This window comes from Streptomyces sp. NPDC059477, from assembly GCF_042749375.1.
Lineage (GTDB): Bacteria > Actinomycetota > Actinomycetes > Streptomycetales > Streptomycetaceae > Streptomyces.
Genome location: NZ_JBHYUG010000007.1, coordinates 45,659 through 101,218 on the forward strand (window position 1 = coordinate 45,659; position 55,560 = coordinate 101,218).

Annotated in this window: 53 protein-coding genes, 1 tRNA gene and 1 pseudogene (1 of these 55 running past the window's edge); 22 read left to right on the forward strand and 33 right to left on the reverse strand. The window is 72.1% G+C overall.

The genetic code is table 11. The annotated features are described in order from the left end of the window. Positions 1–190: 190 nt before the first annotated feature. The 5 genes from ACFXAZ_RS05515 to ACFXAZ_RS05535 all read left to right on the forward strand — a co-directional run bounded on the left by ACFXAZ_RS05515 (position 191) and on the right by ACFXAZ_RS05535 (position 4,220). Complete coding sequence (locus tag ACFXAZ_RS05515; protein ID WP_384585497.1) at positions 191–649, forward strand: peroxiredoxin; 459 nt, start codon at positions 191–193, stop codon at positions 647–649. A 197-nt stretch (positions 650–846) separates the two neighbouring features. Beyond that, complete coding sequence (locus ACFXAZ_RS05520) at positions 847–1,422, forward strand: TerD family protein (RefSeq protein WP_384585500.1); 576 nt, start codon at positions 847–849, stop codon at positions 1,420–1,422. Between the two features lie 103 nt (positions 1,423–1,525). Next, positions 1,526–2,101, forward strand: a complete 576-nt coding sequence (locus ACFXAZ_RS05525; protein WP_382685968.1) for a TerD family protein — start codon at positions 1,526–1,528, stop codon at positions 2,099–2,101. A gap of 64 nt (positions 2,102–2,165) precedes the next feature. Continuing rightward, the gene (locus ACFXAZ_RS05530) at positions 2,166–3,302 is read left to right on the forward strand and encodes a DUF475 domain-containing protein (RefSeq protein ID WP_384585503.1); all 1,137 of its coding nucleotides are present in this window, start codon (positions 2,166–2,168) and stop codon (positions 3,300–3,302) included. 162 nt (positions 3,303–3,464) lie between these two features. Further along, positions 3,465–4,220: a Tellurium resistance gene (locus ACFXAZ_RS05535; protein ID WP_384585506.1), complete on the forward strand. Its 756-nt coding sequence runs from the start codon at positions 3,465–3,467 to the stop codon at positions 4,218–4,220. Positions 4,221–4,241: 21 nt separating this feature from the next. Here the strand turns inward: ACFXAZ_RS05535 and ACFXAZ_RS05540 are convergent, their stop codons facing one another. After that, positions 4,242–5,222 (reverse strand): TerD family protein, encoded by a 981-nt coding sequence (locus tag ACFXAZ_RS05540; RefSeq protein WP_384585509.1) that lies wholly within the window; start codon positions 5,220–5,222, stop codon positions 4,242–4,244. A 198-nt stretch (positions 5,223–5,420) separates the two neighbouring features. Here ACFXAZ_RS05540 and ACFXAZ_RS05545 point away from each other — a divergent pair, with 198 nt between their 5' ends. The 3 genes from ACFXAZ_RS05545 to ACFXAZ_RS05555 are packed head-to-tail and all read left to right on the forward strand — an operon-like array spanning position 5,421 to position 10,242. Further along, on the forward strand, positions 5,421–6,593 hold the full coding sequence (locus ACFXAZ_RS05545) for an HpcH/HpaI aldolase/citrate lyase family protein (protein ID WP_384585512.1): 1,173 nt from the start codon (positions 5,421–5,423) through the stop codon (positions 6,591–6,593). Between the two features lie 29 nt (positions 6,594–6,622). Next, on the forward strand, positions 6,623–9,430 hold the full coding sequence (locus tag ACFXAZ_RS05550) for a phosphoribosyltransferase (protein ID WP_384585515.1): 2,808 nt from the start codon (positions 6,623–6,625) through the stop codon (positions 9,428–9,430). Continuing rightward, complete coding sequence (locus ACFXAZ_RS05555; protein ID WP_384585518.1) at positions 9,430–10,242, forward strand: HAD family hydrolase; 813 nt, start codon at positions 9,430–9,432, stop codon at positions 10,240–10,242. Before ACFXAZ_RS05550 ends, ACFXAZ_RS05555 begins: the two co-directional genes overlap by 1 nt. A gap of 342 nt (positions 10,243–10,584) precedes the next feature. On the opposite strand, the gene ACFXAZ_RS05560 is transcribed toward ACFXAZ_RS05555, so the two are convergent. From ACFXAZ_RS05560 to ACFXAZ_RS05595, 8 genes are all read right to left on the reverse strand, one after another. Then, positions 10,585–11,370 carry a DedA family protein gene (locus ACFXAZ_RS05560; RefSeq protein ID WP_384585521.1) on the reverse strand — a complete coding sequence of 262 codons (786 nt, stop codon included), beginning with the start codon at positions 11,368–11,370 and terminating at the stop codon, positions 10,585–10,587. Between the two features lie 42 nt (positions 11,371–11,412). Then, positions 11,413–11,637 carry a zinc ribbon domain-containing protein gene (locus tag ACFXAZ_RS05565; protein ID WP_384585524.1) on the reverse strand — a complete coding sequence of 75 codons (225 nt, stop codon included), beginning with the start codon at positions 11,635–11,637 and terminating at the stop codon, positions 11,413–11,415. Between the two features lie 9 nt (positions 11,638–11,646). Continuing rightward, on the reverse strand, positions 11,647–12,231 hold the full coding sequence (locus ACFXAZ_RS05570) for a DUF4383 domain-containing protein (protein WP_384585527.1): 585 nt from the start codon (positions 12,229–12,231) through the stop codon (positions 11,647–11,649). 92 nt (positions 12,232–12,323) lie between these two features. Beyond that, positions 12,324–13,733, reverse strand: a complete 1,410-nt coding sequence (locus ACFXAZ_RS05575; protein WP_384585530.1) for a hypothetical protein — start codon at positions 13,731–13,733, stop codon at positions 12,324–12,326. Positions 13,734–13,808: 75 nt separating this feature from the next. Beyond that, on the reverse strand, positions 13,809–14,633 hold the full coding sequence (locus ACFXAZ_RS05580) for a DUF4097 family beta strand repeat-containing protein (RefSeq protein WP_384585533.1): 825 nt from the start codon (positions 14,631–14,633) through the stop codon (positions 13,809–13,811). Positions 14,634–14,836: 203 nt separating this feature from the next. Beyond that, positions 14,837–14,911 (reverse strand) — tRNA-Val (locus tag ACFXAZ_RS05585). Positions 14,912–14,984: 73 nt separating this feature from the next. Further along, entirely contained in the window at positions 14,985–15,335 is a 351-nt protein-coding gene (locus ACFXAZ_RS05590; protein ID WP_384585536.1) for a hypothetical protein, read from the reverse strand. Positions 15,336–15,434: 99 nt separating this feature from the next. Continuing rightward, on the reverse strand, positions 15,435–16,388 hold the full coding sequence (locus ACFXAZ_RS05595; protein WP_384585539.1) for a ketopantoate reductase family protein: 954 nt from the start codon (positions 16,386–16,388) through the stop codon (positions 15,435–15,437). A gap of 106 nt (positions 16,389–16,494) precedes the next feature. Between ACFXAZ_RS05595 and ACFXAZ_RS05600 the strand changes: the two genes are divergently transcribed. Further along, the gene (locus tag ACFXAZ_RS05600) at positions 16,495–16,743 is read left to right on the forward strand and encodes a DUF2277 domain-containing protein (protein ID WP_384585542.1); all 249 of its coding nucleotides are present in this window, start codon (positions 16,495–16,497) and stop codon (positions 16,741–16,743) included. 219 nt (positions 16,744–16,962) lie between these two features. Here the strand turns inward: ACFXAZ_RS05600 and ACFXAZ_RS05605 are convergent, their stop codons facing one another. Then, positions 16,963–17,589 carry a DedA family protein gene (locus tag ACFXAZ_RS05605; protein WP_384585545.1) on the reverse strand — a complete coding sequence of 209 codons (627 nt, stop codon included), beginning with the start codon at positions 17,587–17,589 and terminating at the stop codon, positions 16,963–16,965. Between the two features lie 302 nt (positions 17,590–17,891). Here ACFXAZ_RS05605 and ACFXAZ_RS05610 point away from each other — a divergent pair, with 302 nt between their 5' ends. Beyond that, entirely contained in the window at positions 17,892–18,470 is a 579-nt protein-coding gene (locus ACFXAZ_RS05610) for a superoxide dismutase family protein (RefSeq protein ID WP_384585548.1), read from the forward strand. A gap of 48 nt (positions 18,471–18,518) precedes the next feature. On the opposite strand, the gene ACFXAZ_RS05615 is transcribed toward ACFXAZ_RS05610, so the two are convergent. The 3 genes from ACFXAZ_RS05615 to ACFXAZ_RS05625 all read right to left on the reverse strand — a co-directional run bounded on the left by ACFXAZ_RS05615 (position 18,519) and on the right by ACFXAZ_RS05625 (position 23,074). Further along, positions 18,519–20,501: an FAD/NAD(P)-binding protein gene (locus tag ACFXAZ_RS05615; RefSeq protein ID WP_384585551.1), complete on the reverse strand. Its 1,983-nt coding sequence runs from the start codon at positions 20,499–20,501 to the stop codon at positions 18,519–18,521. Positions 20,502–20,625: 124 nt separating this feature from the next. Continuing rightward, on the reverse strand, positions 20,626–22,284 hold the full coding sequence (locus tag ACFXAZ_RS05620) for an alkaline phosphatase D family protein (RefSeq protein ID WP_384585765.1): 1,659 nt from the start codon (positions 22,282–22,284) through the stop codon (positions 20,626–20,628). A gap of 145 nt (positions 22,285–22,429) precedes the next feature. After that, positions 22,430–23,074, reverse strand: coding sequence for an HNH endonuclease family protein (locus ACFXAZ_RS05625; RefSeq protein ID WP_384585554.1), 645 nt, complete (start codon positions 23,072–23,074; stop codon positions 22,430–22,432). Between the two features lie 552 nt (positions 23,075–23,626). On the opposite strand from ACFXAZ_RS05625, the gene ACFXAZ_RS05630 reads away from it, so the two are divergent. Continuing rightward, the gene (locus tag ACFXAZ_RS05630) at positions 23,627–24,208 is read left to right on the forward strand and encodes a TMEM165/GDT1 family protein (RefSeq protein WP_384585557.1); all 582 of its coding nucleotides are present in this window, start codon (positions 23,627–23,629) and stop codon (positions 24,206–24,208) included. Positions 24,209–24,474: 266 nt separating this feature from the next. Next, positions 24,475–25,140 (forward strand): HAD-IA family hydrolase, encoded by a 666-nt coding sequence (locus tag ACFXAZ_RS05635; RefSeq protein WP_384585559.1) that lies wholly within the window; start codon positions 24,475–24,477, stop codon positions 25,138–25,140. Positions 25,141–25,375: 235 nt separating this feature from the next. Here ACFXAZ_RS05635 and ACFXAZ_RS05640 read toward each other — a convergent pair whose 3' ends face one another. Continuing rightward, entirely contained in the window at positions 25,376–26,347 is a 972-nt protein-coding gene (locus tag ACFXAZ_RS05640) for a peptidoglycan-binding protein (RefSeq protein ID WP_384585562.1), read from the reverse strand. A 199-nt stretch (positions 26,348–26,546) separates the two neighbouring features. On the opposite strand from ACFXAZ_RS05640, the gene ACFXAZ_RS05645 reads away from it, so the two are divergent. Then, on the forward strand, positions 26,547–28,625 hold the full coding sequence (locus ACFXAZ_RS05645; protein ID WP_384585565.1) for an MDR family MFS transporter: 2,079 nt from the start codon (positions 26,547–26,549) through the stop codon (positions 28,623–28,625). Between the two features lie 15 nt (positions 28,626–28,640). Here ACFXAZ_RS05645 and ACFXAZ_RS05650 read toward each other — a convergent pair whose 3' ends face one another. Continuing rightward, positions 28,641–29,081: a DUF1992 domain-containing protein gene (locus tag ACFXAZ_RS05650; protein ID WP_384585568.1), complete on the reverse strand. Its 441-nt coding sequence runs from the start codon at positions 29,079–29,081 to the stop codon at positions 28,641–28,643. Positions 29,082–29,238: 157 nt separating this feature from the next. Between ACFXAZ_RS05650 and ACFXAZ_RS05655 the strand changes: the two genes are divergently transcribed. After that, complete coding sequence (locus ACFXAZ_RS05655) at positions 29,239–29,631, forward strand: hypothetical protein (RefSeq protein WP_384585571.1); 393 nt, start codon at positions 29,239–29,241, stop codon at positions 29,629–29,631. Between the two features lie 57 nt (positions 29,632–29,688). Here ACFXAZ_RS05655 and ACFXAZ_RS05660 read toward each other — a convergent pair whose 3' ends face one another. Next, the gene (locus tag ACFXAZ_RS05660) at positions 29,689–30,363 is read right to left on the reverse strand and encodes an O-methyltransferase (RefSeq protein ID WP_384585574.1); all 675 of its coding nucleotides are present in this window, start codon (positions 30,361–30,363) and stop codon (positions 29,689–29,691) included. Between the two features lie 396 nt (positions 30,364–30,759). Here ACFXAZ_RS05660 and ACFXAZ_RS05665 point away from each other — a divergent pair, with 396 nt between their 5' ends. Together ACFXAZ_RS05665 and ACFXAZ_RS05670 are read left to right on the forward strand one after the other, a co-directional pair. After that, complete coding sequence (locus ACFXAZ_RS05665; RefSeq protein WP_384585577.1) at positions 30,760–32,811, forward strand: bifunctional glycosyltransferase 87/phosphatase PAP2 family protein; 2,052 nt, start codon at positions 30,760–30,762, stop codon at positions 32,809–32,811. Between the two features lie 89 nt (positions 32,812–32,900). Beyond that, entirely contained in the window at positions 32,901–33,116 is a 216-nt protein-coding gene (locus ACFXAZ_RS05670) for a hypothetical protein (protein WP_384585580.1), read from the forward strand. Positions 33,117–33,416: 300 nt separating this feature from the next. Here ACFXAZ_RS05670 and ACFXAZ_RS05675 read toward each other — a convergent pair whose 3' ends face one another. Both ACFXAZ_RS05675 and ACFXAZ_RS05680 read right to left on the reverse strand, forming a co-directional pair. Beyond that, positions 33,417–33,929: a hypothetical protein gene (locus tag ACFXAZ_RS05675; RefSeq protein WP_384585584.1), complete on the reverse strand. Its 513-nt coding sequence runs from the start codon at positions 33,927–33,929 to the stop codon at positions 33,417–33,419. 71 nt (positions 33,930–34,000) lie between these two features. After that, positions 34,001–34,429 (reverse strand): ATP-binding protein, encoded by a 429-nt coding sequence (locus ACFXAZ_RS05680; RefSeq protein WP_384585587.1) that lies wholly within the window; start codon positions 34,427–34,429, stop codon positions 34,001–34,003. 95 nt (positions 34,430–34,524) lie between these two features. On the opposite strand from ACFXAZ_RS05680, the gene ACFXAZ_RS05685 reads away from it, so the two are divergent. Further along, positions 34,525–35,373, forward strand: coding sequence for a helix-turn-helix domain-containing protein (locus tag ACFXAZ_RS05685; RefSeq protein ID WP_384585590.1), 849 nt, complete (start codon positions 34,525–34,527; stop codon positions 35,371–35,373). Beyond that, positions 35,354–35,620 carry a DUF397 domain-containing protein gene (locus ACFXAZ_RS05690; RefSeq protein ID WP_384585767.1) on the forward strand — a complete coding sequence of 89 codons (267 nt, stop codon included), beginning with the start codon at positions 35,354–35,356 and terminating at the stop codon, positions 35,618–35,620. The genes ACFXAZ_RS05685 and ACFXAZ_RS05690 overlap by 20 nt, the downstream gene beginning before the upstream one ends. Before the next feature lie 61 nt (positions 35,621–35,681). Here the strand turns inward: ACFXAZ_RS05690 and ACFXAZ_RS05695 are convergent, their stop codons facing one another. The 11 genes and pseudogenes from ACFXAZ_RS05695 to ACFXAZ_RS05745 form a co-directional block, all read right to left on the reverse strand. Continuing rightward, a complete protein-coding gene (locus ACFXAZ_RS05695; RefSeq protein ID WP_384585593.1) occupies positions 35,682–36,389 on the reverse strand; it encodes a YoaK family protein in 708 nt (235 codons plus the stop codon). Between the two features lie 197 nt (positions 36,390–36,586). Further along, complete coding sequence (locus tag ACFXAZ_RS05700; protein ID WP_384585596.1) at positions 36,587–37,003, reverse strand: transglycosylase SLT domain-containing protein; 417 nt, start codon at positions 37,001–37,003, stop codon at positions 36,587–36,589. Positions 37,004–37,326: 323 nt separating this feature from the next. After that, positions 37,327–38,208, reverse strand: a complete 882-nt coding sequence (locus tag ACFXAZ_RS05705; protein ID WP_384585599.1) for an ECF transporter S component — start codon at positions 38,206–38,208, stop codon at positions 37,327–37,329. Next, on the reverse strand, positions 38,205–39,944 hold the full coding sequence (locus ACFXAZ_RS05710) for an ABC transporter ATP-binding protein (protein WP_384585602.1): 1,740 nt from the start codon (positions 39,942–39,944) through the stop codon (positions 38,205–38,207). Before ACFXAZ_RS05710 ends, ACFXAZ_RS05705 begins: the two co-directional genes overlap by 4 nt. Continuing rightward, positions 39,941–41,128: an energy-coupling factor transporter transmembrane component T gene (locus ACFXAZ_RS05715; protein WP_384585605.1), complete on the reverse strand. Its 1,188-nt coding sequence runs from the start codon at positions 41,126–41,128 to the stop codon at positions 39,941–39,943. Before ACFXAZ_RS05715 ends, ACFXAZ_RS05710 begins: the two co-directional genes overlap by 4 nt. After that, complete coding sequence (locus tag ACFXAZ_RS05720) at positions 41,121–41,753, reverse strand: SCO2322 family protein (protein WP_384585608.1); 633 nt, start codon at positions 41,751–41,753, stop codon at positions 41,121–41,123. Before ACFXAZ_RS05720 ends, ACFXAZ_RS05715 begins: the two co-directional genes overlap by 8 nt. Further along, positions 41,750–43,033 carry a prenyltransferase/squalene oxidase repeat-containing protein gene (locus ACFXAZ_RS05725; protein WP_384585611.1) on the reverse strand — a complete coding sequence of 428 codons (1,284 nt, stop codon included), beginning with the start codon at positions 43,031–43,033 and terminating at the stop codon, positions 41,750–41,752. The genes ACFXAZ_RS05720 and ACFXAZ_RS05725 overlap by 4 nt, the downstream gene beginning before the upstream one ends. 558 nt (positions 43,034–43,591) lie before the next feature. Next, a pseudogene (locus ACFXAZ_RS05730) lies at positions 43,592–43,938 on the reverse strand (MBL fold metallo-hydrolase); the annotation flags it as partial. Positions 43,939–44,143: 205 nt separating this feature from the next. Then, on the reverse strand, positions 44,144–44,512 hold the full coding sequence (locus ACFXAZ_RS05735; protein WP_384585613.1) for a hypothetical protein: 369 nt from the start codon (positions 44,510–44,512) through the stop codon (positions 44,144–44,146). 5 nt (positions 44,513–44,517) lie between these two features. Then, positions 44,518–44,721 carry a hypothetical protein gene (locus ACFXAZ_RS05740; RefSeq protein ID WP_384585616.1) on the reverse strand — a complete coding sequence of 68 codons (204 nt, stop codon included), beginning with the start codon at positions 44,719–44,721 and terminating at the stop codon, positions 44,518–44,520. Positions 44,722–44,764: 43 nt separating this feature from the next. Then, positions 44,765–45,409: a TetR family transcriptional regulator gene (locus ACFXAZ_RS05745; RefSeq protein WP_384585619.1), complete on the reverse strand. Its 645-nt coding sequence runs from the start codon at positions 45,407–45,409 to the stop codon at positions 44,765–44,767. Positions 45,410–45,641: 232 nt separating this feature from the next. On the opposite strand from ACFXAZ_RS05745, the gene ACFXAZ_RS05750 reads away from it, so the two are divergent. Genes ACFXAZ_RS05750 through ACFXAZ_RS05760 form a run of 3 tightly spaced genes read left to right on the forward strand, consistent with a single transcriptional unit; the run spans position 45,642 to position 48,918 of the window. Further along, positions 45,642–47,123 (forward strand): glycosyltransferase family 4 protein, encoded by a 1,482-nt coding sequence (locus tag ACFXAZ_RS05750; RefSeq protein ID WP_384585622.1) that lies wholly within the window; start codon positions 45,642–45,644, stop codon positions 47,121–47,123. Then, entirely contained in the window at positions 47,117–47,851 is a 735-nt protein-coding gene (locus ACFXAZ_RS05755; RefSeq protein ID WP_384585625.1) for a class I SAM-dependent methyltransferase, read from the forward strand. Before ACFXAZ_RS05750 ends, ACFXAZ_RS05755 begins: the two co-directional genes overlap by 7 nt. Beyond that, complete coding sequence (locus tag ACFXAZ_RS05760; protein WP_384585628.1) at positions 47,848–48,918, forward strand: prenyltransferase; 1,071 nt, start codon at positions 47,848–47,850, stop codon at positions 48,916–48,918. The genes ACFXAZ_RS05755 and ACFXAZ_RS05760 overlap by 4 nt, the downstream gene beginning before the upstream one ends. 271 nt (positions 48,919–49,189) lie before the next feature. Here the strand turns inward: ACFXAZ_RS05760 and ACFXAZ_RS05765 are convergent, their stop codons facing one another. From ACFXAZ_RS05765 to ACFXAZ_RS05780, 4 genes are all read right to left on the reverse strand, one after another. Next, positions 49,190–49,969 carry a hypothetical protein gene (locus ACFXAZ_RS05765; protein WP_384585631.1) on the reverse strand — a complete coding sequence of 260 codons (780 nt, stop codon included), beginning with the start codon at positions 49,967–49,969 and terminating at the stop codon, positions 49,190–49,192. Between the two features lie 196 nt (positions 49,970–50,165). Beyond that, a complete protein-coding gene (locus ACFXAZ_RS05770) occupies positions 50,166–51,110 on the reverse strand; it encodes an N-acetylmuramoyl-L-alanine amidase (RefSeq protein WP_384585634.1) in 945 nt (314 codons plus the stop codon). A gap of 190 nt (positions 51,111–51,300) precedes the next feature. Continuing rightward, on the reverse strand, positions 51,301–51,969 hold the full coding sequence (locus ACFXAZ_RS05775) for a class I SAM-dependent methyltransferase (protein ID WP_384585637.1): 669 nt from the start codon (positions 51,967–51,969) through the stop codon (positions 51,301–51,303). Between the two features lie 103 nt (positions 51,970–52,072). Next, positions 52,073–53,809 (reverse strand): MFS transporter, encoded by a 1,737-nt coding sequence (locus ACFXAZ_RS05780; protein ID WP_384585640.1) that lies wholly within the window; start codon positions 53,807–53,809, stop codon positions 52,073–52,075. 340 nt (positions 53,810–54,149) lie between these two features. Here ACFXAZ_RS05780 and ACFXAZ_RS05785 point away from each other — a divergent pair, with 340 nt between their 5' ends. Continuing rightward, on the forward strand, positions 54,150–55,560 hold the 5' portion of the coding sequence (locus ACFXAZ_RS05785; RefSeq protein ID WP_384585643.1) for a DHA2 family efflux MFS transporter permease subunit. Its footprint extends 203 nt past the window's final position; only the first 1,411 of its 1,614 coding nucleotides appear in the window; its start codon is at positions 54,150–54,152; its stop codon lies beyond the right edge, outside the window.

Consider the following 55,560-nt stretch of genomic DNA (forward strand, 5'->3'; position numbering starts at 1 on the left):
CGCTCTGGCGCGGGGGCCGCGCCGGCGCCCCCCGCCGCGCGGCGCCACCCCCAGGGGCTCCGCGGCGGGGGGGGGCGGCCGGCCCGCGCGCCGGCCCCCCCCGTCGGCCTTCGGTGATCGCCCCGGATGCCCGGCTGCGTAGGCTGGAACCCTTCCGAACAGCCCAGCAGCCCCACCGAAGGGACGACCGATGGCGATCCAGGTCGGCGACAAGGCCCCCGATTTCGAACTCAAGGACAACCACGGCGCGACCGTGAGGCTGTCCGACTTCCGCGGCGAGAAGAACGTCGTGGTGCTCTTCTACCCCTTCGCCTTCACCGGCGTCTGCACGGGCGAGCTGTGCGAGGTCCGCGACAATCTGCCGAAGTTCGCCGACCGCGACACCCAGGTGCTCGCCATCTCCAACGACTCCATCCACACCCTGCGCGTCTTCGCCGAGCAGGAGGGCCTGGAGTATCCGCTGCTCAGCGACTTCTGGCCGCATGGCGAGACCTCGCGCGCGTACGGCGTCCTCGACGAGGCCAAGGGCTGCGCGGTGCGCGGCACCTTCGTCATCGACAAGGAGGGCGTGGTGCGCTGGACGGTGGTCAACGCGCTGCCGGACGCCCGGGACCTCGGCGCGTACGTGACGGCGCTCGACGCGCTGTGAGACGGGGCGCCACGGGCGCCGCTCCGGCGCCGTGGGACAGGGCGCCGGGGACACCGCTGCGGCACGGCTCCCGACGCGCCCCGATTGTTAGGGCCCAGGGCCTGCGGGCCACGGGAACCCGTCACTAGGATCGAATCGTTTGATCCGTTACCGATGCACCACGGGGCTTCCCGCCCCCGGACACAATGGAGGGACTCGTGGGAGTCAGCCTCAGCAAGGGCGGCAACGTATCGCTGACCAAGGAGGCCCCCGGCCTCACCGCGGTCATCGTGGGTCTGGGGTGGGACGTGCGCACCACGACCGGCACCGACTTCGACCTCGACGCGAGCGCGCTGCTGCTGAACAACACGGGCAAGGTCACGAGCGACGCGAACTTCGTGTTCTTCAACAACCTGAAGAGCCCCGACGGCTCGGTCGAGCACACCGGCGACAACACCACCGGTGAGGGCGAGGGCGACGACGAGCAGATCAAGGTCAACCTCGCGGGCGTCCCGGCCGAGATCGAGAAGATCACCTTCCCGGTCTCGATCTACGACGCCGAGAACCGCCAGCAGTCCTTCGGCCAGGTCCGCAACGCCTTCATCCGCGTCATCAACCAGGCCGGCGGCGCCGAGATCGCGCGCTACGACCTCAGTGAGGACGCCTCGACCGAGACCGCCATGGTCTTCGGCGAGCTGTACCGGCACGGCGCGGAGTGGAAGTTCCGCGCCATCGGCCAGGGCTACGCGTCCGGCCTGCGCGGCATCGCGCAGGACTTCGGTGTGAACGTCTGACCGGCGCCACCCGAGCCGAGCCCCGACCGGCGCCGCGGGGTTGGCGGGCGCCCCCGGACGCGCAGGACAACAAAAGAAGCACGACCAGGGGAGGATCAGCATCATGGGCGTCACACTCGCCAAGGGGGGCAATGTCTCCCTCTCCAAAGCCGCACCGAACCTGACCCATGTCTTGATCGGGCTCGGCTGGGACGCGCGTTCCACCACCGGAGCCCCCTTCGATCTCGACGCCAGCGCGCTGGTGTGCAGCAGCGGGCGGGTACTGTCGGATGAATGGTTCATCTTCTACAACCAGCTCACGAGCCCTGACGGCTCGGTCGAGCACACCGGCGACAACCTCACCGGTGAGGGCGACGGCGACGACGAGTCCGTGCTGATCGACCTGGCCAAGGTCCCGGCGCACGCGGACAAGATCGTCTTCCCGGTCTCCATCCACCTGGCCGACGAGCGCGGCCAGACCTTCGGACAGGTCAGCAACGCCTTCATCCGCGTGGTCAACCAGGCCGACGGCCAGGAACTCGCCCGGTACGACCTGAGCGAGGACGCCTCCACCGAAACGGCCATGATTTTCGGTGAGGTCTACCGCTACCAGGGCGAATGGAAGTTCCGGGCGGTAGGGCAGGGGTACGCGTCGGGGCTCCGTGGGATCGCTCTAGACTTTGGGGTCAACGTTTCGTAAAGCCGGGTACGGCGTGGGGGAGACCCATTCAGCCCGTACACAAGGGATAGGGATTGGGTAGCCAGTGGTTCTGAAAACTTTCGGCTGGTCGTTCGCGGTTACCGCGGCCGGCCTTGTCGCAGCGGTCTTCTACGGGGGGTGGGCCGCACTTGGTCTCGTGGCCATCCTCTGTGTTCTTGAGATTTCGCTGTCTTTTGACAATGCGGTAGTAAATGCCGGAATTCTGAAGAAGATGAATGCCTTCTGGCAGCGCATCTTCCTGACCATCGGCATCCTGATCGCCGTGTTCGGTATGCGGCTGGTGTTCCCCGTCGTCATTGTGGCCGTCAGCGCGCAGATCGGCCCGATCGAGGCGGTCGACCTCGCGCTCACCGACAAGACCCGGTACGAGGAGCTGGTCACCGACGCGCACCCGGCCATCGCCGCCTTCGGTGGCATGTTCCTGCTGATGATCTTCCTGGACTTCATCTTCGAGGACCGGGACATCAAGTGGCTGAGCTGGCTGGAGCGGCCCCTGGCCAAGCTCGGCAAGGTCGACATGCTCTCCGTGTGCATCGCGCTGATCGTGCTGCTGGTCACGTCGATGACCTTCGCCACCCAGGCCCATCTGCACGCCGGACCGGCGGACAAGGCGGAGACGGTCCTGCTCTCGGGCATCGCCGGCCTGATCACCTATCTGATCGTCGGCGGCCTCTCCGGCTACTTCGAGAACAAGCTGGAGGAAGAGGAGGAGCGCGAGCACGAGGAGGAGGAGAAGGCCAAGAAGGCCGGCAAGCCGGTCATCCTGCTGGCCGGCCGGGCGGCGTTCTTCATGTTCCTCTACCTGGAGGTCCTGGACGCGTCCTTCTCCTTCGACGGTGTCATCGGCGCCTTCGCCGTCACCAACGACATCGTGCTGATGGCACTGGGTCTGGGTGTCGGCGCGATGTACGTCCGGTCGCTCACCGTGTACCTGGTCCGCGAGGGCACCCTGGACGACTACGTCTACCTGGAGCACGGCGCGCACTACGCGATCGGCGCGCTCGCCGTCATCCTGCTGATCACCATCCAGTACGAGATCAGCGAGTTCATCACCGGTTCGGTCGGTGTGCTCCTGATCGCCTGGTCCTTCTGGTCCTCCGTCCGCCGCAACCGCGCGCTGGCGGCGGCCGAGGGAGGATCGGGGTCGGACGACAACACGGCGGTGTCGTCCGGCGTGTGACATACCCCGCATCGCTCGCGGGGTCCGCGGGGTATCAGCGGGGCACGTACGGGGGTTGACGCCCCCGTGGGTGAGGGAACGCTCTGTGCGGGGCGGTACCGAGGCGGACATCGTCCTCGTGCCGCCCCGCACGGCCGTCTGTCGGAGTGAGGTGGGGGCGCAATGGGCTTGCTGGACCGGTTCTGGCGTGGACGGGACACGGAGTTCGACTCGGGCAGTGCGGCGACCAACTCGATCGAGCTGACCAAACGGCACAGCGAGGTGTCACTGACCAAGCAGGGCGCCGCGACCGGCAATCTGCGGATCAATCTGAACTGGCGCATGCGCAGCTCGGACATCGGCGGCCCCCAGCGGGAGAGCCTGCTGCGGCACCCCTTCAAGGCGCTCAAGCCGCCGGAGGTCATGGGCCACAGCCAGAGCATGGTCAACGTCGACCTCGACCTGGGGTGTCTGTACGAGCTGGAGGACGGCACCAAGGGCGTCGTGCAGCCCCTGGGCGGCCTCCTCGGGGACATCAACGATCCGCCGTACGTCAAACTCAGCGGCGACGACCGCTTCGGCTCGGCCTCCGGTGAGACGATCTACGTCAATCTGGACCACCGCGAGGCCATCAAACGCATCCTGGTCTTCGTCTACATCTACGACCAGACCCCGGCCTTCGACCGCACCCACGCCATCGTCACCCTCTACCCCAGCAACGGCCCCCGTATCGAGATCGGCCTCGACGAACGACACCCGCAGGCCCGCTCCTGCGCGGTCGTCATGATCGAGAACGTCAAGGGCGAACTGATGGTCCGCCGCGAGGTGAAGTTCGTGTACGGCTTCCAGGGGGAGCTGGACCGGTTGTACGGGTGGGGGTTGCAGTGGGGGAGGGGGTACAAGTCGACGAAGGCGGACGCGCAGGGCGGGCGCGGGTAACCCGAACCGGCGTGGACCGCATCAGTGCCTGATGAACTGCGGCCCCTGCGGGGGCAACCGGAACTCGGGATCCGGTACGACCGTCTGCACCGGCTGCGGATACCCGTACGCCGGCTGACTCCCGGCCTGCGGATACCCGTAGGTGGGCGGCTGCCCGCCGGTCTGCGGGTGCGGATATCCGTACGCCGGCCCTGGCCCCGGTGCCGTGACCGCGGCGGCGGCCGTGGCGGTCGAGGCCGCGGCCGGCTGGGGGTAGCCGTACGCCGGCCGTCCGCCCTGTCCCGGCACCTCGGGGGCCCGCTCGGGGGGCAGCGGCCGGGCCGTGTCCGGTACCGCGGCGGCGGTCCCGGTGCCGGACGGCTGCACCACCGTGGGGTGCGTGCCCGGGGACGGCTCCCCAGCCGAAGCCGCCAGCGCGTCGGCCGGTGCCTGCCGCGCGGCGGCCTCCTCGGCCGCCTCCGACTCGTCCACCGAGATCCCGAAGTCGGTCGCGAGCCCCAGCAGCCCGTTCGGATAGCCCTCACCCAGCGCCCGGAACTTCCACCCGTCCCCCCGCCGGTACAGCTCACCGCAGATCAGCGCGGTCTCCGCACCGGTCGTCGGGATGATGTCGAAGTACGCCACCGGCTCCGCGTCCGGCGCTCCCGCGTCGTACAGCAGAATGCGCAGTGACCGTACGCGCTCGAACTTCACCCCGTCCGCCGACGCGACCAGCAGAATCCGGCCGACACTCGACTCGACACCGGAGAGATCCGTCTGGATGGTGTCGGTGAGGCCCTCGGCGACCCGCTTCTTGCCGAGCCGCCAGACCTTCCCGGAAGGATGCCGGGGCTGGTTGTAGAAGACGAAGTCCTCGTCGGAGCGCACACGACCGCCGGGGCCGAGGAGCAGCGCCGAGGCATCGACGTCCGGGACCCCCTGCCCTGGCGTCCAGCGCAGCACCGCGCGCACCGTCGTGGCTTCCAGCGGGACGTTCGACCCTTTCAGCATGGCGTGCGTCATGCGGTCATCCTGCCCTCTCGGTCCTGATCACGACAATGCGGGTCCGGCCCGGCCATGGATGCACCATGGAAGGGTCTGTGTGTACCTGCGTTACCTGAAATTCATGCCTACCGGGAACCCCTGACATGGACTCCTACGTACTATTACCGGCCACCTTTCACGCTCTACCGGGCCATTCCGACTCCACGGGGGAGACTTATGCGTCATTTCGGGCACATTGCCCCTGAGGTACGGCAGCGCCTTTTCTACCGGGAGCCGAGCGATTTCACCGCCGGCTCTCCGGCCCGGCTGCTCGCCGCGGCCCTCGGCGCCACGCTCTACAGTCCCGCGACCAGACCCCGGCTCGCCGACGACATCGTCAAGCAGTCGAGCCGCGGTGTGGTCTCGATGGTCCTGTGCCTGGAGGACTCCATAGGCGACGCGGACGTCGTGGACGCCGAGGAGAACCTGGTGCGCCAGATCCAGGTCCTCGCCGAGTGCGCTCCGTACGCCGCCGATCCGCCACTGGTCTTCATCCGGGTCCGCACGCCCGGCCAGATCCCCGACCTCACCCGCCGCCTGGGTCCGGCCGTGTCGGTGCTGTCCGGATTCGTACTGCCGAAGTTCACCGAGGAACGCGGCATCCCCTTCCTGGAGGCCCTCGCCAGTGCCGAGTCCGCCAGCGGCCACCGTCTCTTCGCGATGCCGGTCCTGGAATCCCCCGAGCTGCTCTACCGGGAGACCCGCGTCGAGACCCTGGAGGGCATCTTCCGCGCGGTCGACAAATTCCGTGACCGCGTCCTCGCCCTGCGCCTCGGCGTGACCGACTTCTGCTCCTCCTACGGCCTGCGCCGCGGCCCCGACATGACGGCCTACGACGTCCAGGTCGTCGCCTCCGTGATCTCCGACGTGGTCAACATGCTGGGCCGCGCCGACGGCACCGGGTTCACCGTGACCGGCCCCGTGTGGGAGTACTTCCGGGTGCAGGAACGTATGTTCAAGCCCCAGCTGCGGCGCAGCCCCTTCCTGGAGGGCCAGGCCGACGAACTCCGCGCCGCCCTCATCGAGCACGCCATGGACGGCCTGCTCCGCGAGATCGCCCTCGACCAGACCAACGGCCTCCTCGGCAAGACCTGCATCCACCCCTCGCACGTCCCGCCCGTCCACGCCCTGTCCGTGGTCAGCCACGAGGAGTTCAGCGACGCCCAGGACATCCTCCGCCCCGAGCGCGGCGGCGGCGGCGTCCTGCGGTCCGCCTACACCAACAAGATGAACGAGGTGAAGCCGCACCGCGCCTGGGCCGAACGCACCCTGCTGCGCGCCGAGGCCTTCGGCGTCGCGGGCGAGGACATCGGCTTCGTCGAACTGCTCGCCGCCGCGATACCCACCTGACCGGCACCCACCTACTCCCCAAGGGACCCATGAACACGTCAACGAACAGCGACGGCCGGGCCGTCACCGGGCGGGCGGGCGCCGGCTCGGACGACACCGGCGGGGTACCCGGGGCGGATGGCTCCGGTCCTTCCGGCGGGGGGTGGCCCGGGGCGGCCGGCTCCGGTGGTGCCGGCGAGCCGGGCGGGGCCGGTGACGCGGATCGGTCGGGTGGGACCGGTGGTGCCGGCGAGCCGGGCGGGTCCGGTGACGCCGATCGGTCGGGTGGGACCGGTGGTGCCTGCGAGTTGGGTGGGGCCGGTGACGCGGATCGGTCGAGTGGGGTCGGTGCCGACCACCAGCCGGGCGCGGCCCATGGCGTCGGCCGGGTCGGAGCCGTCGGGGGCGTCTGGTCCGGGGAGTGGGTCGCCGCGCGGCTCGGGGTCGGCCTTCGGGGCGACGAGCGGTTGCCGGAGCTGCTCGGGCTCGCCCTGCGGCGCAATCCCAAGCGGGCGCACCTCCTGGTCTCCAACGTGCTCGGCAAGCACGTCCCCCAGTCGCCCTCCGTCGTCCACGGGTACGGCCTCACCCTCGGCCGCCGGGTCCGCGAACTGCTCGGGGAGGACCTCGCCCGCCGGGCCGTCGTCCTGGGCTACGCCGAGACCGCCACCGGGCTCGGCCACTCCGTCGCCGACGGCCTCGAAACCGCGCCCTGCCTCCACTCCACCCGCCGCCCGGTCCCCGGCGTCGCCCCCGCGGGCGGCTTCGAGGAGTCACACTCCCACGCCACCTCCCATCTGCTCCTCCCCGAGGACCGGACCCTGCTGGCGGGCGACGGCCCGCTGATACTCGTCGACGACGAGTTCTCCACCGGCAACACCGTCCTCAACACCATCCGCTCCCTCCACGAGCGCTACCCCCGCGACCACTACGTCGTCGTCGCGCTCGTCGACATGCGCTCCCCGGCCGACCAGGGCCGCCTCACCGAGTTCGCCCACGAGATCGGCGCCCGCGTCGACCTCGTGACCGCCGCGCGCGGCACCGTCCTGCTCCCCGACGGCGTACTGGAGAAGGGCCAGGCCCTGGTCGCCGCACACGAACCGCCCGCCACCGCCGCACCACCCACCCCCCGCCCCGGCACCCCGGCCGCCACCCCCACCCGCGTCGACCTGCGCTGGCCCACCGGTCTCCCCGACGGCGGCCGGCACGGCTTCACCCCCGCCCACCGCAGGCGACTCGACGCCGCCCTGCCCGCCATGGGCGCCCGCCTCGCCGAGGCCCTCCCCGCCGGTGCCCGGCGCGTCCTGGTCCTCGGCTGCGAGGAACTGATGTACGCCCCGCTCCGCCTCGCCGGCGAACTGGAACAGCTGCTCCCCGGCGCCGACCTCCGCTTCTCCACCACCACCCGCTCGCCCGTCCTCGCCGTCGACGACCCCGGCTACGCCATCCGCAGCCGCCTCGTCTTCCCCTCCCACGACGACCCCGCCGACGGCCCCGGCGAGCGCTACACGTACAACGTCGCCGGCGCCGGTTTCGACGCCGTCGTCTGTGTCGTCGACTCGACCGCCGACACCCCGGCCCTGCACGCCCCCGACGGCCTCCTCGCCCGGCTCGCCGACCACACCGGGCACGTCCTGCTCGCGGTCGTGCCCAGCCATGTCCCCGCTGCCGCCCACGCCTCCCCCGGAGCCAGATCCGCCATGCTGCCCGAGCCCCTACGCGGCCCCGCCTTCTCCTCCTACGCCCCCGACGAGGTGGGCTGGCTGCTCCAGGACCTGTCCGACGTCACCCTGGAGGCCCCGACCGAGGAGCGCGAGGAGGCGATCCAGAGCGGCGGCGCGCACTACGCCGAGTCGCTGCCCGTGGAGTACCAGCCCAGCGACCAGTACCAGCGGCTGTTCCACGCGGCCCTCGCCACCTCCGCCACCCGAATAGCCCGCGCCGTCGGCGTCGTCACCGAGACCGTCCTCACCGAACGCTCCCCGCGCCCGGTGCTCGTCTCCCTGGCCCGCGCCGGCACCCCCATCGGCATCCTGATGCGCCGCTGGGCCCAGCACCGCCACGGCCTCGACCTGCCGCACTACGCCGTCTCCATCGTCCGCGGCCGGGGCATCGACGCCAACGCCCTGCGCTGGCTCGCCGACCGCCACGACCCCGCCGACGTCGTCTTCGTCGACGGCTGGACCGGCAAGGGCGCCATCACCCGCGAACTCGCCGACGCCATCCGCCAGTTCGAACAGGACCACGGCGTCAGCGGCTTCGACCCCGAGATCGCCGTCCTCGCCGACCCCGGCTCCTGCGTGCGCACCTACGGCACCCGCGAGGACTTCCTCATCCCCTCCGCCTGCCTCAACTCCACCGTCTCCGGCCTGATATCCCGCACGGTCCTGCGCGCCGACCTCGTCGGACCGGACGACTTCCACGGCGGCAAGTTCTACCGCGAACTCGCCGGCGCCGACCTCTCCAACGCCTTCCTCGACACCATCGCCGCCCGCTTCCCCGACGTCACCGACCACGTGGACGCCGCCGTCAAGGAGCTGCTGTCCGGCGACCGCGACCCCACCTGGGCCGGCTGGGCCGCCGTCGAGCGGATCAGCGAGGAGTACGGCATCCACGACATCAACCTCGTCAAACCCGGCGTGGGCGAGACCACCCGCGTCCTGCTGCGCCGCGTGCCCTGGAAGATCCTCGCCCGGGCCGGCGCGGGCCCCGACCTCGACCACGTCCGTCTGCTCGCCGAACAGCGGGGCGTCCCCGTCGAAGAGGTCGCCGAACTCCCCTACACCTGCGTGGGGCTGATCCATCCCAGGTACACGCGCGGCGCGACCGGCGCCGACGGAAAGGCGGTGGCGCTCTGATGCCCGTGCTGGTGGCGAGCGATCTCGACCGAACACTCATCTACTCGGCCGCGGCTCTCGCGCTGACGATGCCCGACGCCCGGGCCCCCCGGCTGCTCTGCGTCGAGGTCCACGAGAGCAAGCCCCTGTCCTACCTGACCGAGACCGCGGCCGGACTGCTCACCGACCTCGCCGACCGCACGGTCTTCGTGCCGACCACCACCCGCACCCGCAAGCAGTACGAGCGCATCAGCCTCCCCGGCCCGCCCCCGCGCTTCGCGATCTGCGCCAACGGCGGCCACCTCCTCGTCGACGGTGTCTGGGACCCCGCCTGGCACGCCCGGGTGACGGCCCGCCTCGCCGACGAGTGCGCCCCGCTGGCCGAGGTCCGCGCCCATCTGGAGTCCACCGGCGACCCCGAGTGGGTCCGCAAACACCGGGTCGCCGACGATCTCTTCGCCTATCTCGTCGTGGAGCGCGAGCGGCTGCCCGAGGACTGGGTGAAGGACCTCGCGGTATGGGCCGAGAACCGCGGCTGGACGGTCTCCCTCCAGGGCCGCAAGATCTACGCCGTCCCCAAGCCGCTGACCAAGAGCGCCGCCATGCGCGAGGTCGCCCGCCGCACCGGCGCCGACCTCACCCTCGCCGCCGGTGACTCCCTGCTCGACGCCGACCTCCTGCTCGCCGCCGACCGGGCCTGGCGCCCGGGCCACGGCGAACTGGCCGACACCGACTGGACCGCCCCCACGGTCACCGCCCTGCCCGAGCGGGGGGTACTGGCGGGGGAACGCATCCTCCGCGAACTCCTGCGAGCGGCAGAAGGCCCGAGGTAGCCCCCAGGCCGCCGTATCGACACCAGGGGCGCCGTGGGGCCACAGGGAGGCCCCAGGGCGCCCCGGCCGGTATGTGGGAGGGCGGTACGAGGCACGGGGGAGCGTGCGGGCGGTGGTTCCGTGTCTACGGGCTTCCCGTGCCGTGCGTCTGTGGTGCGGCGCTCGGCCGCGAGCGCCTTGGTGGGGAGTGCCTGGCTCGCTTCGGCCGCCCCGGCGTATGTCGGTCGGTACGGCGGGGGGAGTGCGCGGGCGCGTGGTTCCGTGCGCCTACGGGCTTCCCGTGCCGTGTGTCTGTGGTGCGGCCCCTGCCCGTCGGCGCCCCGGTAGGGCGCCCCCGCCCCGCTAGGGCCGCCCGTCGGGCACGGCGGACCTGGCGTACGCCGCCACCCCTGCGGGCTCCCGCGTGTCGACCGGGTCGGGGAACCGCCCGGCAGGGTCCGGGGACCGGTCCGGCGGGGATCCGCCGGGTCCCGTGCCGCCCGTGACCCGGGCTCCGCGCGCGGCTCGTCTGCGTCCGCGGCCCGGGCGCAGCAGTCGCAGGACGGCGGCGGCGACGACCGTGAGGGCGGCGAGGGCCAGGACCACCTTCGAGTAGGCGGACACCACCGTGGTGACCTCGGACCAGTTCTCGCCCAGGAGGTAGCCCGCGAGCACGAACACCGTGTTCCAGATCGCGCTGCCCAGGGCCGTCAGGCCGAGGAAGACCGGCAGCGGCATCCGCCCGACCCCGGCCGGTACGGAGATCAGACTGCGGAAGACGGGGATCATCCGCCCGAAGAACACGGCCTTCGTGCCGTGCCGGTCGAACCACGCCTCCGTCCGCTCGATGTCCGACACCTTCACCAGCGGCAGCCGCCCGGCGAGAGCGACCGTGCGGTCCCGGCCGAGCAGCGCGCCGACCCCGTACAGAGCGAGCGCGCCGGCCACCGAACCCGCCGTCGTCCACAGCAGAGCCCCGTACAGGCTCATCTGTCCGGTGCTGGCGGCGAAGCCCGCCAGCGGCAGGATCACCTCGCTCGGCAGCGGCGGGAACAGGTTCTCCAGGGCCACGGCGAGGCCCGCCCCGGGGGCACCCAGGGTGTCCATCAGGTCGGTGATCCACTGTGGCGGGGCTGCGACGGCTGTCATGCAAAGGACAGTAGAGACCCGAAGCTGAAGAGAACCTGAGGGTCAGCCGCAGCATCCCCCGCCACAGCAGCCGCCACCTCCGCCACCCCCGCCGGGGGCCGGCGCGGGGCCCGCCGAGGCGGTGCCGCCGACGGCGACGGTGGACAGGAGCTTGACCGTGTCGGCGTGGCCGGCGGGGCAGTCGGCCGGGGCGGAGGACTCGGCCATGGGGCGGCTGACTTCGAAGGTGTCGCCGCAGGTACGGCAGCGGTACTCGTAGCGAGGCATGCGCACAGGTTAGCTGGCGTCCCGTGGCGGCGGTGGGGGCGTCTCGGCGGACGGGGAGGGCGCGGCGCGGGCGCGTTCCTGCTCGGCGGCGACGGCCTGGGGGTGGCGGGCCCGCCAGTAGGGGTTGTCGTGCGGGAGGGCCGAGCCGACCCGGCCGTACATGCCGAAGGTCATCAGGATGATGCCGACCACGAAGCTGAACAGCACGTTCTGGATCTTGAACGCGAGGAAGTTGTAGTCGGTCTGGAGGAGGCCCAGATTCAGGAAGCCGTTGAGGATGAAGAGGATGCCGAAGGTCATGTTCAGGGTGGAGGCGATGTTTCCGCCGATCACCATGCCGGCGAAGAGGAGCACTCCGACGCAGATGGACAGCACGCTCAGGGCGCCGTTGCTGTTCAGGCCGAGCACCTGGTCGCCGCCGGTGTCGAAGAAACCGATGTTGTTCGTCAGTCCGAGGATGCCGAAGGCGATCAGTCCCAGGCCCATCAGGCCCGCGCCGATCCGGTACACCGTGCTCAGCCGGTGGTCGACGGGAAGGTGTTCGTCGAGCCGGATGCGCCCCCTGGTTCCCGGGCGCAGTGCCTGTGTGGCCATGTTCCGCCTCCCTTGGCTCGCGAGCGGAGGCCGTACGGGCTCTCACCCCCAATATCCGCCCGCCACGCGGATGGGGCAACGGCGGCAATGGCTCAGTGGGCGCCGCCCCCGCCGCCCCCGCCGCGCTCCTCGCGGATCAGGGAGACCACATGGGCCACGGCCCGGCGTACGGCCTCCGTCTCGGTGAGGAAGTGCCAGTAGTCGGGGTGGCGGCCCTCCAGCGTGGCGATCGCGCGGTCCAGCCGGGCGACGGAGTCGTCCAGGGGGCGGGCGTGGCGCGGGTCGGGGGTGTGGCGGCCGGCCATGGCCAGGCGCTGGGCGTCCCGGATGGCGAACCGGGTCCGCTCGATCTCCGCCTGGGGGTCCTTCTGCACCGCGTTGAGCCGCCGCAGCCGGTCCCCGGCGGCGGAGACGGCGTCGTCGGTGGTGTTCAGCAGTGCGCGGACCGTCGACAGCAGGGCGGTGGCGTCCGGCCAGCGCTGGGCCTCGCGGGCGGTCTGCGCCTCGGCCAGCTTCCGCTCGGCCTGGTGGACATTGTCCTCGGCGAGATCCGGGACGCGCTGGAGGTCCTGCCAGCAGGCGGCGGTGAAACGGCGCCGCAGCTCGCTCAGGATGGGCTCGACCTGCCCGGCGCGGGTGGTCAGGGCTTGGGCGCGGGTGCGCAGGGAGACCAGGCGGTGATCGATCTCGGCGGCCCGCTCGGGAAGCCGGTCGGCCTCGGCGCGGATGGTCTCGGCCTCGCGGGCGACACGCTCGGCGCGCTCCAGGGTGTGCGGGACGCCATGCTGGCCCGCGCCCTGGTTGAGCTTGGTCAGGTCGGGTCCGAGGGCGGCGAGCCGGGCGGCGAGGTCGTCGGCGCGCAGACCGGCGGCGCGGGCGGTGTCCAGGGCGTTGGACGCGGCGAGCAGGGACTGCCGGGCGCGCTCGACGGCGGGGGCGAGGCGGGCGAGCTGGGTCTCGGCCTTGCCGAGCAGCGGGCCGAGCCCGTCGGCGAACCGGTCCAGATCCCGCTTGACGCGGGTCAGCTCGTCCTTGGCCTTGGTCAGCTCGGTGCGGGCGTGCCCGGCGGCGGACGCCTCCAGGTCGTCGCGGTCGAGATCGTGGGCGTCGACCGCGCCGATGTACTGGTGGCTGGCCTCGTCGATGCGGTGGCCGAGGGCCGTGAAGTCGGCGGCGGCCCGGCGGGCGGCGGGGGAGTCGTCGACGGCGGCGATCGTCTCGATCGAGATCCGCAGATCGCGCTGGGCGGTGTCGAGTTCGTAGAACGCGGCGGCGGCGGCGTCCTTGGCGGCCTGGGCCTCGGCGCGCTGGCTCTCGGCCCGCCCGCCGAACCAGCGCCGGGTGCCGCCGCCGGTGAAGGCGCCGGGCAGCGCCAGGGCCAGGACCAGCGGCAGGGCGGCCAGCGTGAGCGTGTCCCGCAGCGTGGGCCGGCCGGTGGGCGGTGCGGCGGGGCGTGCGGGCGGCACCAACGGCGAATTCGGCTGAGTCGGTGTCGCCGTCACATCCCTCTCCCGTGCTGTCGTTCGCCCTGCCCGGATGTCATTGTCCCACCGGTTAAGGACGAACACACGGGCCGGTTAGTTCGCCGTGCGGAGGGTCACTTTGCCGTCGCCGGTGCGGGCGGTGACCACATTGTCGCTGGAGTCGTCGCGGGGGAGGGACACCTCGACGCCGCCGTCGCCGGTCTCGGTGCTCACGCGGTAGCCGGCGCGGGGGAGGGTGATGGTGACATTGCCGTCCCCGGCGCGGGACTCCACGCGGTCGGGGACGACACCGAGTTCGAGGCTGACCGAGCCGTCGCCGCTCTGGGTGGTGACCTCGCGGGAGTCGGTCTCGGCCCGGATGTCACCGTCGTCGGTGCGCAGCTTCATGGGACCGGTGGAGTCGGTGACATGGACGCTGCCGTCGGTGGTGCGGAGGTCGAGGGCGCCGGTGGTGCCCGAGACCCGTACGGTGCCGTCGGTGGTGCGGATGCCGAGCGGTTCGTCGAATCCCTCGGCGCGGACGTTCCCGTCGCCCTCCTCGACCTCGACGGCGATCCCGCGGGGCACCTCGACGCGGTGCCGGGCGGCGCAGTCAGCGACGAAGCCGGAGCACTTGAGCCGCAGCGTGAGCCGGTCGTCGTCCATGGACCAGGTGACCTCGGGTTCCTTGCCCACCACCACCGAGCCCTCGAACCAGCGGGTGACCCCGACGCTCCCGGCCGCCTGATCGTCCGAGGCGACGATCTCCAGGTCGGCGTCGTCGGAGTCGACGGTGAGGGTGCTGCCCTTGAGGGCGAAGGACCGGCTCTCGGGGTCCGTGTCGTCGGCGGCGGACGCCGAGCACGCCACGCCGCCCGCCATCACGGCCACGACGGCTCCGGCCACGGCGGCCCTGCGCACGGAAACGGAACGGCTCATGCCGGTCTCCCCCTGGTCCCTTGATCTTCTTCGGTCTCTGCTTCGACGGTAGGGAAAGAGCCCCTCCAGGGGGATCCGGCCCGCTCCCGGATCAGGGGTGGGGGTAACCCCCGGCCCGGCCCCGGGGGGAAGAGAGAGGGACGGGCTCCGCACATGCAAAAGCCCCGGTCGTCTCCGACCGGGGCCTTTCCTGTCCGTGCATCTGGTGGGCGCGGACGGTTTCGAACCGCCGACATCCTGCTTGTAAGGCAGGCGCTCTACCCCTGAGCTACGCGCCCAGACGAGTCGACAGCCTACATTGCCCCGGCCGGTGCCCCGCAAACCCCTGCCCGGGCCTTCCCTGATGCCCCCTCACCCGGCCCCGTTCTCCCGCTCCGGCGCCTCACGGGCGTGCTTCAGGTGGGTGCGGGCGTCGACCTGGTCCGGTCCGGTGAAGGCGGACCAGTAGCGGTGGGTCGTGACGAAGACGGCCAGTTCGTGTTCGCGGCGGCGGAGTTTGTCGATCTCGGCCTGGTCGTCGGGGGTCCAGCCGGGGGAGGCGGGGCGCTCGATCCTGCGCCAGCCGTTCTCGTCGCTGAAGCCGTCGAGGGGCTCGACCGACCAGGGCAGCCGCTTGAGCAGGGCGGACAGCTCGGCCCGGACCTGGTGCAGCTCCTCCTGGCCGGCGAGGAGATCGCTTGGGAAGTCAAAGGTCGTCGCCACGCGGTAATGCTACGCCTGTTCGAATTTACGAGGCGAGCGTCTCCGGAGGCTTACTTCGAACGAGTGTTTCGAATGTGTGTGCGAGTAGGGGGTGGGGTCTCAGGTCGTGGGCCCGCCCAGCTCCCCCACCAGGCGGGACGCCACCGGGACCGGGATGCCGTGGCGGGACGCGGCCCGGAGGAGGGCGCCGCCGATGGCGTCCAGTTCCAGGGGGCGGCCCGCCTCGGCGTCGCGCTGCATGGACGACCTGGTGGCCGGGGGGAAGGCGTCGTAGCGGGCGACGGCCTCGGCCGGGTCGAGCGGGGCGCCGCACGCGCGGCTCACGGCCACGGTCTCCTCGACCAGGGCGGTCAGTTCGGCGCGGTGGCGGGTGCGGATCTCGCCCACGGGGACCCGGTATCGGGTGGTGAGCAGGGCGAGCGGGGCCAGGAACGCCATCTTCGCCCACAGGGTCGCCGTCTCGTCGTCCAGCACGCGGACCGCGGGGCCCGCGGCCGTGAACGCGGCGGCCAGGGCGTCCAGGCGGGCGCGGGGAACCCCGGTGCCGGTCAGATCGATCTCGGCGAAGGGACTGCCGTGCGTGATCTCGCCGGGTGCCGTACGGGTCGACTCCACGCGGATCGCGGCCGGGGCGACCCGGTCGGGGCGGTAACGGGCGCGCAGGGCGGCGGGGTGTTCGACACCGTTCAGGAACGGGACCAGCAGGGCGTCGCCCATGACCTCGGGCGGGACGCGGGTGAGCGCGGCGTCCAGGGCCGGGTGCTTGACCGTGATCAGGCAGGCGTCCACCGGTTCGCGCAGTACGGTGTCCGCCTCCACGCGGGCCCGGAAATCGCCGAACCGGGCGCTGCGGACCTGGATTCCCGAGGTGCGCAGGGCGTGCGCCGTCTCCTCGCCGGCCAGGCAGATCACCCGGTGACCGGCCCGTGCGAGCAGCGCGGCGAGCAGTCCGCCGACCCCGCCCGGTCCGAGGACGGCGACCGTGCCGACCTCGCCGTGACCTGCCCCGTCGCCCGGGTTCTTCGCGTCGGTGACGTTCCTGTCCTGTGCCATCGTGCATGGCTCCTCTCTCCGGTCGGCCCCGGATGCCGGTGGCCGCCTCGCGGAGGATCATCGCAGGTCTGTCGCCGTACGGGGCCGGGCGCGGGACACTGGGGACATGTGCCGCAGCATCAAGACGCTCCGCCCGCCCGCGTTGCCGGAAGAGGCGACGGAAGACGAGATCAGGGCCGCCGCCCTGCAATTCGTGCGCAAGGTGTCCGGGTTCCGGGCGCCCGCCGCGCACAACCGCGAGGTCTTCGACCACGCCGTCGAGGTGATCACCCAGGCCACGGCCGAACTGCTGAGCGACCTGGAGGTCCGGGGCTCGGCGCCGGCGAAGACCCCGGTGAAGCAGGCCGCCGGGTAGACCGGTGGGTAGCCGGCGGGGAGGTCTCCGGAAGGCCTGCGGGCAGATCGGCGGGCAGGTTGCCGGGAAGGCCGTCAGAAAGGCCGTCGGGTAGGAAGCGCAGGGGGCGATCGGGCGGGCGGAGCGGTCGCGCGGGTCACCCCACCTCCGACGTCACCTCACCGCCGACGTCACCTCACCCCACCTCCGACGTCACCTCACCCCACCTCCGACGTCACCTCACCCCACCTCCGACGCCTCCCGCTCCCGCCGCATCACATACCCCGCCACCGAGCCCGCCCCGACCAGCGCGAGCACCGACACCCCCGTCGTCAGCCAGGTCGCGCCCAGCCACTGGGCGCCGAAGTAGCCGAGGGCCACGCTGTACGTCGCCCAGGACAGGCCCGCCAGCGCGGACCAGGGCAGAAAGTCACGGACCCGGCGCTGGGCCGCCCCGGCGATCAGCGACACGACCGAGCGCCCGGCGGGCGCGAACCGGGCCAGCACCACCAGCGCACCGCCCCCGCGGGACAGGGTGAGCCCGAGCCGTTCCTGGGCGGTGGTCAGCCGGCGTGAGCGGGCGATGGCGCGGTCCAGCCGGTCCCCGCCGCGCCGGGCCAGCCGGTACAGCGCGAGGTCGCCGAGGACGGACGCCGTGGTGGCGCACAGGGTCAGACCCAGTACGGACGGCGCGTACGCCGACACGTCGTCGCCCGTCGCCCCGCACCCGGCGGCAGCGGCGGTCGCCGCCATGATGACCAGGAACCCGCTGGGCAGCACCGGCAGGAACACGTCCAGCAGCACGGACAGCGCCACCAGCGCGTAGATCCACGGGCTCGCGGCCAGCGCCCCCACACTTTCGAACAACGGGACTCCCCGAGTCACCCCCCGTGGACCGGACCGTGCCGCGGTGTCGCGAGGGAACGGCAGGAGCGGCCTTGCCAGCCATACAGCGTACGCCGGGAGTGTGACACGGGATTCACGGGGGGCTCGTGTGTTCGGCACATCCCGTTCACCCATTGCTCGTTCACCCGCCGCTCGTTCACCCACCTGCCCCGCCCCGACGGGCGCCGGGCCCGTGCCTCCCGTAGCAACGGAGGTGACAGGTAACACAGGGGATGCCCGGAGACGGGCCGAAGGTGAGGAACGTCATCATCATGGTGTCAGGTATGCGCGTCGGAGCGGTCGTTGTGGCCGTGCTCATGGCGGGTGCGGGCAGTGCTCATGGAACGGCCGGTACGGACAACGGCGGAGTGACCGCCTCCACCCGTGAGTCGGGGTACACGATGCGTACGGACGCGCGGTTCGCCCCGGCGGACGCCCTCGTGCCGTCCGCGGCGCTGACGTACGACCCGGAGCTGGTCCCGGCCGGTGCCTGGATCGAAGTGGCCCAGGACTCCGCGCCGAACGGGGCGACGGCCGTGAAACTCCGGGTCAGGGGCATGAAGCCGGGCCACGACTACGGCGTCCACGTCCATCGCAAGCCGTGCGGCACCGACCCGACGGCGGCCGGTGGGCACTACCAGAACAAGCCGTCGGACAACCCGGCCGACGCCAACCCCGACAACGAGGTGTGGCTCGACTTCACCGCCGACCGCTCAGGATCCGGAGCGGCCGTCGCGCGGCACGACTGGAACTTCCGCCGGGGCGAGGCGTCCTCCGTGATCGTCCACTCCCAGCCCGGCAACCACGGCACCCGCGTGGGCTGCTTCACCGTTCCGTTCGGCTGGGCGGCGGGCACGGCCTGAGCGCCATGGACCAAAGGCGCCCTCCCACACCGGAAGGGCGCCTTCCGCTCACCCGGCCCACGACGCCGAACCCACACCCGCACCCGACGCCGAGCCCGACCCCACCGCCGAGCCCGACCCCACCGCCGGACCCGGACCCGACCCCGCCCCCACCCGCAGCACCGCCCGGGCCACCGCGTCCGCGTCCGACAGCGTCACCGAGTCCACCCCAGGCCGCGCCCCCGCCGCCGTCACCCAGTGCACCCCCTCCGTCGGCACCCCGAACGCGAACCGCCGGGGATGGGCCACGCCCCTGCGGTCGAGCAGCCGGTAAGGGCGGGGCGTCACGTCCAGCCCTCCCGTCTCGTACCCGCCGGTCACATGGACCCGGCACTGTCCGGTCCGCAGCAGCCCGGTGAGCAGTTCGTCGGCGGTGCGGTCCAGCCGCGGTTCCGGCAGCCGTGCCTCCACCAGCGAGGTCACCCGCGCCCGCGACCCCGGTATGTCCGGGGAGTGCGCCACCCACGCGCCCTCGGCGCACCGCACCTCCAGCCGGGGGCCGAGCACCTCCACCACACCCGCCTCCACCAGCGCGGCCAGCTCCTCGATCCGGCGCCGGGGCGGGCCGATGGAGAGGAAGGCGTTGAGCGGGGTGTACCAGCGGTCGAGATGGTCGCGGCGGGACGCACCGCCGAGCCCGCCGTGATCGACCACGAGCCGTATCTCGTTGCGCAGATCCCGCAGCACGTCCAGGGCCGCCTTCAGCGGTCCGCGCACATTGCCCCGCGCGGCCTCGGCGGCGTCCTCGCGCAACTGCCCGAGCAGCCACCGCCGCCACTGCGCCCGGTCCGCGAACCGCTCTCCCGCGTACGGCCGCGAGATCCGCTCCCACGACCACCGGTCCCGGCCGCCCACCCCGAACTCGTCGAGCAGTCGCGCCTCCTCGTCGTCGCCGTGCGGCACCCCGAGCCACCGCTCGGCGAAATCCGCCCCCCGCTCCGCGTCCGCCAGCAGCGCCTCGTAATAGACCGTCTCCACCTCCTTCGCCACCAGCGGCCACACCTCGGCGAGGAAGTCGGGCGCGTCCCCGGAGTCCGCGCGTTTGCGGAAGCCGGAGATGACCTCCGGGGTGAGGACCCGGGGGAGATGGCGCCCGAAGGGCCCCTTCTCGTTGTCGCCGCGCGCCTGGTACGGGACTCCGCGCCGGGAACCGGCGTACAGGCGGGGCTCGCGGCCGGACGGGAGATACCGCAGGGACGTTCCCGCACGGACGAAGCGCCCGCCGCGGCCGGTGGTCAGCAGGGCCATGTGGTCGAAGAAGTTCAGACCGAGGCCGCGCAGCAGAACCGGTTCACCGGGCGCCAGCGCGGAGAGGTCGACGTCGGCCGGGTTGGCGGGCGGGACATGGCACAGGCCGTGTTCCGCCGCGTACGCCGCCTGCCGCCGCTCCTCGGCCGTCGGCGCGAGGGGCAGATGGCCCTGGGCCAGCACGACCGCGCTCAGCCCGGTCAGCAGCCGCCCGTCGTCCAGCGCCAGGCTCTGGCCGCCGCCGGGACCGTCGTCGTCCAGGCGGACCGCCCGCGCCCGGTACGTCTCCACCCGCACGGACGGCGGTGCCTCACGGACCGTCCGCTCGAACACCCACTCCAGATAGCGCCCGTACTGCGCCCGGGTCGGGTAGGTGTCGGGGCCCAGCGTGCCGGCCGCCCACTCGTACAGGCTCGGGCCGGGGCGGACCGGGCCGGAGCAGTCGACGCTGTCGTCCGTGAACAGGGTCACCTGCGAGGCGACGGTGTTCATCAGCAGCTCAGCGGACTGCGCGGTGCGCCAGACCCGGCCGGGTCCGGGCGGGGCGGGGTCGATCACATGGATCGTCAGCTCGGCGTGCGGAGGCAGGAGTTCCGGGGCGGAGGCGCACAGCCGTTCCAGCACACTCGTGCCGCGCGGGCCGGCGCCCACCACGGCGACGGAGACTGCGGAGACCTGGGACGTGGGGTCGGGCTCCGCGTTCGCTATAGACAAAAGGGTGACTCCCGGGCGTATGGGGCGCATTGGAGCGGATGGTGATGTGGGTGATGTTCCGGCCGTTGGGCAGCGGACGGCCCGCCTCATCATGCCGTCGGTCGCCACGGAAGCCAACGCGGGCCCCGCACATCACAGTTGCCGTCCGGCTCGCTCATCCGTCGGTGAGCACCGACTCCCGTACGGTCGTCAGCCGCGCCCCGCTCCCACCGTCCGCCGCGCCCCTGCCCGCCTCCCGGGCCTGATCCAGCCGCAGGGTCGCCGCCCGGCCCCGCAGGGTCAGGGTCATCAGCTGGTTGCCGAACCACGGGCCGCCCGTCTTGCGCCAGTCGATCGACGGGCGCGGGATCCGGCCGTGCCCGGCGAAGCGGCGGCCCAGCACGCGGGCGACCCGGCTCCAGCCGAACCGGAAGCCGACCCGGATCGACATCGGGATGGAGTTGTGGACCGGCGAGCAGGTGAGCTGGAGCACTCGCGCGTCCGGCCCGCCGCCCGCCCACTCCGGCTCGGCGATGTACGCGTGGTGGACATCGCCGGAGAGCACACACACCGTCGCCGGGGCGTGCGGCCCCGTACCCGCCTCCGCGATCAGCGCCGCCAGCGCCTCGAAGGACGCCGGGAAGGCCGCCCAGTGCTCCAGGTCCGCCGCCCGCCGCATCTTCTCCCCGAACCGCGCCCAGCGCGGCCCCTTGTCGCCCCGGCACAGCGCCGCGTTCCACCCCTCCGCGTCATGCACCAGGTGCGGCAGCAGCCAGGGCAGGGAGGTGCCGATGAGGAGATGGTCGTACGACTGGGGAGACTGGAGCGCCTGGGCGCGCAGCCAGTCGGCCTCGCCGGGGTTCAGCATCGCGCGGTGCTCCTCGTCCAGCACCCGGGCCGCGCGCGTGTCCACCATCAGCAGCCGGACCCGGCCGAAGTCACGCCGGTAGCTCCAGCGCACGGCCGCCGGATCGGCGTCGGCCTCGGCGGCGAAGGCGCGCAGCGCGTCCGTGCCGTCGGGCGCGGTGCGTACGGACGTGTAGAGCGGGTCGGCGGCCAGTTCGGTTGGGGAGAGATTGCCGAGGTGCTGATGGACCCAGTACGACATCAGGCCGCCCAGCAGCCGCTCCCGCCACCAGCCGGTGGCGCGCATGTCGGCGAGCCAGGAGGCGGAGGTGTTCCAATCGTCGACTACATCGTGGTCGTCGAAGATCATGCAGGTCGGCACGGTGGACAGCAGCCAGCGCACCTCGGGGTCCAGCCAGGACTCGTAGTAGAGCCGGGTGTACTCCTCGTAGTCCGCGACCTCGTTGCCCGGCGGCTCGCCCAGATCGCGGCGGGTGGCCAGCCAGTGGCGGGTGGCCGTGGAGGTCTCGTCGGCGTACACCTGGTCGCCCAGGAGCAGCAGCACGTCCGGGCGCTCGGCGGCCGGGTCGGCGGCGATCTTCGCGGCCAGGGTGTCCAGGGCGTCCGGACCTACCGGGTCGGGCTCGCCGACGGGCGGCGCGGCCCACCGGCAGGAGCCGAACGCCACCCGGACGGTGTCCCCGTCGGCCGGGGCGCGGATCACCGACGGCGGGAACGGCGAGCCGTCGAGCGGCCAGACCCGCACGCCGTCGAGCAGCACCTCGTACGACGGCTGCGAGCCCGGGGTCAGGCCGGTCACCGGGATCAGCGCGTAGTGGTGCCCGGCGATCTCGAAGGTGCGGGAGCCGCCCGAGGAGCCGTCCGCGCAGCGCACCTCGGCGGCGCACGGACGGCTCGCTTCCACCCATACGGTCGCCGAGGTGCCGTCGGCGTACCTCAGCAGTGGTCCCAGGCGCAGTTCCGCCACGTCATCGCCCGCCTTCTCGTGCCGTTCGGTAGCCCCGTACGGTACGGAACGACGGGCACCCACGGGGAGGTTCCGCGCCGGGGAACCGGGGGTCCGGTCAGCGGGACGCGGGCCGGGCCGGGTGAGGGGGACGCCGGGTGGTCGGTCAGCAGGCGCTCAGGTAGCTGGTGAGCGCGGTCTTCTCGGCGCTGTCGACGGACAGGCCGTAGTAGTACTTCACCTGGACCCAGGCGCGGACGTAGGTGCAGCGGTAGGCGGTGCGGGACGGCATCCAGGTGGCCGGGTCCTGGTCGCCCTTGGACTGGTTGACGTTGTCGGTGACCGCGATGAGCTGCGGGCGGGTGAGGTCGTTGGCGAAGGACTGGCGCTGCGCGGTGGTCCAGCCACTGGCGCCGGAGTCCCAGGCCTCGGCGAGCGGGACCAGGTGGTCGATGTCGACGTCGGCGGCGGCGGACCAGGTGGCGCCGTCGTACTGCGAGTACCAGCTGCCGCTGGTGGCGGCACAGGCGGAGTCCTGGACCACGTTGGTGCCGTCGCGCTTGAGGACGACCTCACGGGTGTTGCAGGTGCCGGACTGGGTGATCCAGTGCGGGAAGAGGTCCCGGTTGTAGCCGGTGCGGTTCTCGGTGGCCACGGGGAGCGAGGCGAGGTAGGTGCGGGCGGTGGCGGCGCTGACCGGGGTGGGCAGCGCGGCGGCGGCGGTGGGGGCGTTGAACAGCGCCGCGCCGGAGATCAGGGCGGTGGCCGCGGCGATGGTACTGAGCAGTCGACGCGCGTAGAACCTGGGCATGCGAACTCCCTTGGAGCGTGGGGGTGTTGGTGTGCGGGCGAGGGAATGCTGTCGGTGCGATGTTGCGAACGAGTGTTCGTCCGGTGAGAAGTTAGTGACGCGCGCATGACACGACAAGGTTGAGGGTGGGGGGTTTTGGCGCGGAGGATGTGGGGAGGGGGTGTTTCCCGGGAGCCCCGGGCCGGGCGGCGTGGGGCCTCGGGGGCGTGGGGCTTCTCGGGGGTGGGGCGTCTGAGGTGTGGGGCGTCCGGGGCATGGGACGTGGGCCTTCTCACTCGTCCGCCGCGCGGGGTGTCGCGTAGCATGGACGGCGCAGAAGGGGAGTAGCTCTTCGCCGGACCGTCGACATACTGCTCAGCCCGTGAGGGCCGAGCCGGCGCCCGGAGGCGGACCCGCCCGGCCGAGCCGGTCGTGGACCGCCAGCGAGACCTTCGGCAAGCAGTGCACGCCTGTGCCGTACGGCGCGGGCGCCGAGTGTGCTGCCGTGCCGAGGTGTCTCGCAAGTGCGTACAGCACTCTCGGTGGGGTGGCCCCCGACCGATTGAGGAACCCTTGATCAGCTTCACTGTGACGGCCGTGGTCTTCGGCGTCATCTTCCTTGCCGAGCTTCCCGACAAGACCGCACTGGCCGGGCTGGTCCTCGGCACCCGTTACAAGGCGTCGTACGTCTTCGCCGGGGTGGCGGCGGCGTTCGCCCTGCATGTGGCGCTGGCCGTGGCGGCGGGAAGCGTCCTCACCCTGCTGCCCCAGCAACTGGTGTCGGCCATCACCGGTGTGCTCTTCCTCGCCGGTGCCGCCGTGCTGCTGTGGAAGAAGAGCGACGACGAGGGCGAGGTCCGCAAGCCGGAGGACCAGTCCTTCTGGAAGGTGTCCGGCGCGGGCTTCATGCTCATCCTGGTCGCCGAGTTCGGTGACCTCACCCAGATCATGACGGCGAACCTCGCCGCGCGGTACGACGACCCGCTCTCCGTCGGCCTGGGCGCGGTGCTGGCGCTGTGGGCCGTGGCCGGGCTCGGCATCGTCGGCGGCAAGGCCCTGATGAAGCGGGTGCCGCTGAAGCTGATCACCAAGGTGGCGGCGGCACTCATGGCCGGGCTGGGCGTGTGGAGCCTGTACGAGGCGGTGGCGGCCTGAGGGGTCTGCGGGGCCTGAGGGGCTTGGGGGGTCTGCGGGGTCGGCACGGCTTTCGGGGGTGTGTGAAAGGGGCGGGCCGGACCCCTTCCGCACCGATTCCGGGTCCCGCCCGCCGTTCTGGCCGCTGAACGGGAGGTGAAGTCTTCCGGGGGCACTGGCGCGATACCCGACTTGTTTTGTATCGTACGGAAACAAAGTGGCTCCGCCTGTTCTCCCTGACCGGCGGGCGGGGCCGCCTTTTCTCGCCGTCCCGCTTGGAGTCGCCGATGCCGGCCACCGTGCCCACCGTGCTCACCGCCCGTGCCCTCCTGCTGGACATGGACGGCACCCTCGTGAACTCCGACGCCGTCGTGGAACGGGTCTGGCGGCGCTGGGCCGACCGGCACGGGCTGAACGGCGACGAGGTGATGAAGATCGTGCACGGTCGGCAGGGGTTCGCCTCGATGGCGGTACTGCTGCCGCACCGGCCGATGGAGCAGAACCTCGCGGACAACGCGCGGATGCTCGCGGAGGAGACGGCGGATCTGGACGGGGTCGTACCGGTGCCCGGGGCGGCCGACTTCATGGCGTCGCTCCGCGAGCTGCCGCACGCCCTGGTGACCTCGGCGGACGTCGCCCTGTCCAGCGCCCGGATGGCCGCCGCCGGCCTGCCCATGCCCGAGGTCCGGATCACCGCCGAGTCGGTCGGCGCGAGCAAGCCCGACCCCGAGGGTTTCCTCAAGGGCGCCGCCGAACTGGGCGTGGCCCCGGCGGACTGCGTCGCCTTCGAGGACTCCGGCGCGGGCATCACCGCCGCGCGGGCCGCCGGCATGCCGGTCGTGGGCGTCGGCCCCCGAGCCGCACTGCACGCGCCGGACGCGGTGGTAGGGGACTTGCGGGCGGTGCGAGTGGAGGCGCTGGAGGGCGGCCTGCTGAGGGTGCACGCCGGCTGAGCCGGGGGCGCACTCGGCGACGGTCCCTTATGTCGCGGACGCCGGGAACACCTTGAACGGAGCGGGAAGCCCCTTTTGGTCAGGGGTGCGGGCAACGCCCCTTTTTCAGGGGCGCGGGGAACTGCGCGACCAGCCACGACGCACCCGCACCCGCACCCGAACGACGACGCGACGCATGGCCCCCCGCGAAGCCAACGCACCCACACCCGCACCCGCACCCGCACCCAAGAAAAACCTACGGCTCGGACGTCTCCCCCTCCAACGCCGCCCGCGTAGCCGCGTCGTACACCCCCCACTCCTCCGCCCGAACCCCCCGCGCCCACTGATACGTGCTCACGGCGCTCTCCAGATCCCGCCCGAACCGCCCGTCCGCCCGCCCGACGAAGAGGTTCAGTTCCGCGAGCCGGAGCTGGAGTTCCATGACCTCGGGCCCTTCGTCCCCCCGCTCAAGAACCACCCCCGTCCCCCCGTCCCCCTGCCGAGGTTCGTCGTCCGGGCTGGCGGGCGGCGGCGTCGTCGTGGTCCGGCTGGGGCTAGGGCTCGGCGTGCTGCTCCCGGACGGCGACGCCGACGCCGTACCCGAGGCGGACGGGGACGGCGAAGGGGACGCCGACGGGCTCGGGGACGTGGAGGGGGACGGGGAGGCGGAGACCGGGGCCGCGGACTCGCGGACCGCGCCCGGCGTGGCCGACGGAGCCGTCGTCGACGTGTCCGGCACGGCCTCCCGTATGTCGTCCGGCATCGCGGTGTCCCGGGACGGCTTGTCGTACGAGAACAGCCCGCTGGCGAACCCGGCGCCCGCGAGGACCGTGACCACGACCCCGCCCGCCGCGATCAGGACCGCCTTGCGCCGCCGCCGGGGCCGGACCGTCTCCTCGCCGGACCCGGCGACCGCGACCGTGCCGGGGACCGGCCCCGAACGCCCCTCGAACGCCTCCACATGCGCGGGAACCGGTACGGGCGCGGCCACCGCCCGCAAGGTCATCGTCGCGTCCGGGGCCCCGGCGAGGTCCTCGGACCGGGCGCCGTCCAGGTCGATGTACGGGCGGATCCGCAGCGGGTCGAAGTCCTCCGCCGCGGCCTGTTCCGCCGTACGGGCGTCGCGCAGGGCGTCGGACACCCGGCGGCCACAGGCGCACGACGGGGTGTCGTCCGGCTCGCGGGTCGCCCCGCACTCCGGGCAGCGGTGCCCCTCCGTATCGACCACGTGTTCCCCTCCCTAACGGACTCCAGGAATTATGCAGATCCCGTGGAGGTCCTTTGGGGCAACCCCGGTATTGAGGACTCATTGAGGGCGGAGTCTCACATTCCAAACGGACTCGACAGGCCATAACCCACCACACCGACCACGATGGAGGGGACAACGAGTCGGACACGGCGGCGAACGGAAGCCTGGGGAGGTCCGCATGGCCGGGGACGCGCACGGTGTGACCGGCACCGGGAACACACACGACGGCGCACTGCCGCAGCCGCCCCCCGACGGCGACGGGCAGGTGTCCCGGAGCGTGCTGGTCTCCATCGGCGCGCTGCTGATGGGGATGCTGCTCGCGGCCCTCGACCAGACCATCGTCTCCACCGCGCTGCCCACCATCGTCAGCGATCTCGGCGGACTGGACCATCTGTCCTGGGTGGTCACCGCCTATCTGCTGGCCTCCACCGCCGCGACCCCGCTGTGGGGCAAGCTCGGTGACCAGTACGGACGCAAACGGCTCTTCCAGATAGCGATCGTGATCTTCCTGGTCGGCTCGGCGCTGTGCGGGGTGGCGCAGAACATGCCCCAGCTGATCGGCTTCCGCGCGCTCCAGGGGCTGGGCGGCGGCGGGCTGATGGTGCTGTCGATGGCGATCGTCGGGGACCTGGTGTCGCCGCGCGACCGCGGACGCTACCAAGGGCTCTTCGGCGGGGTGTTCGGCGCGTCCAGTGTGCTCGGGCCGCTGCTCGGCGGGCTGTTCACCGAGCATCTGAGCTGGCGCTGGGTCTTCTACATCAATCTGCCGATCGGGATCGCGGCCCTGATCGTGATCGCCACCGTGCTGCATCTGCCGCGCAAGGCGCAGCGGCATGTCATCGACTATCTCGGTACGTTCCTGATCGCCACCGTCGCCGTGTGCCTGGTGCTGGTCGCCTCGCTGGGCGGCACGACCTGGGCGTGGGACTCGCCGCAGCTCATCGCCCTGGCGGTGGCCGGGGTGGTGCTCGCGGTGGTGTTCGTCGGGGTCGAGCGGCGGGCCGCCGAGCCCGTGCTGCCGCCCAAGCTGTTCCGCATCCGGACCTTCACGCTGGCGGCGGTCATCAGCTTCATCGTGGGCTTCGCGATGTTCGGCGCGATGACCTATCTGCCGACCTTCCTCCAGGTCGTCCAGGGGATCACGCCGACCCTGTCCGGCGTCCACATGCTGCCGATGGTGGTGGGGCTGCTGCTGGCGTCCACCGCCTCCGGGCAGATCGTCAGCCGCACCGGCCGCTGGAAGGTCTTCCCGATCGCGGGCACCGGGATCACCGCGCTGGGCCTGCTGCTTCTGCACCAGCTCGACATGAACAGCTCGACGGCCCTGATGAGCGCCTACTTCTTCGTCTTCGGCCTCGGCCTCGGCCTGGTCATGCAGGTACTGGTGCTGATCGTGCAGAACGCGGTGGCCTACGAGGATCTCGGCGTCGCCACCTCCGGCGCGACCTTCTTCCGCTCGATCGGCGCGTCCTTCGGCGTCGCGATCTTCGGCACCATCTTCGCCGGGCGGCTCGGCGACCGGCTCGCCGACGCCTTCCGAGGCGTCCCCCTGCCGCCGGGGGTGTCCGTCAGCGCCCTGGAGGGCGACCCGCGCGTCCTGTCCGAACTCCCCGCCGCCCTGCGCCCGGCCGCCCTCGACGCCTACGCCTCCTCCATCACGGACGTCTTCCTGTACGCGGCTCCGGTCGCCCTCCTGGGCTTCGTCCTGGCCTGGTTCCTGAAGGAGGACCGGCTGCGGGGCAGCGTGACCGCGCCGGACGCCACCCAGACGCTCGCCAGCAACCCGGTGGAACGCTCGTCCTACGACGAGGTGTGCCGGGCCCTGTCGGTGCTCGGCACCCGCGAGGGCCGCCGCGAGATCTACCGGGACATCACCGCGCGGGCCGGCTACGACCTGCTGCCCGCCGCCAGCTGGATGCTGCTGCGGATGAAACGGTACGGATCGGTCGAGCCGGGCCGTCTCGCCGAGCGCGGTCCGGTCCCGCTGACCGTCGTCCTGGAGGCGGCCCGCCAGATCGAGTCCCGCCGCCTCGGCGCACGCGAGGGGCTCGACCTGAGGCTCACGCCCGAGGGCGAAGAGGTCGCCGAGCGCCTCTGGATCGCCCGCGAGTCCTCCCTGACGGACCTCCTGGGCGACTGGTGGGGCCCGGACCGCCCGACCGACCTCGTCCACCTGGTGAAGGAACTCAACGAGGAACTGTGCGGGGCGCGGAGCGAACAGCCGGGGGAGGAGGGGGAGGGGCGGCGGCTTCAGTGAGGCTCTGTTCCGGCCCTAGGACCCCTGCTCCTCAGCACCCTCGGACTGCTCGGCCCCCTCGGCCCGCTCACGCCGTCGCCGCAGCACGTCCTCCACGTCGTACGGCTTCATGCCGAGGGGCGGGCCGGGCGGCGGGCGGAACATCATCGCGCGGATCTTGGTGTTGATGTCCTCGATGATCTGCCGGGCACGGAACTCGGACGGGGTGGTCAGCGCGGCGGTGAGGGCGTCCTCCGCCTCCTTGCGCAGGGCGAGGGCCGGCGGCAGGACCGAGAAGCCCTCGCGGGCCATTTTGCGCCTGATCCACCACAGTGCGTCGTACGGTGCCTCGACCTCGCTCGGCAGCGGTTTGCCCGCGCCCGCCAGCCGGGAGAAGTCGCCACGGGCCTCCGCCTCGCGGATCTGGTGGTCGGTCCATGTCTCGAAGCTGACCCCGGGTGGCTTTCGCTCGGTCATGAACCCCATTGTGCCGGACGCCACCACGCCGGGCGATTTATCATGCGGCGGCGGCAATCAACGGGGCTGCCGCACAAGGCCGTTCCACGGACCGATTCCCGGGCCGTGCCATGGCTGTTCCACAGGTTTCCACAGGGCTGTTTCAAGGGGAGCGCACGTGCTCGAACTCACCATGGCCGCCGTCTCCGGCGCCGACTCGGGTGCCACGGCCGGTATGCAGATGGCCGACGCGCCCAGCGAGCCGGGCGCGGTCCTGCGGGTGGGACGCGACAAGTCGGTGTGCCGGCTGGTGCCGCCGGAGGACTGGCTGTTCGTCTCGCGGGTCCACCTGGAGTTCCGGTGCGGGCCCGAGGGCGGCTGGCGGGTGACCTGGCTGCGCGGCTCCCAGGCGGAGCCGTCCTCGGAAGTACGGCTGATCGTCGGGGAGTACGCGCAGCCCCTCGTGTACGGCGGCTCGGTGGCGCTGCCCAGGGGCGGCAACGGCGAGCTGATCATCCAGGACCGCACGGCGCCGCGCAGCGTCAACGTGGGCTTCTTCCACGAGGCTTGATCGCCGGTGAGTCGCCGAGACTCGATCGCCCGCGAGTCGCTGCTTGGCGGACGGGTCTCAGGCCAGCACCCGGGCCAGCGCGAACCCGTCGTACCCCTTCGCGCCGACCGTCTGGATCGCCGTACCCGTCAGCCTCGGGTGCTTGGCGATCAGGTCGATCGCGGCGCGGGTGCCCCGTACGTCCTCGGCGGTGCCGGCCGGATCGACGACCCGCCCGCCGCGTACGACGTTGTCGAGCACGATCAGGCTGCCCGCGCGGGTGAGGCGCAGGGCCCACTCCAGGTAGTGCGGGTTGTTGCCCTTGTCGGCGTCGATGAAGACCAGGTCGAAAGGTGGCGGGTTCTCGTCGGCGAGCCGGGGCAGCGAGTCCAGGGCCGGGCCGACCCGTACGTCGACCAGGGCGTCGACGCCCGCGCGGGCGAGGTTGCGGGTGGCGACCTCGGCGTGCCGGGGGTTGTACTCCAGGGTGACCAGCCGGCCGTCGGCCGGGAGGGCGCGGGCCAGCCAGATGGTGCTGTAGCCGCCGAGCGTGCCGACCTCCAGGATCCGGCGGGCGCCCTGGACCTCGGCGAGCAGCTGGAGCAGCTTGCCCTGTGTCGGGGAGACCGCGATGGGCGGGAGCCCGGCCGCCTCGCTGTCCCGCAGGGCCGCCGTCAGGGCCTCGTCGGCGGGGGCGAGACGGGTGGTGAAGTACTCGTCCACGGCGTCCCAGGTCGTCTGCGACTCGCTCATGCGCGTCCTCTCGTGCGGGTGTTCATGCTTCTTCATCGTATGTACCGGATCGGAGGGATAGATCGTTTTTGGCAGATCTGCCGGGTCTGCTGGGTCTGCCGGATCTGCTGGACTTGTCGGATCTATCGGATCTATCGGATCTGCCTGTCGGATGTCGCCGGCCGGTCCCTCCCGAACCACGATCTTTCCCGCATCCCGGTGTGAGTCACGTCCCTCCCGCTGGGTTGACCGAACCTCGGCGCCAGTATCGTCATCCGGACAAAAGAAGAGCGGACGACAGGTGAATCGGGGGTAGCCTGCGTCTCTCTCCGGGGGGTGGTGCGCACCGCACAGGGTGCGCACAGGGAACCCGCGCACGGGACGCGCGGGGCAGACGGGGCGGGAGGCCGACGAGGCGTGGCGAATGCGGAGCACAGCGGGGGACCGGCGGAGGCGTTCGGGGCGGGTGCCGCCGACGGGGCCAGGGCGCGGCTGCGAATGGCGCGGCTCGGCCTGTGGGTGGTGGCCGCGATCCTCGCCGTGCGGCAGATGGCGGTCGTGCTCGGCACCCCGCGCGGCGAGCGGCTGATCGACCTGGAGACCTGGGTCGGGCCGAACGGCGTCCTGCATGTCGAGGGATCGCTGTACGACACGTCCCGTTTCACGGGGACGCCGTTCAGCGGCCTTGTCCTGAAACCGCTCACCCGCGCCGCCGAACAGGCCCTCGGCTGGGGCTGGACCTTCGGCACGCTGCTGCTGGTGGCCGCGCTCGGCCTGGTCGCCGCGCGTGCCCTGCCGCAGCCGGTCGCCCGCCGGGCCTCGCTGTTCGCGGCGCCGGTCGCGATCTGTCTGCTGATGCTGTCGCTGCCGGTGCGCAACGCGTTCTGGCTCGGCCAGACCAGCATCATCCCCGTACTGCTGGTGCTGCTGGGCTGTTTCGTGGTGCGCGGCGAGCGGGCGAGCGGGGCGCTGATAGGGGTGGCGGCGGCGCTCCAGCCGACGGTGCTGCTGTTCGCCCCGCTGCTGTGGTTCACCGGCCGCAAGCGGGCGGCGGCGACCACCGGTCTCACCTTCGCCGGGCTGACCGCGCTGGCCTGGGCGGCGATGCCGCACGACTCGTACACGTACTGGGTGCACCACATGGCGGGCACCGGCCTGGGCGGCGCGGCCGACGACCTCGCCAACCAGTCGCTGCACGGCGCGCTGCTGCGGCTCGGGCTCAGCGGCCCGCTGGAGATCGCCCTGTTCCTGACGCTGGGCACGGCCGTCGCCGTCGTCGGCCTGCGCCGGGCGGTGCACTACGCGCGCGACGGCCAGTTGCTGCTCGCCGTCGCGATCACCGGGTGTGCCGCCATCGCCGTCTCGCCCATGACCTGGCAGCACCAGTTGCTGTGGGTGCTGCTGGCGGTGGTGGGCCGGGTGGGCAAGCGGGCGTCGGACCGGTATGTGTGGCCGGTCGCCGTGATCCTGGTGATAAGCCTGCCGGCCAGGATGATGTTCCCGGACATGGCGGTGCTGTACCCGCTGCGGGACAACGTCGTCCTGCTGACCGCTCTGGCGGCGGCGCTCCTCGTCCCCTTCCTGTCCCGCACCTCGCCCCACTACCAGACCCCGATCCCGACCCAGTACGCGAAGCCGGTGCCGGCCCGTTTCAGCCGGGTCCCGCTGCTGCCGTTCCTCAAGCGGGTCCTCACCCGCCCGAACCTCCTCCTGGAACTGCTGCTCATCCGGGTCACCTACGCGGCGTACCAGCAGGTCCGCCTGGCCGCGACCGGCGGCACCATCCAGGGCGGACGCGAGCGCGCGGAGGCACACGGCCGCCAGATCCTCGACCTCGAACGCGTCCTAGGCATCGACATCGAGCGCGCGGTCAACCACGCGGTGGTGAAGATCGACTGGCTGCGCGGCTTCTTCGACTTCTACTACACGTCCTTCCACTTCGCGATGCCGCTGACGGTGCTGGCGCTGCTGTACTGGCGCCGCCCCGTCGACTACCGCTGGGCCCGTTCCACCCTGGGCCTGACGACCCTGCTGGCCCTGATCGGCTTCTGGGCCTACCCCCTGGCCCCGCCCCGTCTGATGCCGGGCTTCGGCATCATCGACACGGTCCACGGCGTCCAGGACTTCTCCCAGCCCGACTACGGCACGCTCACCTCCCTCACCAACCAGTACGCGGCGATGCCGTCCCTGCACTTCGGCTGGTCCCTGTGGTGCGGCCTGGTCGTCGCGATCGTCGCCCCGAAGCTGTGGATGAAGGCGCTGGGCCTCATGCACCCCCTGTTCACCGTCGCCGCGATCGTCGCGACCGGCAATCACTGGGTCCTGGACGCGGCGGGCGGCGCGCTCGTGGTGGGCGGCGGCTTCGCCCTCGTGTACGTGTTCCAGGGCCCGCGGGCCCGGACGGTGACGGCGGTCGCGGAGCGGGTGGAGCGGGCGCCGGAATTGGAGAAGGCGGCGCGTGGTCAATAGGTGGGGGATGGGGTGGGGTGTGGGTGGGAGTGAATGCTGTTGGCCAAGCCCGATTCCAACCCGGATAGGCGGGTTTGACGGCAGCCGCGTTGCTTCTGGGTCTCACGCCCACGGTGCCGCAGGCCGCCGCGCTGCCCGGATCGTCCGTCGCCGCCGAGGGCATGGCCGGGCAGAGCGACGAGGCCACCCAGGCGCTGGCGCAGGCCAGTGCGGTACGGACGGCCCGCTGGCCCGGATCGAGGACGGTCAGTGGCTCGCCCTGTGCTGGCCGACAGCCCTGCCCGAGCCGGAGTTGGACGGCATGACCGCCCTGCACCCGGAGGTGCCACCGTCGAGGTGTTGCCGACGCGCGGCGAAGGGAAACGGAGTGCCGAGGCACTTGCAGTCACGCCTGGCGTGATCTGTCATGGATGCGAACGCTCTCGACGTTGCGTGAAGGCGGCATCGGTAATTCTTGTGATGTCCCAGCCGCGCGACGCGGCTCACTGGGAGATTGCGCCGCGCAAGTGTGAGGCCTTCAGGTCGGGTCTCAAGTGCCGCCCGCCGTAGTGGCCGATGGGTGCGGGACTGCGTGGTGGACCACCGACCACGCAGTCCCGAAGGTCTCATCCCGTGCCGTGTGACTCCGCCTGCGCGGCCTCACCGCGGCCGACGGTCACTGCCCAGGTGACGGTCGACGGCGCGGTGACGGACACCGTGCCGGGCTGGTACGCGGATTTCATCGCGAGCTGGTTGTAGGTGACCGCAGGTTCGCCCGCGCCGCACTCCAACGGGAACGACACATCCATGACCGGCACGGCGACCGTGATCGTGCCGACGCCTCGACAGTTCACGGCAACGATGAGGGCCTTGTCCCGTTCGCCGCCCGCGTACGTGAAACTCGCATTGCCGCGAGTCTCCGCTCGTTGACCGGCCAGCTCTTCCCCCATGGCAGCGTCCAGTTCCGGCGGCGTCACGGAGCCGGAATCGGCCTGGTGCGCCGAGGGAGGGGCGGGTGCCGAAGGAGTGGACGGCGCCGCTTCGCCCGTGGGCTTCGGGTCTGGCGTGCAGGCTGACACAGTGAGCAGCAGAAGAGCCGAGGCCACTACCACCCGGTGGCGCACGGTCAGCTCTCCCACAGGGCCCAGCCGACTCGGCGGCGCGTGTAGCTGGTCAGCGATCATTGACGTAGCCAGACGTGTGCATCATGTCAGCAAGTGCCACGGTCCGGGTCCGGTCGGCTTGGCGGCGAAGCGCACTCGAACCACACCGTCTTCCCGCCCTCCGGCCGTACATCCACGCCCCACTTGTCCGCCGCGGACTCCAGGATCAGCAGGCCCCGGCCGTTCTCCGAATCCAGGGGGAACTCACTGGGTGGCGCCGGGAGCTGGGGTGAGCTGTCGGTCACCTCCACTCGGGCGCCTGTCGGTTGGCGTGCGATGACCACCGTGCAGTGGCGGTCCTGGACATGGCGTACGACATTGGCGATCAGCTCCGTCGTGCCCAGCTCCACCGCCTCGGTCAGCTCGGGCACACCCCACTCCCTGAGCAAGGTGCGGGCGATGCGGCGCACGTGGCGGGCGGAGTGCTCGGCGACGGTGAGGCTCATGCGGTACTGGTGGGGGAAGTGTCCGTTCACATCACCAGGGTGGCCGCGTCTCGCTACGCTGGCTACGGTCCGGATTCAACCCGTCACAGTGTGGTGCGGGTTGTTGCGTGAGAGGGGTCCCCCACGTGACTCATATCAACGTCCTTGATCCCGGCGCTTCGCCGCTCGACTACTACGGCTTCGAGTTACGGCGGCTTCGTGAGGCGGCGGGGCTCACCCAGAAGCAACTCGGGGAGATCGTCAACTACACCGGGTCGCTGGTGGGGCAGATCGAGACCGCGCGCAAGTTGCCGACGGCGGAGTTCAGCGAGCGGGTGGACGCGGCGCTCGGGACCGGGGGATCGTTGTCCCGGTTGCTGGTGCTGGTCATGCGCAGTCAACTTCCGGCCTGGTTTCAGCAGGTGGCGGAGTTGCAGGCGCGGGCGGTTGAAATCCTCTGCTTCGAGGCCCAGATAGTGCACGGTCTGCTCCAGACTCGGGCCTACGCGCGGGCCGTGCTCGGCGTGCTCGATGAAACCAACCTCGACGACCGCACCGCCGTCCGGCTCGCCCGCCAGCGCATCTTCGAGAAGAGTGATCCACCGGTCTTCTGGGCGATCCTCGGCGAGGCAGCCCTGTATCAGCAGATCGGCTCGCGGGAGGTCATGCGCGAGCAACTGGCCCATCTGTTGACCTTGGCACACAACCCACGAATCAACGTGCAAGTGCTCCCATACTCAGCCGGAGCGCACGCGGGGCTACAAGGCTCATTCGACATCTACCGCTTCGTGAGCGATCCGGCCATCGTCTATACGGAGGGGTACGGCAGCGGGCATCCGACTGCCAGTTCAGACACCGTCAAGGACTGCTCACTCCGTTACGATCATCTCCAGGCCGCCGCCCTCTCCCTCAAAGACTCGGCGGAGTTGATTCGGCGCGTGATGGAGGAACGCTATGGCGAGCGACGTGATTCTGATGGGGATCCGGTGGCGTAAGTCCAGCTACAGCGGCGATCAGGGCGGCAACTGCGTGGAGTGCGCGCCGTTTGGGCCGCTCGCCTGGCGCAAGTCGACCTACAGCGGTGACCAGGGCGGCGAGTGCGTCGAAGTAGCCGAAACCCCCTGCCCCACCCCCATCATCGCCCTACGCGACTCCAAGAACCCGGCGGGACCGACCCTCACCCTCGATCCCGCCGTCTTCTCCGCCTTCGTCAACTGGACGGCGACCAAAGCCGCTGGATGAGGGGCCCGGTGGCCAGGCCGCCCCCAGCGCACATCGTCACCGGCGCGGATTCCCCGTCGGCTCAGTCCCGCCCCGACGACACCACAGCCAGCAGCCCCGCCAACACCGCCGCCACCAGCAGGGGTACGCCCGGGCCGTGGGTCAGGACCAGCCAGGCGCCGAGGAGGGCGCCGCAGAACAGGGCGATCACGGCCGCCGTGCGGAGGATGCCGTGGTCGCCGGTGCCGCCGCCCAGGGGGGATTCGGAGACCAGGGCGGTCAGGGTGGTGGTCACCACCGTCGTCGTGGCGATGCCGGGTACTCCCAGTTTGCGGACCGTGGCGTTGCGCATGCCCATGGCCAGGGCGGTGACCGCGAGGAGGATGTAGGCGCGCGCCCCGTTGTCGGGGACGGTGAAGGCCACCAGCGCGGCGGCCAGCAGCAGCGCCGCCTCGATGGCCAGTGAGGTCCTCGACCAGGCGCCGCGTGAGTGTGTGGCCAGCAGGCCCGCCAGGCGGCCTCCGCCGATGGCGCCCACCAGGAAGAGGCCGATCGAGGTGAGGGTGTGGGTGACGGAGAAGCCCTCCGCGCCGGCGGTGGCGAAGCCCAGCACCACCACATTGCCGGTCATGTTGGCGGTGAAGACGTGGTTCAGGCCCAGGTAGCTCACGGCGTCGACGATTCCGCTGCTCACGGTCAACAGGAGCAGGACATAGGTCAGACGCAGGCGGTGCCTCTCCCGCCGGTCGGTCGACTCTGCTGGCTCGGGTGTCTCCGTCTCGACGGTCATCCGCTCAGTTGACCATGGGGGTGGATGGCTCGCCGTGTCTCCGTACGCCAAAGGCGGCGGCCCCCCCAGCAGAGGGGGGCCGCCGCCCAAGGGTCGGTCGATGAAGACCGATCGGGTCCGTCAACGGTGACCGATCGCGTCCGTCAGTCCGTCAACGGTGGCCGGTCGTGCCGGTCCGTGACCCAGTCGGCTTCGGCTCAGTACCAGCCGTTCGCCTGCCAGAAGTCCCACGCGCCGACCGGGCTGCCGTAGCGGGCGTCCATGTAGTTCAGGCCCCACTGGATCTGGGTGGCGGGGTTGGTCTTCCAGTCCGCGCCGGCCGACGCCATCTTCGAGGCGGGCAGCGCCTGGACCAGGCCGTACGCGCCGGAGGAGGGGTTGGTGGCGGTGACGTTCCAGCCGCTTTCCTTGCTGACGATGTTCGAGAAGGCGTTGTAGTGCGCGGCGTTCGGGATCATCTGCTTCGCGATGGCCTGTGCCGAGGCGGCGGACGCGGTGGGCGCGGCCTGGGCCGGGGCGGCGGTGAGGGCCATACCGGCGGTGGCGGCGGCCACGGCGGCGACGGTGAGGGCCTTCTTGGGGGACGCGATGCGACGGATGAGCGAGGCGGACACAGTGAACCTTTTCTTCGGGGACGGGGGGTCGCGGCCCGCCTCGGCCACGCGGTACGCGGCGGGGCAAGCATCGACGCCGTGGCCCTGGGGGCACATCGGCGCCGTGCGACGTGGTCCAGAGAAACAGGCCTGCGAAACGACCGCAATGACCCCTTTTACTAGTTGTGGTCGCATGTGGCACCTACGTCCCCTGTGTGACCTGGCTCTCAATGCCCTGGTCAGGGGGGTGAAAGGCGCGTTCATGACAGGCCGCGCGGCTACGACCCCGGATCGTTGGTGATCTGGGTCATGTGGGGTGCTTCACCGCCGGGCAACGGGTTCCGTCACTGCCGGCGCACGTCTCCGCACGGAGCGGATGCCTCGGACGTGACCGGCGTCTCGAACGTGACCGGCGCCTCGAACGCCGCCCTCCGCGTCGCCCTCCGCAGCGCCTTCAGCAGCGCCGGGCCCACCAGCAGCGTCAGCACGACGGTCACCAGCGCCCGCCCCAGGTCCCAGCCCAGCGAGGTGGCCAGACAGTAGGCGATGAAACGGGCCAGATTGGCCAGGACCGGCAGATCCGGGTCCAGCGCGATGACCGTGGTCCGCTCGTCCATGAACGGCCACCCCGCCAGATTCATGATCGTGCCGTACGCGAACGCCGCCACGAACCCGTAGCAGGCGAGCAGCAGCAGCTCACCCCGGCCGCGCAGCCGCTCCGCACCCGGCAACAGGCCCGCGCCCATCGCGAACCAGCCCATCGACAGCATCTGGAACGGCAGCCACGGCCCCACCCCACCCGTGAGCAGCGCCGACGCGAACATCGTGACCGAGCCCAGGACGAAGCCGAAGCCGGGTCCCAGCACCCGGCCGCTCAGCACCATCAGGAAGAACATCGGCTCGATGCCCGCCGTCCCCGCCCCGATCGGCCGCAGCGCCGCCCCCGTCGCCGCCAGCACACCGACCATCGCCACCGCCTTCGGGCCGAGGCCGGACTCCGAGATCGTCGCCGCCACCACCGCGACCAGCAGCACCAGCAGCCCCGCGAACAGCCACGGCGCGTCCTTCGCGTGCGCGGCCACGCTCGACTCCGGCGGCGCCAGGAAGGGCCACCCCAGCGCGCCCACCCCGACCGCGCTCACCAGCACCAGCGCCGCGACGGACCGCGGCCCCAGCCGCACCGCCCGCGCCCGTACCGCCCGCGCCCCTGCCTCCACCAGGCTCATGACAGCGCCCCCCGCACCTGCGCGACCGTCAGCCATTTCGCCGGCGCCAGCACCTTGGTCACCTGCGGCGCGAACGACGGCGACGACACCACGACCTCCTCCATCGGCCCGTCCGCGATCACCTCGCCCTCCGCCAGCAGCACCACCCGTCGCGCCAGCTCCGCCGCCAGCTCCACATCATGCGTGGCCAGCACGATCGCATGCCCCTCGGCCGCCAGCCCGCGCAAGTGAGTGACCAGTCGTGCCTTCGCCGCGTAGTCCAGGCCCCGGGTCGGCTCGTCCAGCAGGATCAGCGGCGGGCGCGCAGTCAGGACCACGGCCAGCGCCAGCGCCAGCCGCTGGCCCTCGGACAGATCACGCGGGTGGCTGTCGTCGGTGACCCCGGGCAGCAGTTCCGACACCAGCGCCCGGCAGGTGCCCGCCGCCGCCCCGGCGTCCCGGTCGGCCGCCGCGCACTCCCCGGCGACCGTGTCGGCGTACAGCAGGTCCCGTGGCTCCTGCGGTACGAGGCCGACCCTGCGGACGAGATCACGGGGGGCCGTCCGGTGCGGTACGGCGTCCCCGACCCGTACCGACCCCGACGCCGGGGGCACCAGGCCCACCAGCGCGGACAGCAGCGTCGACTTCCCGGCGCCGTTGCGGCCCATGAGGGCGACCGTCTCGCCGGGGGCGACCGTGAGATCGACCGAGCGCAGAGCGGGCACCCGGCCCCGCCGGACCACCAGGGAACGGACCTCCGCCAGAGGGAGGGAGGAGGGGGAAGGGAGGGAGCGGGGGGAGGAGGGGGTGGCCTGGGGTCTGCGGGCCAGGAAGCGGCGGGGGGCGGGCACCGGGGCCGGCGCGGAGGCGGGCCCGGTCGCCGGGGTCACCTGCCCAGCCGCCGCCCCCGACCTCCACCTCTCAGAGCTTGCAGCGGAAGATCCCTCCAACCGCTCCCGCAGCTCCCCCGCCCGGCGCCGCGCATCGCGGACCGTCAACGGCAGTGGGGTCCAGCCCGCCAGCCGGCCCAGTTCCACCACCGGCGGGAACACCGGGGACACGGCCATCACCTCGGCCGGGGTGCCCAGCACCAGGGCCGCTCCCGGCGCCGGGAGCAGGACGATCTGGTCGGCGTACTGGACGACCCGTTCCAGCCGGTGTTCGGCGAGCAGCACCGTCGTACCGAGATCGTGGACCAGCCGCTGGAGCACGGCGAGGACCTCCTCGGCCGCCGCCGGGTCCAGCGCGGACGTCGGTTCGTCCAGGACCAGGACGCGCGGGTGCGGGGTGAGCACCGAGCCGATGGCGACGCGCTGCCGCTGGCCGCCGGAGAGGGTGGCGAGGGAGCGGTGGCGCAGTTCGACGAGGCCGAGCAGGTCGAGGGTCTCCTCGACCCGGCGGCGCATCACGTCCGGGGCGATGCCCAGGGACTCCATCCCGTAGGCGAGTTCGTCCTCGACGGTGTCCGTGACGAAGTGGGACAGCGGATCCTGGCCCACCGTGCCGACGACGTCGGCCAGTTCACGAGGCTTGTGGGTACGGGTGTCGCGGCCGGCCACCGTGACCCGGCCGCGCAGGGTGCCCCCGGTGAAGTGCGGGACCAGACCGCTGACCGCGCCGAGCAGCGTGGACTTGCCGACCCCGGACGGGCCCGCGAGCAGCACGAGTTCGCCCTCGGGGACATCGAGGTCGACGCCCCGGACGGTGGGCTCGGCCGCCCCGGCATAGGTGACGGAGACACCGTCGAAGCGGATCATGACGGCTCCTTCGGAGGGGCGTACGGCGCCGGGGTGACGAACGCGGGGAGCAGCCCCAGCAGGATCGCCGCCGCCGGCCACAGCGGCAGCCCCGGGACGGTCGGCGGGACCACCCCGGGGTCCAGCGCGGCCGGGTCGAACGACCGGGCGGCGACCAGCGCGCCGGCGACCGCGACACCGGAGCCGGCCACCAGCCAGGCGCGCACGTCCCAGGGGTCGGGGCGGTAGCGGGTACGGGGTGAGCGCCTGCCGCCGAGCCGCAGCCCGGCCAGCGCCGCGGCCAGCCCGATCAGCAGCACGGGCACCCCGTAGCCCGCGCCTTCGGCGGTCAGCACTCCGTACGTTCCCGCGCACACGCCGAGCAGCCCGGCCAGGGTGAGCACGGCGGTGGTACGGCGGACGGCGGGCGGAACCTGTGCGGTACGGCCGTAGCCGCGCGCGTCCATCGCCGCGGCCAGCGCGACCGAGCGTTCCAGGGCGCCCTCCAGGACCGGCATCCCGACCTGGAGCAGACCCCGGATGCCCCGGTCCGGCCGGCCGCGCAGTCGCCTCGCGGCACGCAGCCGCTGGACGTCGGCGATCAGGTGCGGCGCGAAGGTGAGGGCCACGACGACCGCCACCCCCATCTCGTACAGCGCGCCCGGCAGCGACTTCAGCAGCCGGGACGGGTTCGCCAGGGCGTTGGCGGCGCCGACGCAGATCAGCATCGTGGCCAGCCGCAGACCGTCGTAGAAGGCGAACAGGAGGGACTCCAGGGTGACCCGGCCGCCGAGGCGGATGCCCTGCGCCCAGTCGGGGAGGGGGATCTCGGGGAGGGTGAGCAGGACGTGGGTGCCGGGGATGGGGGAACCGAGGACCACCGTGAAGAGGATGCGGACGGCGATGACGGCGAGGGCGAGTCTGACGAACGCGTGGTAGGAGCGGGCCCAGGGGGTGTCGGGGCGGCGGGCCGCGACCACGTACGCCGAGACCATGATGAGGAGGGCCAGCAGGAGGGGGTTGGTGGTGCGGGTCGCGGCGACGCCGAGGGCCAGGGACCAGAGCCACCAGGCTCCGGGGTGGGTCTGGTGGTAGGGGTGGTGCGGGTCGTGGGGGGCCCGCCGTGGCGCCGGTGTCGCCGTACGCGCGGCGGAGCCGCCCTCGATCCGGCCCCGCGCCCCTTCGAGGCGTCGGGGCTCAGGCACGTCGACGGCGCCAGGTCTGCCAGCCGACCCCCGTGGCCACGACGACGATCGCGGCGATCCCCGCCCACAGGCCCGCCGACGGGCCGCTGTCCCCGGAGGTGCCCGGCTCCTGCTGCCCGGCTCCCGAGACCTGCTCTCCGCAGCCCTGCTCCGGGTACCCGGTGATCGCGCACAGCAGCGCGTTGGAGTCGTAGCGCAGGGGTTCGGCGACCGTGGCCAGGGCCTCGGCCGTGGTGGCGTCGGGGGAGACCTGGGCGCAGGCCGTACGGGCCGGGGGCGGGGTCTCGCCGGAGGGGGCGTCGGCCGGGGTGCCGAAGTCCAGGACCAGGGCCACCCGTTTCGAGCCCTCCCGGTCGGGGGTCTGGGCGCAGATCGTCGCGAAGCCGGCCGTGCCGCGTGGCCGGCTGGCGTCCTGGGAGTCCTCGCTCACCGCGAACCGGAAGCCCTGGACGGCGCCGTCGGCGGGGCGGGCCAGGGACGGGCCCTGATCGGCGTAGATCCAGCGGTCGCCGTCGCGGTCCCAGAACGACCAGTAGCGGTAACCGGCCGCCTGGGCCTGGCCCGCCCCGCCCGCGAGGACGAGCAGCAGACCGGCCAGGAGAAGGAGGGGGACGCGGCGGGTCACCGCTGGTTGCCCCGGGAACGGTTGCTGACCAGGAAGCCGATACCGACGCCGACGATGCCGAAGACCCCGACGTACCACCAGACCCCGAAGGGGGAGTCGTCGTCGGCGGACTCGGCGGCCGTGTCCTCCTTCTCCACCAGCCGCTTCTCCTCCAGCCCGTCCGTCGCCTCCGGGGCCGGGCCGGTGGCGTTGAGCCCGCTGATCAGGGCCTCGCCGCCGAACTCGCCCGGAGCGGTGCCCACGGACTGCGCGGCGAGGACCAGTTGGGCGTAGGCGGCGGGGCCGGACTGCTTCGCCCAGTCGGCGGCGTTCTTCTCCAGCCAGGTCATGGCCGCGCGGGCCTGCCCGACCTCGCCCTGCGCGGCCAGCGCGACCACGGCGTCGGCGGTGTTGCCGTAGTCCGGCTGGTCCTCGGCGCCGGGGAGGGCGGAGATGAGGTGGCCGTCCTCGGCGAGGGCACCGGTCAGCCAGGCGGCCCCGTTGGCGGCGGCCTGCTCGGGCGTGGTGGCGTCGGCGCACTTCGCGTCGGCCGGGGCGTCGGCGTCGGGACTCGCATCGGCGTCCGCATCCGCGCCGGCCTCGGCGTTCAGACCCTTGCCGAGCGCGCCCAGGACGCCCGCCGCCGTCGCGTCCGCGTTGGCGACCAGGTCGCCCTTGTCGTCGGGCTGGTAGGCGAAGGCACCGCCGCCGTCGGCGTCGGCGCAGGGGACGCTGAGAGCGAGCAGCGCGTCGTACGGGGACTTCCCGTCCTTCTGGACCTCGGCGGGCTGTTCTCCCGCCGCCGCGAGGGCGCCGATCACCACGCCGGTGGAGTTCGCGTCGCTGGGGCCGCCGGGGGTGTAGCCCCAGCCGCCGTCCGCGTTCTGCGCGGACTTCAGCCAGGTGACGGCCTTGCCGGTGGCGGCCTCGTGGTCGCCGAGCGCGGCGAGGGCCTGGACGGCGGCGGCCGTGCTGTTGGAGTCCAGCGCGGTCTTGGTGTCGCAGTCCGTGCCGGGCTCGGCCCGGAAGGCCGCGAAGCCGCCGTTGCCGCACTGCTGCCCGGTCAGCCAGTCGACGGCCACCGCGGCGGGCCGTATGCCCACCGAGGTCTGGGCGAGCAGAGCGAGGGACTGGCGCCAGACGCCGTCGTACGTCGGGTCGGCCGCGCCGAACAGCCCGGCCGGGAGCGACGCGGACGCGGACGGGGACGGCGAGGCGCTGTCGGCCTGGGCGAGCGGAGCGGCGACGGCGCCGATCCCGAGGGCGGCGGCGAGAACCGCGGCACTGCGGCGGACGTACATGATCGGCGGGTGACCTTTCCTGCGGGGGAGCCGGACAGCACCGGGCACCCCGGGCGGCTCGGCTCCGTATCCCTCGACGGTGCCGCGCCCGGCGGACGCCGTGCGCGTGAGCCGGTCACAGTCCCGTACCGGGCGGTCCGGCGCACGGCCCGCCCGGTTTCGGGGGGCCGCTCACGGCGGCGGACCTGCCAGTCCCTTGAGGCTCCGGGGGAGGAGGCTCGGCACCGGATCCTCCCGGCCCCCGCCTCGCCTTCCCCCCTGGCTTCTCCCCGTACGGATGTGATGACGACCTGCTCACTCTACCGGGCGGCCCGCGAGGGCCATCGGGCTGTGCCGCGCGAGGGTCACCGGGCGGTGCCCGTGGGGTTGACCGGGCTGTGGCCGCGAGGTTCGCCGGGCGGTGCCTGTGAGGTTCGCAGGGGCGTGGCGCGTGAGGGTCATCGGGGCGGGCTTGTGAGGTTGACCGGGCCGTGCCCGCGAAGGCCATCGAGTAGTGCCCGTGGGGCTCACCGGGCTGTGCCCGCCGCGGCCACCCGGGCCGTGTTGGTGGGGTTACGCGAACCATTGCTCGGGCCGGGCCGCGCGGGTACGGCGGACCACCGCCGTGTCGGCCTCGTGCAGCGCGATCCAGGCGCCGGACGCCTCACGGACCTTGGCGGACGGACCGTGGTGGTCGGGATGGTGATGGGTGACGACCACGCCGTACACCTCGGTGAGGGAGGTGCCGCAGGCCGTCAGGCCCTCGGCGAGGGTGTCCCAGGAGGTGGGGTCGTCCCAGCCGGTGTCGATCAGCACCGGGCGCGGTCGGTGTCCACGACGTGGACGAGGGTGTGACCGAGGGGGTCGTCCGGGATGGGGACCCGGAGGAAGCGGACGCCGCCCCCGTGATCGTGCGTCTGCGCCATGTCTCCCCCCATCGCCGCGTTCCGGCCACTGTAACTAGAACGGGTTTCCATGGGAGCCTGAGTCAGCTGCCTTGTGGGCTACGCGATGTGGGGCGGGTGACCCCGGTCACGTCCACGGTCGGGTGCCCGGCGCGGACTCCTTCGGGCCTCGCTGGGGTCGGTCTTCGCGGGTGTGTGGCTGATGGGCCGTCAGATGTGCGCCGGGTCAGCGCCAGGAGCTGATGAGGCGGGCCACTTCACGGAGGTCGGCCTCCTGGGCGCGGATGGCACCGGCCAGGAGGTGAACGTCCTTCGTCTCCGGGGAGACCGGCTGATCGGACGCCGTCATGTACAGCGTGGTGCATGCCCAGCCGATGGTGGCATTGAAGTCGGCGAACGGGCGAAGCAGCAGGGCGGTGTGGAACAGCGTGGCAGCGCGGGCCGCTGGTTCCTCGTAGTAGAGCTGCCCGTGTGGCTGTTCGTGGAGGTGCCGGGTCGCCATGGCGCTGAGGGCGCCCCAGTCCGTGATGGCGATGCTGACGGGAGAGACGCGCGTCTGGACTTCCAGGATCCACCCGGCGTCGACACGGACCACCGCACTCAACGCTGACCCTCCGGCAAGTCTTTGAAGACGTCCAGCGCGAAGGCGACCGCCTGATCCGCGTCTCTCAGGAACGCCGTCCTCTGTGCGTCCGCGAGGATTATGTCGTGTGCGTGGGACCGCATCGACTTGCCCAGCGCGGCGGCGTGCGCCTTGGCCAGGGCGAGTTCTTCCTCGGTGAATTCCACTGTGATCATCGGCATGGCGTCATGATATCGGCGGTGCAATCGATGGTTATGGTATCCGTCAATCGTCGGTTGACGTCAGGTCGATCAGCCGGCACACCGTCTCGATGTCGATCTTCACCTGGGCGATCGACGCGCGGCCCGACAGCCAGGTGATCAGGGCCGAGTGCCAGGTGTGTTCGATGACGCGGACCGCGGAGAGCTGTTCGGGGGTGGGGTGTTCCAGGCCCATGGCGTCGAGGATGATCGCGGTGGTCTGGCGGGAGACCTGGTCGACCTCCGGGGAGACACTGCGGTCGGCGAAGGTGAGGGCGCGGACCATCGCGTCGGCGAGGTGCGGCTCGCGCTGGAGGGCGCGGAAGGCGCGCATCAGGGTCTCCGCGACCCGCTCCGCGGCCGTGTCCCCCGACGGCGGCTTCTTGCGCAGGGTGCCGTGCATGTGCTCCAGCTGCGCCTGCATGGTGGCGACCAGCAGATGCACCTTGGACGGGAAGTACCGGTACAGCGTGCCCAGCGCCACCTGCGAGACCTCCGCGACCTCGCGCATCTGCACCGCGTCGAAACCGCCCCGGCCGGCCAACTGCGCGCTCGCGTGCAGGATGCGGCGGCGACGCGCCTCCTGCCGCTCGGTGAGCGCCGGTGCGTCGCTTCGCGCGCTCCTGGCTGCCACCTTGGTCACCTTGGTCACCTTGGCTTCCGCAGGCATGGACACCGTTCCGTGAGTTCCGTGACAGTCCGTGAGAAGGGGGGCGATCAGACAGCATGGCAGGGCCGGAGCGATCTCGCCCGCCGTGGCGCGAATCACCTGATCCAGGTCTCACCCCGGCCCTACCTGCCGGTAGATTCGGAGCCTCTCGAACGATCAAGTCTGAAACCTGTTCTAGATTACCGTCCCGACCACCCAGTCTCATCATCACCCAGGCAGAAGGGGGCCCAGAGTGACCGCTGAGGCCAGTCGGGCAGGGGCCGCTGACGGTCCCGCGACTGACGGCGAACGACCGCTGCGCATCGCACTCCTCACCTATAAAGGAAACCCGTTCTGCGGCGGCCAGGGCGTCTACGTCCGCCACCTCTCCCGCGAACTCGCCCGCCTCGGCCACCACGTCGAGGTCATCGGCGCCCAGCCCTACCCGGTGCTCGACGCACCCGGCGACAACTCCGGCGACAACTCCGGCGAGGGCTCGGGCGAGGGCTCGGGCGGGAACTCCCGCGGGAACTCCGGCAGGAGCTTGGGCGGGAACTCGGGCGACCGCTTCCGCCTCCGCCTCACCGAGCTGCCGAGCCTCGACCTCTACCGCCAGCCCGACCCCTTCCGCACCCCCGCCCGCGGCGAGTACCGGGACTGGATCGACGCCCTCGAAGTCGCCACCATGTGGACCGGCGGCTTCCCCGAACCGCTCACCTTCTCCCTGCGCGCCGGCCGCCTGCTGCGCGCCCGGCGCGGCGCGTTCGACGTCGTCCACGACAACCAGACCCTCGGCTACGGACTCCTCGGCGACCTCGGCGCCCCCCTCGTCACCACGATCCACCACCCCATCACCGTCGACCGCCAACTGGAGCTGGCCGCCGCCGAGTCCTGGCAGCGCCGCTACTCCGTCCGCCGCTGGTACGCCTTCACCCGGATGCAGAAACGGGTCGCCCGCCGGCTGCCGTCCGTGCTCACCGTCTCCGGCACCTCCCGCACCGAGATCACCGACCACCTCGGTGTCCGCGCGGACCGCGTCCATGTCGTGCCCATCGGCGCCGACACCGGCCTGTTCTCGCCCGACCCGTCCGTGGCCCGGACGCCAGGCCGGATCGTCACCACCTCCAGCGCCGACGTCCCCCTCAAGGGCCTGGTCTTCCTCGTCGAGGCGCTCGCCAAGGTCCGCACCGAACACCCCGGCGCCCACCTCGTCGTCGTCGGCAAGCGGCCCGACGAGGGGCCGGTCGCCCAGGCCATCGCCCGCTACGGGCTCGCGGGCGCCGTCGAGTTCGTCAAGGGCATCTCCGACACCGAACTCGTCGCCCTGCTGCGCTCGGCCCAGATCGCCTGCGTGCCCTCGCTCTACGAGGGCTTCTCCCTCCCGGCCGCCGAGGCCATGGCCACCGGGACGCCGCTGCTCGCCACCACCGGCGGCGCGATCCCGGAGGTCGCCGGACCCGACGGCGTAACCTGCCTCGCCGTCCCCCCGGGCGACGCGGGCGCCCTCGCCGCCGGCCTGGTCCGGCTCCTCGCCGACCCGGACCTGCGCACCCGCCTCGGCGCGGCCGGCCGCGAACGGGTCCTCGCCCGCTTCACCTGGGCCCGCGCCGCCCAGGGCACAGCCGCCCGCTACCGCGAGGCCATCGCCCACCGGGCGGCCACCGCGCGGACCGCCGCCGCGCCCCCCTCGGCCAACCCCGCCAACCCCAACCGTGAAAGCAGGGCCACGTGCTGACCGTCGATTTCTCCCGGTTCCCGATCGCCCCGGGCGACCGCGTACTGGACCTCGGCTGCGGGGCCGGGCGGCACGCGTTCGAGTGCTACCGGCGGGGCGCGCGGGTCGTGGCGCTGGACCGCAGCGCCGAGGAGATCCGCGAGGTCGCCCAGTGGTTCGCGGCGATGGCGGCGGAGGGCGAGGCCCCGGCGGGCGCCACCGCGACGGCCCTGGAGGGCGACGCCCTCGCGCTGCCCTTCCCCGACGAGTCCTTCGACGTCGTCATCGTCTCCGAGGTGATGGAGCACATCCCCGATGACAAGGGCGTACTCGCCGAGATGGTCCGGGTGCTCAGGCCCGGCGGCCGGATCGCCGTGACCGTCCCGCGCTACGGCCCCGAGAAGGTCTGCTGGACCCTGTCCGACGCCTACCACGAGGTCGAGGGCGGCCACATCCGCATCTACAAGGCGGACGAGCTGATGGCCAGGATCCGCGAGGCGGGCCTGCGGCCCTACGGCAGCCACCACGCCCACGCCCTGCACAGCCCGTACTGGTGGCTGAAGTGCGCGTTCGGCGTCGACAACGACAAGGTCCTGCCGGTGCGCGCGTACCACAAGCTGCTGGTCTGGGACATCATGAAGAAGCCGCTGGCCACCCGGGTCGCCGAGCAGGCGCTGAACCCGCTCATCGGCAAGAGCTTCGTGGCGTACGCGACCAAGCCGCGACTGCCCCGGACGGACGCCCGGTGACCACTTCCCGCACCGAGCACCTCGTCCTGCCCGGGGTACTCACCGCCGGGCAGGCCGCCGCGACCGTCGCCGGACTCCTCGCCGTGCAGCGCGCGGACGGGGCGATCCCCTGGTTCCGCGGCCATCATCTCGACCCCTGGGACCATGTCGAGGCCGCGATGGCCCTCGACGCGGCCGGTGAGCACACCGCCGCCGAGCGCGCCTACGACTGGCTCGCCGCCCACCAGAACGACGACGGCTCCTGGTACGCCGCCTACGCCGACGGCGACCCGCACACCGTCACCGACCGGGGCCGTGAGTCCAACTTCGTCGCCTACATAGCCGTCGGGGTCTGGCACCACTATCTCGCCACCGGTGACGACCCGTTCCTCGACCGCCTGTGGCCGGTCGTGCACGCCGCCGTCGAGTGGGTGCTACGGCTTCAGCGGCCCGGCGGTGAGATCGGCTGGCGGCGCGAGGACGACGGTACGGCGACGGTGGACGCGCTGCTGACCGGGTGCTCGTCGATCCACCAGGCGCTGCGGTGCGGGCTGGCCATCGCCGAGCAGCGGGAGGAGCCGCAGCCGGGGTGGGAGCTGGCCGCCGGGATGCTCCGGCATGCCATACGGCGGCATCCGGAGCGGTTCCTGGACAAGGACCGGTACTCCATGGACTGGTACTACCCGGTGCTGGGGGGCGCGCTCGGGGGTGCCGAGGCCAAGGCGCGGTTGGAGGAGGGCTGGGAGCGGTTCGTGGTGCCGGGGCTCGGGGTGCGGTGTGTGGTGCCCAATCCGTGGGTGACCGGCGGGGAGTCGGCCGAGCTGGCGCTCACGCTGTGGGTGACGGGGGAGTCGGACCGGGCGCTTGAGGTGCTCAAGGCCATCCGGCATCTGCGGGAGCCGGAGTCCGGGCTGTACTGGACGGGTTATGTCTTCGAGGACGACGCGATCTGGCCTCGCGAGCTGACCACGTGGACCGCGGGGGCGCTGCTGCTGGCTGTGGCGGCGCTGGGCGGGCATGAGGCGACGTGTGCGGTGTTCGGGGGGGAGCTGTTGCCCAGGGGGCTGGATGCCGACTGTTGCGCGTGAGGGGGTGAGGGGATGGGGGGGGATGGGCGGGTGCGGGTTGTCCGTGGCTGGTCGCGCAGTTCCCCGCGCCCCTGGTCGGACGGGGTGGACCGGCGTCACACCAGCCACCCCCGTTGACCACGGCCCTTCGCGGCGCCCAAGTTGCCCGCCCGGCAACAGCCACCCCCGTTGCCGGCGTCGTGGACGAACCGGAACAGGATGCCGGGTGACCGTACGGCAACGGCCCCCCGCCCGGAAGGGCGCGGGGCCGGGGTGGTGCGGGGGCGGGGAATCAGCCGCGCTGGATGCCGCTGGTGTCCTGGAGGACGCCACGGCGGCCGTCCTGGGTCTGGGCGATCAGGGCCGGGCCGCGCTGCTCGACGGCCAGGTACCAGGTGCCCGGCGCCAGTTCGGCGATCGGGGCGGGCGAGCCGTCCTCCGCGAACAGCGGACGGGCCACCGGCACCGCGAACCAGAACGGGGAGAACTCGGCGGACGGCGGCGCGGCCGGCGGCTGCCCGCCGAACGACGGCGACTGCGGCTGACCGGCGAAGGGCGGCTGCTGCTGGGCGCCGGGGTAGCCGTAACCACCCTGGGGCTGACCGCCGTAGGGCTGCGGGGCCACCGGACGCGGCGCCGGGACCAGACCGGCCTTGAGGGCGGGGACCAGCGGCGCGGCGATCGCACCGCCCGCGAGCAGCAGCGCGGCGATCAGGCCGAGGATCAGGCCGACGCCGGCGTTCTCCGCGTCCAGCGTCCACCACAGCAGCGACCAGGCGGCGGCGACGGCCAGCGCGGTGCCGAACTGGCCCAGGTCCAGACCGGCGATCTTGCGCGGCTGCGGGGTGAGGTGGGACAGCACGATCAGCACGGCGCCGACCACACCGAGCATGTACGTGCCGAGACCGAGGCCCAGGCTCAGACCCCAGGCGTTCATCTGCAGCGAGTCGCACACGGAGGGCGGGGCGTCCGGAACGTCGCATCCGGTTACGTCGAGAAGCGACGCGATGAAGAGCAACACCGCTGCTCCGATCACCACGCCGTCACCTCTAGTGAGGGAGCGGATATTCACTTCAGGTCCTTCGTCAGTCGTCTCGTCATCGGCACTGCTGGAGGCGTCGCTGTCACCTTGCCGACGTACATGCCGACGTACCGGTCGGCCTGCATGCCGACGTACGGGTCCGGTGCGAGCGCGGGGGTGGCCCTCGTATCGTAGGGACCCTACCCCCCGGCGATCGGGGTGTCCGCCCCGAACGGGGCGTAGATCACTACCCGCGCAGGAAACTCACGATTCCCTCAGAGATTCCCTTCGCCGCGCGCTGGCGCCAGTCACCGCTGGTGAGCTGTGCGGCGTCCACGCTGTCGCGCATGTTGCCGCACTCGACGAACACCTTCGGAACCGTTGAGAGATTGAGACCGCCCAGGTCGGTGCGGGTGTCCAGGCCGGTGCCGGCGCCGATGTAGTTGGACGGCGGAGTGCCGGTCTCCCGGAGGAAGTTGCCCGCGATGCGTTCGCCCAGGTCGCGCGAGGAGGCGAGGATCGGGCGGGTGTCGGCGGCGCCCGCCTGGACACTGCCGGGCAGGATCACATGGAAGCCGCGGTTCCCGGCCGCGGACCCGTCCGCGTGGATCGACACCACCGCGTCGGCCTTCGCCTCGTTGCCGATCCGGGCGCGCTCGTCGATACAGGGCCCGAACGGCCGGTCGCCGTCCTGCGTCAGCTTCACCGTCGCGCCCTGCCCCTGGAGCAGATCGCGCAGCCGGTGCGCCACGTCCAGGCTGAACCGGGCCTCCAGATAGCCGTCATTGGTGGACGTGCCGGTGGTGTCGCACTCCTTCATCGCCGACCCGATGTCCACCTTGCGATTGATCTCGGCCGTGTGCTGGAAGTTGCCGGGGTTGTGCCCCGGGTCGATGACGACCACCTTGCCCTGGAGCGACCCGGAGAGGGAGGTGCTCGGCGTGGGGGTGGGTGTCGGAGACACCTTGGCGGGCTTCTTGTCGTCGTCCGCCGGGGACGCGGCCGGGTCGCCCGCCGACGTGGTCGTCCGGGCGGCGCTGGTGGAGCCGTCCGCCCCGCCCCCGCCCACCGTCTCGTACACCAGCCAGCCGATCAGCGCGCCCGGTACGAGCGCTGCGGCGGCGACGGTCAGCACGCCGCGACGCGGGCGGCCGTTGCGGGACGGTTCGAAATCCGGGCCTGTGTACGACACGCACGCCACCCTAGCTTCCGTCAACGCCCGGGACGGGAATCACCACACGAGCGAACGGGCGATGCGGGGTGGTGACGCGACCAAGGGTCTCGGCGGCCTGCCCGACCTCCGCGCTCGGGTGTCCGGCCATGGGCTCAGATACCCGCCGCGTCCCGCCTGGACTCAGATACGCGCCGCGTCCCGCCTGGACTCAGATACCCGCCCCCGTGCGCCGCAGCACCCGCAGCGACCCCCGCGCCGAGACCTCCGTGAACGCCCCGGACTCCAGTGCCCGCCGGTGGATCCGGTGCGGCGCCTGTCCGGTGAACTCGTCCACCGGGTCCGGGAACACATCGTGGATGGCGAGCAGCCCGCCCTCGGCGACCCGCGGCGCCCACCCCTCGTAGTCGGCGCTCGCGTGTTCGTCGGTGTGGCCGCCGTCGATGAAGACCAGGCCGAGCGGGGTGCCCCAGAGCCCGGCGATCCGCGGGGACCGGCCGACGACCGCGATCACATGGTCCTCAAGCCCCGCCAGGTGCAGCGTGCGACGGAACACCGGCAGGGTGTCCATCAGGCCGGTCTCCGGGTCCACGGTCTTTGGGTCGTGGTAGTCCCAGCCCGGCTGCTGCTCCTCGCTGCCACGGTGATGGTCGACGGTCACCGCCATGACCCCGCTCGCGCGGGCCGCGTCGGCGAGCAGGATCGTGGAGCGCCCGCAGTAGGTGCCCACCTCCAGCAGCGGCAGCCCCAGGCCGCCCGCCGTCAGGGCCGCCGCGTACAGCGCGAGCCCCTCGTCCACCGGCATGAACCCCTTCGCCGCCTCGAACGCGGCCAGGATCCCGGGCCTCGGCACCGCGGTCGTGGGGGTCTCCTCGGCCATGGGGGTCTCCTCCGTCGTACGGCACTCGGATCGGCCCCATGGTGCACCACGCCCCGCGCCGGACCCGTAGGCAGGGGGGCGGCGGCGTACGGAGGCCCGGCGCCTACGCGGTCACCGGCTCGCCCGGCAGGGACAGGTCCACGTCGATCGCCTGCTGCGCGCCGGTGTGGGTGGCCGAGGAGGCCAGCGGGGCGTGGCCGTGGGCCTGGGCGGCCAGTACATAGGGGCCGCCGGACGGGACGGGCAGCGCGTAGCTGCCGTCGTCGGCGGAGAGGGTGGCGCCCGCGCGGCGGCCCTGGCGGTCGAGCAGGGTGACCCGGGCGCGCGGCACCGGCACCCCGCCCGCGTCCAGGACCCGGCCCTGGAAGCCGCGCAGCACCGCGTCCGCGCGCTCCAGGTTGGCTTCCTCCTCGCTGCTGGCCCGCAGTTGCGACGCCCGGTTGGGCTTCGGCAGGAACAGGGCGAGGACCAGACCGCCGGCGACCGCGACCGCGGCGATCAGGAAGGAGAGCCGGAAGCCGTGCATGGTCGGGACGGCCACGCCGCCGAAGACGGTGGAGGTGTTGGCCAGCACCATGCCGATGACGGCGCTCGACACCGACGTACCGACGGAGCGCATCAGGGTGTTCAGGCCGGTCGCCGCGCCGGTCTCCTCGGCCGGGACGGCGCCGACGATCAGCGCGGGCAGTGAGGAGTAGGCCAGTCCGATACCGGCGCCGAGCAGCACGGAGATGACCAGCGCCTGCCAGGCGGCGCTCATCAGGCCGAGCCCGGCGCCGTAGCCGATGCCGATGATCATCAGGCCGATGATCAGGGTGGTCCGGGGGCCGTACTTCGCCGACAGGCGGGCGTATATGGGTGCGGTCAGCATCATCGTCAGGCCCAGCGGGGCGACCAGCAGACCGGCCATGACCATCGACTGGCCGAGGCCGTACCCGGTGCTGGTGGGCAGCTGGAGGAGTTGCGGCAGCACCAGCGAGACGACGAAGAAGGAGACGCCGACCATGATCGAGGCGAGGTTGGTGAACAGCACCGCGGGCCGGGCCGTGGTCCGCAGATCCACCAGGGGTGCCGCGAGGCGCAGTTCCATCACGCCCCACAGCAGCAGGGTGATGACGGCGGCGGTGAACAGGCCGAGGGTGAGGGGCGAGGTCCAGCCCCAGTCGCTGCCCTTGGTGATCGGCAGCAGGAACAGGACCAGCCCGGTGGACAGCCCGAGCGCGCCCGGCAGATCGAAGGTGCCCTTGGCCCGGACCGTGGACTCCGGGACGAAGAGCAGGGTGAGGACGATGGTGATCGCGCCGAGCCCGGCGGCGCCGTAGAACAGGGCGTGCCAGTCGCTGTTCTGCGCGACCAGGGCCGCGGCGGGCAGGGCGAGGCCACCGCCGACGCCGATCGAGGAACTCATCAGCGCCATCGCGGAGCCGAGCCGCTCGCGCGGCAGCATGTCCCGCATCAGGCCGATGCCCAGGGGTATCGCGCCCATGGCGAAGCCCTGGAGCGTACGGCCGACGACCATCGGCACCAGGCTGCTGCTGAACGCGCTGATCAGCGCGCCGACGACCATCACGCCCAGGCTGATGATCAGCAGCTTGCGCTTGCCGTACAGATCGCCGAGCCGCCCGGTGATCGGCGTCGAGACGGCACCGGACAGCAGGGTCGAGGTCAGGACCCAGGTCGCGTTGGCGGGAGAGGTGTCCAGCAGGTGCGGCAGATCCTTGATGACCGGTACGAGCAGGGTCTGCATCACCGCGACAACGATGCCCGCGAAGGCGAGCACCGGGACCACCGTCCCGCCGGGCCTTGGGGTGGTGGGCCGGTCGTTCGTCGTGCGAGTCATTGAGGGGGGCCTCCAGGCCGCGAGTACGGCGATCTGATCGATCACCTCGATCGCTTCGATCACGATGCGATCACCTCGATCAACGATGAGGGTGGTCGTGATCGAGAGGGCCGTGATCGAGAGGGTCGCGATCGAGGTGATCGCGATCGGGTGGATCCATGCATGTGCAGCGATCTATGTGTATCTCGAACCCAGTGCGCCCGGGCAACTATTCCGTTGCTTCGGCGCACTAATGAATCCTTACCCTCTCTTGGGGTCGGGGAAGGGGCGGGCGTAGGTCGCACGGCGGAACGGAGGTCGTACGTAATGCCGATGCAAGGGGCGCGGGACGGTTGAGACCATGACGTCCATGCCTGATGCCGCCGACGCCTCCCCGATATCCCCCCTCCGCCGCGGCAAAGGGCCCACCTGGCTGGTGGTCGCGCTGGCCTGCGCGGGGCAGTTCCTGGTCGTCCTCGATGTGTCCGTGGTCAATGTGGCGCTGCCGTCGATGCGCACCGACCTGGGGCTGAGCGGCCCCGGACTCCAGTGGGTGGTGAACGCCTACGCCATCGCCTTCGCCGGATTCATGCTGCTGGGCGGGCGGGCCGCCGATCTGTACGGGCGCAAGCGGATGTTCCTGGTCGGGCTCGCGGTGTTCACGCTCGCCTCGCTCGCCGGCGGGCTCGCCCAGGAGGGCTGGCAGCTGCTGGCGGCGCGTGCGGCGCAGGGACTGGGCGCGGCGGTGCTGGCGCCCTCGACTCTGACGCTGCTCACCGCCGCTGTGCCGGAGGGTGCGGCGCGTGCGCGGGCGGTCGCGACCTGGACGGCCGTGGGCGCCGGGGGTGGTGCGGCGGGCGGTCTGGTCGGCGGACTGCTGGTCGAGGGCATCTCCTGGCGCTGGGTGCTGCTGATCAACGTGCCCGTGGGCGCGGTGGTGCTGGCCGTCGCCCTGCGCGGGCTGCCGGAGAGCCGGGCCGGTGACGGGCGCCGCCTCGATCTGCCGGGCGCGGTGCTGGTGACGGCGGGGCTCGCGACGGTGGCGTACGGGATCGTACGGACGGAGGCGGCGGGCTGGACGTCGGGCGAGGCGCTGGTCCCGCTGCTCGCCGGGATCGCGCTGATCGGCGCGTTCGTCGCGGTCGAGGCGCGGGCGCGGGCCCCGCTGATGCCGCTCGGCCTCTTCCGGGTCCGGTCGGTCTCCTCGGCGAACGCCGGGATGCTGATCGCCGGGTCGGCCACGTTCTGCATGTGGTTCTTCATGACGCTGTACGCCCAGAACGTCCTCGGCTACAGCCCGCTGGAGGCCGGTCTCGCCCAGGCGCCCAGCTCCCTCGCGGTGGTCATCGGCTCCAAGGCCGCCCCGCGCGTGATGCGGACGCTGGGCGCCCGCTGGGTCGCGGTGCTCGGTGTGCTGCTCGCGGCGGCCGGGTTCGCCTGGCAGTCGACGATGACGGCGGACGGCGGCTATGTCGGGGCCATCCTGCTGCCCGGCCTCCTGATGATGCTCGGCGCGGGCCTCGCCAGCACGCCGCTCGCCTCCCTCGCCACCTCGGGCACCGCGCCCGGCGAGGCGGGCCTGGTCTCCGGCCTGGTCAACACCTCCCGCACGATGGGCGGCTCCCTGGGCCTCGCCGTGATGTCCACCCTCGCCGCGACCCGCACGGCCGACGCCGGGGCCGCTTCCGGGGCCGATTCCACGGCAACTTCCACGGCAACTTCCACGGCCGCTTCCATGGCGGGGGAGGCGGCGGCCCTGACGGAGGGGTACG

Bases quoted from the DNA above. Each gene is read 5' to 3' on its own strand.
- ACFXAZ_RS05745 (WP_384585619.1), bottom strand. From the start codon at position 45,409: ATGCCTGCGGAAGCCAAGGTGACCAAGGTGACCAAGGTGGCAGCCAGG.
- ACFXAZ_RS05645 (WP_384585565.1), top strand. From the start codon at position 26,547: ATGGCCGGGGACGCGCACGGTGTGACCGGCACCGGGAACACACACGAC.
- ACFXAZ_RS05595 (WP_384585539.1), bottom strand. From the start codon at position 16,388: ATGGCACAGGACAGGAACGTCACCGACGCGAAGAACCCGGGCGACGGG.
- ACFXAZ_RS05580 (WP_384585533.1), bottom strand. From the start codon at position 14,633: ATGAGCCGTTCCGTTTCCGTGCGCAGGGCCGCCGTGGCCGGAGCCGTC.
- ACFXAZ_RS05550 (WP_384585515.1), top strand. From the start codon at position 6,623: ATGAACACGTCAACGAACAGCGACGGCCGGGCCGTCACCGGGCGGGCG.
- ACFXAZ_RS05525 (WP_382685968.1), top strand. From the start codon at position 1,526: ATGGGCGTCACACTCGCCAAGGGGGGCAATGTCTCCCTCTCCAAAGCC.
- ACFXAZ_RS05725 (WP_384585611.1), bottom strand. From the start codon at position 43,033: ATGTACGTCCGCCGCAGTGCCGCGGTTCTCGCCGCCGCCCTCGGGATC.
- ACFXAZ_RS05535 (WP_384585506.1), top strand. From the start codon at position 3,465: ATGGGCTTGCTGGACCGGTTCTGGCGTGGACGGGACACGGAGTTCGAC.
- ACFXAZ_RS05710 (WP_384585602.1), bottom strand. From the start codon at position 39,944: ATGATCCGCTTCGACGGTGTCTCCGTCACCTATGCCGGGGCGGCCGAG.
- ACFXAZ_RS05650 (WP_384585568.1), bottom strand. From the start codon at position 29,081: ATGACCGAGCGAAAGCCACCCGGGGTCAGCTTCGAGACATGGACCGAC.
- ACFXAZ_RS05570 (WP_384585527.1), bottom strand. From the start codon at position 12,231: ATGGCCACACAGGCACTGCGCCCGGGAACCAGGGGGCGCATCCGGCTC.
- ACFXAZ_RS05545 (WP_384585512.1), top strand. From the start codon at position 5,421: ATGCGTCATTTCGGGCACATTGCCCCTGAGGTACGGCAGCGCCTTTTC.
- ACFXAZ_RS05780 (WP_384585640.1), bottom strand. From the start codon at position 53,809: ATGACTCGCACGACGAACGACCGGCCCACCACCCCAAGGCCCGGCGGG.
- ACFXAZ_RS05555 (WP_384585518.1), top strand. From the start codon at position 9,430: ATGCCCGTGCTGGTGGCGAGCGATCTCGACCGAACACTCATCTACTCG.
- ACFXAZ_RS05565 (WP_384585524.1), bottom strand. From the start codon at position 11,637: ATGCCTCGCTACGAGTACCGCTGCCGTACCTGCGGCGACACCTTCGAA.
- ACFXAZ_RS05625 (WP_384585554.1), bottom strand. From the start codon at position 23,074: ATGCCCAGGTTCTACGCGCGTCGACTGCTCAGTACCATCGCCGCGGCC.
- ACFXAZ_RS05705 (WP_384585599.1), bottom strand. From the start codon at position 38,208: ATGAGCCTGGTGGAGGCAGGGGCGCGGGCGGTACGGGCGCGGGCGGTG.
- ACFXAZ_RS05635 (WP_384585559.1), top strand. From the start codon at position 24,475: ATGCCGGCCACCGTGCCCACCGTGCTCACCGCCCGTGCCCTCCTGCTG.
- ACFXAZ_RS05660 (WP_384585574.1), bottom strand. From the start codon at position 30,363: ATGAGCGAGTCGCAGACGACCTGGGACGCCGTGGACGAGTACTTCACC.
- ACFXAZ_RS05515 (WP_384585497.1), top strand. From the start codon at position 191: ATGGCGATCCAGGTCGGCGACAAGGCCCCCGATTTCGAACTCAAGGAC.
- ACFXAZ_RS05695 (WP_384585593.1), bottom strand. From the start codon at position 36,389: ATGACCGTCGAGACGGAGACACCCGAGCCAGCAGAGTCGACCGACCGG.
- ACFXAZ_RS05775 (WP_384585637.1), bottom strand. From the start codon at position 51,969: ATGGCCGAGGAGACCCCCACGACCGCGGTGCCGAGGCCCGGGATCCTG.
- ACFXAZ_RS05740 (WP_384585616.1), bottom strand. From the start codon at position 44,721: ATGCCGATGATCACAGTGGAATTCACCGAGGAAGAACTCGCCCTGGCC.
- ACFXAZ_RS05540 (WP_384585509.1), bottom strand. From the start codon at position 5,222: ATGACGCACGCCATGCTGAAAGGGTCGAACGTCCCGCTGGAAGCCACG.
- ACFXAZ_RS05600 (WP_384585542.1), top strand. From the start codon at position 16,495: ATGTGCCGCAGCATCAAGACGCTCCGCCCGCCCGCGTTGCCGGAAGAG.
- ACFXAZ_RS05690 (WP_384585767.1), top strand. From the start codon at position 35,354: ATGGGGATCCGGTGGCGTAAGTCCAGCTACAGCGGCGATCAGGGCGGC.
- ACFXAZ_RS05610 (WP_384585548.1), top strand. From the start codon at position 17,892: ATGCGCGTCGGAGCGGTCGTTGTGGCCGTGCTCATGGCGGGTGCGGGC.
- ACFXAZ_RS05615 (WP_384585551.1), bottom strand. From the start codon at position 20,501: ATGCGCCCCATACGCCCGGGAGTCACCCTTTTGTCTATAGCGAACGCG.
- ACFXAZ_RS05560 (WP_384585521.1), bottom strand. From the start codon at position 11,370: ATGACAGCCGTCGCAGCCCCGCCACAGTGGATCACCGACCTGATGGAC.